Source organism: Streptomyces sp. NPDC020983 (genome assembly GCF_044333485.1).
Lineage (GTDB): Bacteria > Actinomycetota > Actinomycetes > Streptomycetales > Streptomycetaceae > Actinacidiphila.
Genome location: NZ_JBIRRA010000013.1, coordinates 1 through 56,808, shown reverse-complemented (window position 1 = coordinate 56,808; position 56,808 = coordinate 1). Strand labels below are relative to the sequence as shown.

At 73.4% G+C, this 56,808-nt stretch carries 46 protein-coding genes (1 of these 46 only partly in view); 22 read left to right on the top strand and 24 right to left on the bottom strand.

Annotated elements, in window-relative coordinates; all coding sequences use genetic code 11:
• Both ACH4SE_RS26820 and fxsT read left to right on the top strand, forming a co-directional pair.
• Positions 1-454: the 3' end of an aKG-HExxH-type peptide beta-hydroxylase gene (locus tag ACH4SE_RS26820; protein WP_398546044.1), read on the top strand. Its footprint begins 983 nt before the window's first position; only the last 454 of its 1,437 coding nucleotides appear in the window; the start codon falls outside the window, past its left edge; its stop codon occupies positions 452-454.
• Positions 455-627: 173 nt separating this feature from the next.
• Positions 628-3,624 carry an FxSxx-COOH system tetratricopeptide repeat protein gene (gene fxsT / locus ACH4SE_RS26815; protein ID WP_398546043.1) on the top strand — a complete coding sequence of 999 codons (2,997 nt, stop codon included), beginning with the start codon at positions 628-630 and terminating at the stop codon, positions 3,622-3,624.
• 99 nt (positions 3,625-3,723) lie between these two features.
• Here fxsT and ACH4SE_RS26810 read toward each other — a convergent pair whose 3' ends face one another.
• From ACH4SE_RS26810 to ACH4SE_RS26785, 6 genes are all read right to left on the bottom strand, one after another.
• Complete coding sequence (locus ACH4SE_RS26810; RefSeq protein WP_398546042.1) at positions 3,724-7,551, bottom strand: multifunctional oxoglutarate decarboxylase/oxoglutarate dehydrogenase thiamine pyrophosphate-binding subunit/dihydrolipoyllysine-residue succinyltransferase subunit; 3,828 nt, start codon at positions 7,549-7,551, stop codon at positions 3,724-3,726.
• Between the two features lie 238 nt (positions 7,552-7,789).
• A complete protein-coding gene (locus ACH4SE_RS26805; protein WP_398546195.1) occupies positions 7,790-8,863 on the bottom strand; it encodes an ATP-binding protein in 1,074 nt (357 codons plus the stop codon).
• A gap of 41 nt (positions 8,864-8,904) precedes the next feature.
• Positions 8,905-9,618, bottom strand: coding sequence for a response regulator transcription factor (locus ACH4SE_RS26800; RefSeq protein ID WP_398546041.1), 714 nt, complete (start codon positions 9,616-9,618; stop codon positions 8,905-8,907).
• Between the two features lie 80 nt (positions 9,619-9,698).
• Positions 9,699-10,373, bottom strand: coding sequence for a spermidine synthase (locus ACH4SE_RS26795; protein ID WP_398546040.1), 675 nt, complete (start codon positions 10,371-10,373; stop codon positions 9,699-9,701).
• 186 nt (positions 10,374-10,559) lie between these two features.
• The gene (helR, locus tag ACH4SE_RS26790; RefSeq protein WP_398546039.1) at positions 10,560-12,788 is read right to left on the bottom strand and encodes an RNA polymerase recycling motor ATPase HelR; all 2,229 of its coding nucleotides are present in this window, start codon (positions 12,786-12,788) and stop codon (positions 10,560-10,562) included.
• Positions 12,789-12,940: 152 nt separating this feature from the next.
• Positions 12,941-13,783: a nucleotidyltransferase domain-containing protein gene (locus tag ACH4SE_RS26785; protein ID WP_398546038.1), complete on the bottom strand. Its 843-nt coding sequence runs from the start codon at positions 13,781-13,783 to the stop codon at positions 12,941-12,943.
• A gap of 173 nt (positions 13,784-13,956) precedes the next feature.
• Here ACH4SE_RS26785 and lon point away from each other — a divergent pair, with 173 nt between their 5' ends.
• Positions 13,957-16,377: an endopeptidase La gene (lon, locus tag ACH4SE_RS26780; protein ID WP_398546037.1), complete on the top strand. Its 2,421-nt coding sequence runs from the start codon at positions 13,957-13,959 to the stop codon at positions 16,375-16,377.
• A 110-nt stretch (positions 16,378-16,487) separates the two neighbouring features.
• Here lon and ACH4SE_RS26775 read toward each other — a convergent pair whose 3' ends face one another.
• Positions 16,488-17,372, bottom strand: coding sequence for a lysozyme (locus ACH4SE_RS26775; protein WP_398546036.1), 885 nt, complete (start codon positions 17,370-17,372; stop codon positions 16,488-16,490).
• 190 nt (positions 17,373-17,562) lie between these two features.
• Here ACH4SE_RS26775 and ACH4SE_RS26770 point away from each other — a divergent pair, with 190 nt between their 5' ends.
• On the top strand, positions 17,563-18,000 hold the full coding sequence (locus ACH4SE_RS26770; protein WP_398546035.1) for a MarR family winged helix-turn-helix transcriptional regulator: 438 nt from the start codon (positions 17,563-17,565) through the stop codon (positions 17,998-18,000).
• A gap of 882 nt (positions 18,001-18,882) precedes the next feature.
• Here the strand turns inward: ACH4SE_RS26770 and ACH4SE_RS26765 are convergent.
• Entirely contained in the window at positions 18,883-19,653 is a 771-nt protein-coding gene (locus ACH4SE_RS26765) for a hypothetical protein (RefSeq protein ID WP_398546034.1), read from the bottom strand.
• Positions 19,654-20,002: 349 nt separating this feature from the next.
• Here ACH4SE_RS26765 and ACH4SE_RS26760 point away from each other — a divergent pair, with 349 nt between their 5' ends.
• The 3 genes from ACH4SE_RS26760 (at position 20,003) to ACH4SE_RS26750 (ending at position 23,943) form a co-directional block, all read left to right on the top strand.
• Positions 20,003-22,534, top strand: a complete 2,532-nt coding sequence (locus ACH4SE_RS26760) for a nitrate- and nitrite sensing domain-containing protein (protein ID WP_398546033.1) — start codon at positions 20,003-20,005, stop codon at positions 22,532-22,534.
• 14 nt (positions 22,535-22,548) lie between these two features.
• Positions 22,549-23,031, top strand: a complete 483-nt coding sequence (locus tag ACH4SE_RS26755; RefSeq protein WP_398546194.1) for a roadblock/LC7 domain-containing protein — start codon at positions 22,549-22,551, stop codon at positions 23,029-23,031.
• 192 nt (positions 23,032-23,223) lie between these two features.
• The gene (locus ACH4SE_RS26750) at positions 23,224-23,943 is read left to right on the top strand and encodes a GTP-binding protein (RefSeq protein ID WP_398546032.1); all 720 of its coding nucleotides are present in this window, start codon (positions 23,224-23,226) and stop codon (positions 23,941-23,943) included.
• Positions 23,944-23,948: 5 nt separating this feature from the next.
• On the opposite strand, the gene ACH4SE_RS26745 is transcribed toward ACH4SE_RS26750, so the two are convergent.
• From ACH4SE_RS26745 to ACH4SE_RS26735, 3 genes are all read right to left on the bottom strand, one after another.
• A complete protein-coding gene (locus ACH4SE_RS26745; protein WP_398546031.1) occupies positions 23,949-25,220 on the bottom strand; it encodes an NlpC/P60 family protein in 1,272 nt (423 codons plus the stop codon).
• A gap of 389 nt (positions 25,221-25,609) precedes the next feature.
• Entirely contained in the window at positions 25,610-27,244 is a 1,635-nt protein-coding gene (locus tag ACH4SE_RS26740; protein ID WP_398546030.1) for a chitinase, read from the bottom strand.
• A 122-nt stretch (positions 27,245-27,366) separates the two neighbouring features.
• On the bottom strand, positions 27,367-27,606 hold the full coding sequence (locus tag ACH4SE_RS26735; protein WP_398546029.1) for a hypothetical protein: 240 nt from the start codon (positions 27,604-27,606) through the stop codon (positions 27,367-27,369).
• A 138-nt stretch (positions 27,607-27,744) separates the two neighbouring features.
• Here ACH4SE_RS26735 and ACH4SE_RS26730 point away from each other — a divergent pair, with 138 nt between their 5' ends.
• Positions 27,745-28,443, top strand: a complete 699-nt coding sequence (locus ACH4SE_RS26730) for a TetR/AcrR family transcriptional regulator (protein ID WP_398546193.1) — start codon at positions 27,745-27,747, stop codon at positions 28,441-28,443.
• A gap of 172 nt (positions 28,444-28,615) precedes the next feature.
• On the opposite strand, the gene ACH4SE_RS26725 is transcribed toward ACH4SE_RS26730, so the two are convergent.
• Complete coding sequence (locus ACH4SE_RS26725) at positions 28,616-29,518, bottom strand: diiron oxygenase (RefSeq protein WP_398546028.1); 903 nt, start codon at positions 29,516-29,518, stop codon at positions 28,616-28,618.
• Between the two features lie 123 nt (positions 29,519-29,641).
• Here ACH4SE_RS26725 and ACH4SE_RS26720 point away from each other — a divergent pair, with 123 nt between their 5' ends.
• The 3 genes from ACH4SE_RS26720 (at position 29,642) to ACH4SE_RS26710 (ending at position 33,055) form a co-directional block, all read left to right on the top strand.
• Positions 29,642-30,754, top strand: coding sequence for a ferritin-like domain-containing protein (locus tag ACH4SE_RS26720; protein WP_398546027.1), 1,113 nt, complete (start codon positions 29,642-29,644; stop codon positions 30,752-30,754).
• A 17-nt stretch (positions 30,755-30,771) separates the two neighbouring features.
• A complete protein-coding gene (locus tag ACH4SE_RS26715) occupies positions 30,772-31,953 on the top strand; it encodes a CapA family protein (protein WP_398546026.1) in 1,182 nt (393 codons plus the stop codon).
• Positions 31,954-32,230: 277 nt separating this feature from the next.
• Positions 32,231-33,055: a polysaccharide deacetylase family protein gene (locus tag ACH4SE_RS26710; RefSeq protein WP_398546192.1), complete on the top strand. Its 825-nt coding sequence runs from the start codon at positions 32,231-32,233 to the stop codon at positions 33,053-33,055.
• Here ACH4SE_RS26710 and ACH4SE_RS26705 read toward each other — a convergent pair.
• Both ACH4SE_RS26705 and ACH4SE_RS26700 read right to left on the bottom strand, forming a co-directional pair.
• Positions 33,033-34,535 carry a penicillin-binding transpeptidase domain-containing protein gene (locus ACH4SE_RS26705; RefSeq protein ID WP_398546025.1) on the bottom strand — a complete coding sequence of 501 codons (1,503 nt, stop codon included), beginning with the start codon at positions 34,533-34,535 and terminating at the stop codon, positions 33,033-33,035. The two genes, ACH4SE_RS26710 and ACH4SE_RS26705, sit on opposite strands and share 23 nt — an antisense overlap.
• The gene (locus ACH4SE_RS26700; protein ID WP_398546024.1) at positions 34,532-35,926 is read right to left on the bottom strand and encodes an FtsW/RodA/SpoVE family cell cycle protein; all 1,395 of its coding nucleotides are present in this window, start codon (positions 35,924-35,926) and stop codon (positions 34,532-34,534) included. Before ACH4SE_RS26700 ends, ACH4SE_RS26705 begins: the two co-directional genes overlap by 4 nt.
• A gap of 289 nt (positions 35,927-36,215) precedes the next feature.
• Between ACH4SE_RS26700 and ACH4SE_RS26695 the strand changes: the two genes are divergently transcribed.
• The 3 genes from ACH4SE_RS26695 (at position 36,216) to ACH4SE_RS26685 (ending at position 38,066) form a co-directional block, all read left to right on the top strand.
• Positions 36,216-36,956 carry a pentapeptide repeat-containing protein gene (locus ACH4SE_RS26695; RefSeq protein ID WP_398546023.1) on the top strand — a complete coding sequence of 247 codons (741 nt, stop codon included), beginning with the start codon at positions 36,216-36,218 and terminating at the stop codon, positions 36,954-36,956.
• Positions 36,953-37,444, top strand: a complete 492-nt coding sequence (locus tag ACH4SE_RS26690; protein WP_398546022.1) for a glutathione peroxidase — start codon at positions 36,953-36,955, stop codon at positions 37,442-37,444. The genes ACH4SE_RS26695 and ACH4SE_RS26690 overlap by 4 nt, the downstream gene beginning before the upstream one ends.
• Positions 37,445-37,862: 418 nt before the next feature.
• Positions 37,863-38,066: a hypothetical protein gene (locus tag ACH4SE_RS26685; RefSeq protein WP_398546021.1), complete on the top strand. Its 204-nt coding sequence runs from the start codon at positions 37,863-37,865 to the stop codon at positions 38,064-38,066.
• A gap of 125 nt (positions 38,067-38,191) precedes the next feature.
• On the opposite strand, the gene ACH4SE_RS26680 is transcribed toward ACH4SE_RS26685, so the two are convergent.
• Positions 38,192-38,542, bottom strand: a complete 351-nt coding sequence (locus ACH4SE_RS26680; RefSeq protein WP_398546020.1) for a hypothetical protein — start codon at positions 38,540-38,542, stop codon at positions 38,192-38,194.
• 211 nt (positions 38,543-38,753) lie between these two features.
• Positions 38,754-39,761, bottom strand: coding sequence for a LuxR C-terminal-related transcriptional regulator (locus tag ACH4SE_RS26675; RefSeq protein WP_398546019.1), 1,008 nt, complete (start codon positions 39,759-39,761; stop codon positions 38,754-38,756).
• Between the two features lie 193 nt (positions 39,762-39,954).
• Here ACH4SE_RS26675 and ACH4SE_RS26670 point away from each other — a divergent pair, with 193 nt between their 5' ends.
• On the top strand, positions 39,955-41,160 hold the full coding sequence (locus ACH4SE_RS26670) for a Gfo/Idh/MocA family protein (protein WP_398546018.1): 1,206 nt from the start codon (positions 39,955-39,957) through the stop codon (positions 41,158-41,160).
• Positions 41,161-41,191: 31 nt separating this feature from the next.
• On the opposite strand, the gene ACH4SE_RS26665 is transcribed toward ACH4SE_RS26670, so the two are convergent.
• Entirely contained in the window at positions 41,192-42,430 is a 1,239-nt protein-coding gene (locus tag ACH4SE_RS26665; protein ID WP_398546017.1) for a DUF4032 domain-containing protein, read from the bottom strand.
• 138 nt (positions 42,431-42,568) lie between these two features.
• On the opposite strand from ACH4SE_RS26665, the gene ACH4SE_RS26660 reads away from it, so the two are divergent.
• Positions 42,569-43,072, top strand: a complete 504-nt coding sequence (locus tag ACH4SE_RS26660; RefSeq protein WP_398546016.1) for a DinB family protein — start codon at positions 42,569-42,571, stop codon at positions 43,070-43,072.
• 173 nt (positions 43,073-43,245) lie between these two features.
• The gene (locus tag ACH4SE_RS26655; protein WP_398546015.1) at positions 43,246-43,992 is read left to right on the top strand and encodes a dienelactone hydrolase family protein; all 747 of its coding nucleotides are present in this window, start codon (positions 43,246-43,248) and stop codon (positions 43,990-43,992) included.
• Between the two features lie 289 nt (positions 43,993-44,281).
• Here ACH4SE_RS26655 and ACH4SE_RS26650 read toward each other — a convergent pair whose 3' ends face one another.
• Positions 44,282-45,040: an AraC family transcriptional regulator gene (locus ACH4SE_RS26650; protein ID WP_398546014.1), complete on the bottom strand. Its 759-nt coding sequence runs from the start codon at positions 45,038-45,040 to the stop codon at positions 44,282-44,284.
• Positions 45,041-45,112: 72 nt separating this feature from the next.
• Between ACH4SE_RS26650 and ACH4SE_RS26645 the strand changes: the two genes are divergently transcribed.
• Positions 45,113-45,388: a hypothetical protein gene (locus ACH4SE_RS26645; RefSeq protein WP_398546013.1), complete on the top strand. Its 276-nt coding sequence runs from the start codon at positions 45,113-45,115 to the stop codon at positions 45,386-45,388.
• An 83-nt stretch (positions 45,389-45,471) separates the two neighbouring features.
• Positions 45,472-46,710 carry an MFS transporter gene (locus tag ACH4SE_RS26640; RefSeq protein ID WP_398546012.1) on the top strand — a complete coding sequence of 413 codons (1,239 nt, stop codon included), beginning with the start codon at positions 45,472-45,474 and terminating at the stop codon, positions 46,708-46,710.
• 16 nt (positions 46,711-46,726) lie between these two features.
• Here the strand turns inward: ACH4SE_RS26640 and ACH4SE_RS26635 are convergent, their stop codons facing one another.
• The gene (locus tag ACH4SE_RS26635) at positions 46,727-47,926 is read right to left on the bottom strand and encodes a cytochrome P450 (RefSeq protein WP_398546011.1); all 1,200 of its coding nucleotides are present in this window, start codon (positions 47,924-47,926) and stop codon (positions 46,727-46,729) included.
• A 799-nt stretch (positions 47,927-48,725) separates the two neighbouring features.
• On the opposite strand from ACH4SE_RS26635, the gene ACH4SE_RS26630 reads away from it, so the two are divergent.
• Entirely contained in the window at positions 48,726-49,301 is a 576-nt protein-coding gene (locus tag ACH4SE_RS26630; protein WP_398546010.1) for a GNAT family N-acetyltransferase, read from the top strand.
• On the top strand, positions 49,298-49,822 hold the full coding sequence (locus tag ACH4SE_RS26625; RefSeq protein WP_398546009.1) for a GNAT family N-acetyltransferase: 525 nt from the start codon (positions 49,298-49,300) through the stop codon (positions 49,820-49,822). The genes ACH4SE_RS26630 and ACH4SE_RS26625 overlap by 4 nt, the downstream gene beginning before the upstream one ends.
• 1 nt (position 49,823) lies before the next feature.
• Here the strand turns inward: ACH4SE_RS26625 and ACH4SE_RS26620 are convergent, their stop codons facing one another.
• The 5 genes from ACH4SE_RS26620 to ACH4SE_RS26600 all read right to left on the bottom strand — a co-directional run bounded on the left by ACH4SE_RS26620 (position 49,824) and on the right by ACH4SE_RS26600 (position 55,335).
• Positions 49,824-50,327 (bottom strand): hypothetical protein, encoded by a 504-nt coding sequence (locus tag ACH4SE_RS26620; RefSeq protein ID WP_398546008.1) that lies wholly within the window; start codon positions 50,325-50,327, stop codon positions 49,824-49,826.
• A 42-nt stretch (positions 50,328-50,369) separates the two neighbouring features.
• Positions 50,370-51,179 carry a hypothetical protein gene (locus tag ACH4SE_RS26615; protein WP_398546007.1) on the bottom strand — a complete coding sequence of 270 codons (810 nt, stop codon included), beginning with the start codon at positions 51,177-51,179 and terminating at the stop codon, positions 50,370-50,372.
• 45 nt (positions 51,180-51,224) lie between these two features.
• Positions 51,225-52,445 (bottom strand): hypothetical protein, encoded by a 1,221-nt coding sequence (locus ACH4SE_RS26610; RefSeq protein WP_398546006.1) that lies wholly within the window; start codon positions 52,443-52,445, stop codon positions 51,225-51,227.
• Between the two features lie 41 nt (positions 52,446-52,486).
• Positions 52,487-53,971 (bottom strand): hypothetical protein, encoded by a 1,485-nt coding sequence (locus tag ACH4SE_RS26605; protein ID WP_398546005.1) that lies wholly within the window; start codon positions 53,969-53,971, stop codon positions 52,487-52,489.
• A gap of 776 nt (positions 53,972-54,747) precedes the next feature.
• Complete coding sequence (locus ACH4SE_RS26600; RefSeq protein ID WP_398546004.1) at positions 54,748-55,335, bottom strand: flavodoxin family protein; 588 nt, start codon at positions 55,333-55,335, stop codon at positions 54,748-54,750.
• Positions 55,336-55,573: 238 nt separating this feature from the next.
• Between ACH4SE_RS26600 and ACH4SE_RS26595 the strand changes: the two genes are divergently transcribed.
• Complete coding sequence (locus ACH4SE_RS26595; RefSeq protein ID WP_398546003.1) at positions 55,574-56,302, top strand: TetR/AcrR family transcriptional regulator; 729 nt, start codon at positions 55,574-55,576, stop codon at positions 56,300-56,302.
• The last annotated feature ends 506 nt before the right edge of the window (positions 56,303-56,808 follow it).

The window sequence follows — 56,808 nt, the reverse complement described above, 5'->3', positions numbered from 1 at the left end:
CGGCCTGGAACTGGCCGGCACGATCGTCCACGAGCTCCAGCACACCAAGCTGCTGGCCCTGTCCGAGGTGACCGCGCTGCACACCGCGGGCGCGGAGCCCCGCTACTGGGCCCCGTGGCGCCCCGACCCCCGGCCCTTCGACGGGCTCTTCCAGGGCGCGTACGCCCACCTCGCGCTCGCCGACTTCCACCAGCGCGTCGCGCTGAGCGGCGCGCCGCCCGCCGTCCGGGACGCCGCGTGGGCCGACCACAGCCGGTGCCGCCAGCAGGTGGAGGCCGCGCTGCCCCAGTTGCTCGGCTCCAGCCGCCTCACCCCGCAGGGCCGCACCCTGGTCACGGCGATGGCCGCGCACCACGCCCGGCTCAAGGAGACCGCCCCGCCGGACGGCCATCTGGCGCGGGCCACCGCCTACGTGGAGACCGCCCGCGTCATCTGGCGCCGCCGGGCGTCCTGACGGCGCGGACCGCGCCACCCGCCGCGCTGACCGGGCGGTGGCCCGAAGTGACCGGAACGTCCGCGATTCGGCATGACGTCGCGTCAACGGGGGATCAATCAGTGTAGTTTCTGGCCCAGGCCGCCTGGCGGCCCGTCAGAACCGCGCATGCAGCACACGAGGGAGACGGTCCTATGCCCGCAGGGCGCAGCACCGCGGCGGCACTCGCTCGCGGACCGGTGACGATCAGCTTCGCCGGATACAACCGTGCCTGGGCCTCCTGGATCGCCAGCAGGCTGGAGAAGCACGGCGTGCAGGTGGTGCTCCAGCGCTTCGACATCACCCCCGAGGCCAGCATCGAGGAGGCCCTGGGCGATCTGCTGCTGGCCGAGGGCCGGGTGCTGATCATCCTGTCGGAGTGGTATTTCCGCCTGGGCCCGCGCACCCATGACGAGTGGAACACCGCGCTGCGCCGCGTCGTCCCGCCCCACAACGAGCGCTTCGCCGCGGTGTCGGTGACCCCGGCCGCGCTGCCCAGCGCCGCCGCCGCGCTCAGCGCCGCCGACCTGTGGGGCCTCGGCGCCTCCGAGGCGGAGCGCAGGCTGCTGACGCGGCTGGGCATGAGCCCCTCGCGGAGCACCCCGGGCGACACCGCCGGCGGCCCCCGCTTCCCGCTGGAGCAGCCCGCGGTCTACGGCGGGGTGCCGCGCCGCAACACCCGCTTCACCGGCCGCGAGGAACTCCTCGGCGAGCTGCACACCACCTTCCAGCAGGCCGCGCCCGGCGCCGCCGTCGTCACGCTCTACGGGCTGTCGGGTGTGGGCAAGACGCACATCGCGACGGAGTACGTGCACCGCTTCCAGACGGAGTACGACGCGGTGTGGTGGGTGCGTGCGTCCGAGCGCGGCACGCTGCGGGAGAAGCTGGCGGGGCTGGCACCGGCACTGGGTCTGGTGACGGGGCGTGAGTACGGCGAGCGGTTGCGTGCGGTGCGGGACGCCCTGCGCCGTGGTGAGCCGTACGGGCGCTGGCTGGTGGTGCTGGACGGCGCGGATCAGCCGGAGGACGTCTACGACCTGGTGCCCGCCGGTCCGGGGCATGTCCTGATCACGTCGCAGAACCGCGAGTGGGGCGAGCACAACAGTTCGCTCATCGAGGTGCCGGTCTACGACCGGGTGGAGTCGGTGGCGTTCGTGCGGCGGCGCGCGCCGCGGCTGGGTGAGGCCGAGGCGGACCGGCTCGCCGATGCGCTGGGCGACCTCGCGCTGGCTCTGGACCAGAACGCCGGGGCGCTCAACGACTCGACCACGCCGGTCGACGAGTACATCGAGCTGCTGCGCCGTGGGGCGGACGTGGAGCCGGGCCTGAAGGTCGCCGCCGACTTCCAGATGACGTACTACACGGCCTTCTCGATACTGCTCAACCGGCTGCGCGAGGACAAGCCCGAGACGGTCGACCTGCTGCGGCTGTGCGTCTTCTTCGCCCCCGGCCCCATCCCGGTGCGCCTGCTGCGCGAGATGCAGATCCGCGACGTGCCGGAGAAGCTCGCCGGGCTGCTCGGCGACTCCGTGCTGTGGAACAACGCGATCGACAAGCTCGCGCAGTGGTCCGTCATCCAGGTCGACCCGCAGGAGACCGCCGCGGAGGAGACCGTCGGCACCAACGAGGTCGTCCAGATGCACCGGCTGGTGCACCAGGCCGTACGCGCCGAGATGCCGCAGGACGAGCAGAGCGACTACTCACGCGTCGTCCGCAAGATCCTCGCGGCCGCCGACCCGGCCCGCCCCGCCGACACCCGGCTGTGGCCGCGCTACGCGGAGATCGTGCCGCACCTGGAGGCCTCCGGCGCACTCACGAGCACCAACCCGGAGATCCAGGTCATGGTGCTCAACTGCCTGCGCTACCTGTACCTGTCCGGCGAGTACCGCACCGGTCTGCAGATCGCCGAGATCGCCGCCGACCAGTGGCCGCGGCTGCTGCCCGCCGGGCACCCCAAGCTGTGGGACCTCGTCCACCACCAGACCAACCTGCTGCGCGCCACCGGCGACATCCGCGCCTCCGAGGCGATCGACCGCGCCGCCTACGACCGGCTGTGCGGGGACCGCGGCGACCGCGACCTGCTGGTGCTGCGCGCCGCCGGGAACCTGTCCGCCGACCTGCGCAGCCTGGCCCGGTACGACGAGGCCCTGCGGCTGCTGGAGTTCGCCCGCGACGGCTACCGCGAGCTGGTCGGCGTCCGCGACTCGCGCACCCTCAGCGTGCAGAAGAACATCGCGCTCACCTACCGCCTGCTCGGCCGCTACGACCAGGCCATGCGGCTGGACCAGGAGACCATGGAGGCGCGCCGCGAGCTGCTGCGCGACCGGCACAACTGGACGCTGTCGTCGGAGAACTCCTTCGCGCACGACCTGCGCCTGCTGGGCCGCTACGAGCAGGCCACCTCCGTCCAGGAGCGCAACTGCGAGGTCCACCGCACCGTCCTGGGCGCGGACAACCCGCAGACGCTGCGGGCCGAGCACAATCTCTCCCAGTGCTACTACCGCGGCGGCGACCGCCATCGGGCCGCCTCGCTCATGGCGGGGCTGCTGGAGCGCTGCGAGCGGGTGCTGGGCGACACCGACCCGCTCACGCTGCGCGTGAAGGCCAGCTACTCCGCCTTCGAACGCGAGCACGGGGACCTCGACCGGGCCCGCGAGCTGGGTGAGGCCGTGCTCCGCGAGTACCGCATCCAGCTCGGCGAGCGGCACCCGTACACCGCGGGCATCCTCGGCAACCACGGGCTGATCCTGCGGGCCGCGGGCGAGCGCCAGCAGTCCCAGCTGGAGATCGAGTCCGCGCTGGTCACGATGACCGCAGCGGTCGGCGAGGACCACCCGTGGACACTCGGCTGCGCGCTGAACGCCACCGCCGCCCGCAACTTCGCGGGCGACCCGGAGGGCGCCGCGGAGCTGAGCCGGATCACCGCGGACCGCGCCACGGCGACGCTCGGCAAGGAGCACCCGCTGACGCTGTCCTGCCGTATCGCGCTGGCCACCGACCTGCGGAACCTGCGCCGCCGCCCCGAGGCCGACAAGGTCGAGGAGGAGGCCCTCGCCATCCTGTCCGGCACCCTCGGCCCCCAGCACCCGCACACCGTCGCGGCCCGCTCCCGGACCCGCCCCTACTGGGACTTCGAGCCCTTCAGCTCCTGACGCCCGGCGCGGCGCGCCCGGACGCGAACGGCGGGTGGCCCGCACCGGAGAACCGGTGCGGGCCACCCGCCGTTCGTCGTGCGCCCCGGCACGAGGGCGTCAGATCTCGAAGACCTCGTTCAGCAGCTCCTCCTGCTGCGCCTGGTGGCGCTTGGCGGAGCCGACCGCCGGCGAGGACGACGCCGGGCGGGACACCCGGCGCAGCCGGTCGGCGTTGTCGGGGGCGGCGCCGAGCAGCAGGTCGAGGTGGTCGATCAGGTTGAGGGCGATGAAGGGCCACGCGCCCTGGTTCGCCGGCTCGTCCTGCGCCCACACGAACTTCTGCGCCTTCGTGTACGGCGCGACGGCCGCCTGGATCTCCACGCCCGGCAGCGGGTAGAGCCGCTCGACGCGGATGAAGGCCACGTCGTTCGCGCCGCGCTTCTCCCGCTCCGCGACCAGGTCGTAGTAGATCTTGCCGGAGCAGAAGACGACCTTGCGGACGGCCTCGGCCTCGACCGAGTGGTCGCCGATGACCGGCTGGAAGCTGCCCGAGGTGAAGTCCTCGGCCTTGGACGCGGCCGCCTTGAGCCGGAGCATCGACTTCGGGGTGAAGACGATGAGCGGCTTGTGGTGCGGGTTGTGCACCTGCCAGCGCAGCAGGTGGAAGTACTGCGCCGGGGTGGTCGGGACCGCGACCGTCATGTTGTTCTGGGCGCACAGCTGGAGGAAGCGCTCGATGCGGGCGGACGAGTGGTCCGGGCCCTGGCCCTCGTAGCCGTGCGGCAGCAGCAGCACCACACCGGAGGTCTGGCCCCACTTCTGCTCCGCCGAGGAGATGAACTCGTCGACGATGGTGGCCGCGCCGTTGACGAAGTCGCCGAACTGCGCCTCCCACATCACCAGCGCGTCCGGGCGGGCGAGCGAGTAGCCGTACTCGAAGCCCATCGCCGCGTATTCGCTGAGCAGCGAGTCGTAGACGTTGTAGCGGGCCTGGTCCTCGGACAGGTAGAGCAGCGGGGTGTAGTCCTCGCCGGTCTCCCGGTCGATGATGACGGCGTGCCGCTGGCCGAAGGTGCCGCGCCGCGAGTCCTGGCCGGCGAGCCGGACCGGGGTGCCCTCCAGCAGCAGCGAGCCGATCGCCAGCGTCTCGCCCATGCCCCAGTCGATCGTGCCGTCCTCGACCATGGCCGCGCGGCGCTGGAGCTGCGGCAGCAGCCGCGGGTGGACGGTGACGTGCTCGGGGATGTTGACCTGCGAGGCCGCGATGCGCTTGACGACCTCGGGGGACACCGCGGTCGGCACCGCGACCGGGAACTGCGACTGGTTGCCGGACTGCTCCTGCGCGGCCGGCGCGGAGGTGGCCTCGCGGACCTCGGTGAAGACCTTCTCCAGCTGGCCCTGGTAGTCCTGGAGCGCCTGTTCGGCCTCTTCCAGGGTGATGTCGCCGCGGCCGATGAGCGACTCGGTGTAGAGCTTGCGCACCGAGCGCTTCTTGTCGATCAGGTCGTACATCAGCGGCTGGGTGAAGGCCGGGTTGTCGGACTCGTTGTGGCCGCGCCGCCGGTAGCAGATCAGGTCGATCACGACGTCCTTGTTGAACGCCTGGCGGTACTCGAAGGCCAGCCGCGCCACGCGGACCACGGCCTCCGGGTCGTCGCCGTTGACGTGGAAGATCGGCGCCTCGATCATGCGGGCCACGTCGGTGGCGTACATCGACGAGCGGGCCGACTCCGGGGCGGCGGTGAAGCCGACCTGGTTGTTGATCACCACGTGCACGGTGCCGCCGGTGCGGTAGCCGCGCAGCTGCGACATGTTGAGCGTCTCGGCGACGACGCCCTGGCCGGCGAAGGCCGCGTCGCCGTGCAGCGCGATGGGCAGCACGGTGAAGTCGGTGCCGGCCTTGTTGATGATGTCCTGCTTGGCGCGGGCGATGCCCTCCAGGACCGGGTCGACCGCCTCCAGGTGGGAGGGGTTCGCGGCGAGCGAGACCTTGATCTGCTCGCCGTCCAGTCCGGTGAAGGTGCCCTCGGCGCCCAGGTGGTACTTGACGTCACCGGAGCCGTGCATCGACTTCGGGTCGAGGTTGCCCTCGAACTCGCGGAAGATCTGCGCGTACGACTTGCCGACGATGTTCGCCAGCACGTTGAGCCGGCCGCGGTGCGCCATGCCGATGACGGCCTCGTCGAGCCGCGACTCGGCGGCGGCGTCGATGACCGCGTCCAGCAGCGGGATGACCGACTCGCCGCCTTCCAGCGAGAAGCGCTTCTGGCCGACGTACTTCGTCTGCAGGAAGGTCTCGAAGGCCTCCGCGGCGTTCAGCCGGCGCAGGATGCGCAGCTGCTCCTCGCGCTCGGGCTTGGCGTGCGGGCCCTCGATGCGGTCCTGGATCCACTTGCGCTGCTTGGGGTCCTGGATGTGCATGAACTCGATGCCGACCGTGCGGCAGTAGGAGTCGCGCAGCACGCCCAGGATGTCGCGCAGCTTCATGAGCGACTTGCCCGCGAAGCCGCCGACGGCGAACTCCCGCTCCAGGTCCCACAGCGTGAGGCCGTGCTCCAGGATGTCGAGGTCGGGGTGCTTGCGCTGGCGGTACTCCAGCGGGTCGGTGTCGGCCATGACGTGGCCGCGGACCCGGTAGGAGTGGATCAGCTCGAAGACCCGCGCGGCCTTGGTGACGTCGTCGTCGTGCGCGGTGTCGATGTCCGTGCGCCAGCGGACCGGCTCGTACGGGATGCGCAGCGACGCGAAGATGTCGTCGTAGAAGTCGTTCTCGCCGAGCAGCAGCTGGCTGACGATCCGCAGGAACTCGCCGGAGGCGGCGCCCTGGATCACCCGGTGGTCGTACGTGCTGGTCAGCGTCATGACCTTGGAGATGCCGAGCTTGTTCAGGGTGTCCTGCGAGGTGCCCTGGAACTCCGCCGGGTAGTCCATCGAGCCGACGCCGAGGATCATCGACTGGCCGGGCATCAGGCGCGGCACCGAGTGCACGGTGCCGAGGCCCCCGGGGTTGGTCAGCGAGGCCGTGACGCCCTGGAAGTCGTCCATCGTGAGCTTGCCCGAGCGGGCGCGGCGGACGATGTCCTCGTAGGCCTGCCAGAACTCGAAGAAGTTCAGCGTCTCGGCCTTCTTGATGGCCGCGACGACGAGCTGGCGGTCACCGTTGGGCTTGACCAGGTCGATCGCCAGGCCCAGGTTGACGTGCTCGGGCTTGACGAGGGTGGGCTTGCCGTCCTTCTCCGCGAAGGAGTAGTTCATCGACGGCATCGTCCTGAGCGCCTGCACCATGGCGTAGCCGATCACGTGCGTGAAGGAGATCTTCCCGCCGCGGGCGCGCTTGAGGTGGTTGTTGATGACGATGCGGTTGTCGAACAGCAGCTTCACCGGGATGGCCCGCACCGAGGTGGCGGTGGGCAGCTCCAGCGACGCGCTCATGTTCTTCGCGACGGCGGCGGCCGGACCGCGCAGGGTGACGAACTCCGTCTCGGCCGGAGCCGCGGGGGCGGCCTTCGCGGCGGGCGCGGCCTTCGCAGCGGCAGGGGCGGCGGGAGCGGCGGGCGCCGGGGCGGCCGGAGCCTTCGCGGCGGGTGCCGCGGGCTGCACGGGGGCCGGAGCCGGGGCCGGCGGCTGCGCGGGCGCCGGGGCGGCCGGAGCCGGGGCCGGGGGCGCCGCGGGGACGGCGGCGGGAGCCGGGGCCGCGTTCGCGCGGGCCGCGGCGCCCGAGGCGCCGCCCTGGCCGGCGGGGGCCGCCGGAGCGGTGGAGCCGTCCGGCTTGTAGTCGGCGAAGAAGTCCCACCAGGCTCGGTCTACCGAGTTCGGGTCCTGGAGGTACTGCTGGTAGATCTCATCGACCAGCCACTCGTTGGGGCCGAAACCCCCTGCGGGGCCCTCGCCCTGCGCTTCGTGGTCGGTCGTGACACTAGAGCTATTGGGGGACTGTGGCGACACGGCGGCAACCGCCCTCTTCCGCTTCACAAGATGGTGGACAGCGGAAATAAAGGCTACGCCTACCTGGCCCTGCGTCGCAGGCCCGGGGGCCAGTCGTCGTGTACGTCACACCGAAAACCTGGTTTCGGAGCCGTTCGTGGCGGGAAATTGGTCCCTCTTGAGGGTTGTCCGACCAGAAGTGGCCGCTGTGCCCGGGATGAACGTCGCATGAACTGCGGGCACCGCCGGGGCGAGGCCGTCAAGGCGCCGCCGTGCCGCTGCCCGGAAGGGTGACATGGATCCGGCAACCGCGGGGCGATTCGGCCACCTGGATCCGGCCGCCGTGCAGATCCACCGCCCAGCGGGCGATGGCGAGCCCCAGCCCCGTCCCCCCGTCGCCGCCGGGCTGGGAGCCGCGGTGGAAGCGCTCGAAGACGCGTATCCGGTCCGCCTCCGGGATCCCCGGCCCCTCGTCGAGGACGTCCAGCTCCAGCGACCCCGGCGCCGCCCCGGCCCGCGCCCTCACCGTCACCCGGCCGCCCGGCGGGCTGTGCTTGACGGCGTTGTCGACGAGGTTGGCGACCACCTGGTGCAGCCGCTCCCCGTCGGCGTAGGCCACCAGGCCCGGCGGCGAGACGTCCAGGTGCAGCGGCACGTCCGCGCGGGCCCGCGCGCGCGAGCCGCCCGAGCCCATGCCCAGGCTCGCGGTCTTCAGCACCGCCGAGAGGTACGGCCACACCTCGAACCGCTTGGCGTCCAGCCGCACCGCGCCGCTGTCCAGCCGCGACAGGTCCAGCAGCTGGCTCACCAGCTTGCCGAGCCGCTCGGTCTGCTGGAGGGCCAGCCGCATGGTCTCCGGGTCCGCGGCCGACACGCCGTCCACGACGTTCTCCAGCACCGCGCGCAGCGCCGCGATGGGGGTGCGCAGCTCGTGTGAGACATTCGCCACCAGCTCCTTTCGGTGCCGGTCGGCGGCCGCGAGGTCCGCGGCCATCCGGTTGAAGGTCCCGGCCAGCTCGCCGACCTCGTCCCGGCGCACCCGGGCGACGCGGCGGCTGTAGTCGCCGGCCGCCATGGCGCGCGCGACCGCCGTCATCTCGCGCAGCGGGGCGGTCAGGTTGTCCGCGACGATCTGGGTGATCAGCAGCGAGGCGATGATCGAGAAGATCGTGATCACCCGCAGCCCGGTCGCCGAGTGGATCGCCAGGAACACCAGCCCGGTGGTGATCAGCACCGACACCAGCACCAGCGCCGCGAGCGCGGCCTTGATCGAACGCAGCGGGTCCCAGGGCCGCAGTGCCTCCCACGCCTGACGCCACCAGCGCCGCAGCACCCCGCCCCGCCCGGCGTACGCCGTCCCCTCCCGGCCCGTGCTCACGCCGACGGCGTCTCCAGCGCGTACCCCACGCCGTGCACGGTACGGATCCGGTCCGCGCCGATCTTGCGGCGCAGCGCCTTGACGTGGCTGTCGACGGTACGGGTGCCGGACGCGTCGGCCCAGTCCCACACCTCGGCGAGCAGCTGCTCGCGCGAGAGCACCGCCCTGGGCTGCTGGGCCAGGCACACCAGCAGCTCGAACTCGGTCGGCGTCAGGTGCACGTCCGCGCCGGCGACCCGGACCCGGCGCTGCGCGTGGTCGATCTCCAGGTCGCCGAGCTGGATCACGGCGCCGCGCGGGCTGTGCGCGGCCGTCGCGGCACGCTCCACCCGGCGCAGCAGCACGTGCACCCGGGCGGCCAGCTCGCGCATCGAGAAGGGCTTGGTCATGTAGTCGTCGGCGCCCACCCCGAGACCGACGAGCATGTCGGTCTCCTCGTCCCGCGCGGTGAGCATCAGCACCGGCACCGGCCGGTCCGCCTGCACGCGGCGGCACACCTCGTGGCCGTCGTAGCCGGGAAGCATCACGTCCAGCACCAGCAGGTCGGGCTGCCAGGACCGGGCGGCCTCGACCGCCGCCGGACCGTCGCCCGCGGTGCGCACCTGGAAGCCCTCGGCTTGCAGGCGGGCCGCGATGGCCTGCGTTATCGTCTGGTCGTCCTCGACCACCAGCACCCGGCGCTGAGCGCCGGTCGTCTGCGTGCCGTCCACAATCCGCCCCAAAAACTCGTCCTGGCTACCCGGCAGCGTACGGGGCGGGGCGCCGCTGTGACCATCACACCGGCGCGGGGTCAGTCCGCCCGGTGCCCCAGGTGCACGACATCCGGTACCCCGCGGGCCACCGGAATCTCCAGGGTGCGAACCCGTTCGAAACCTGCCGACCGCAGCGCGTCCTCGAAGGCGGCCGACGGCTGCGCCGACCACACTGCGAGGACGCCGCCCGGCGTCAGCCGGTTCCGGCATGCGTCGAGGCCGCTGGGACTGTAGAGACTGCCGTTGTTCTCGGTGACTGTCCAGTCCGGCCCGTTGTCGATGTCCAGGCACAACGCGTCGTACGGCTCCCCGCCGCCGCGCAGGTGGACGAGCAGGTCCTCCAGCACCAGCTCGACCCGCGGGTCGTCGAGCGCCCCGGCGGAGTACGCCGCGAGCGGCCCCTCCCGGTGCCACGCGACGACCGCCGCCTCGCGCTCCACCACCGCGATACGCCCCCAGCCCGTCTGCGCCGCCCTGGCCAGCGAGAACCCGACCCCGAGACCGCCCAGCAGCACGCTCGGCGCGGTGCGCCCGGCGAGCGCGCCGAGGGCGGCGTCCACCAGCAGCCGTTCCGAGCGGCCGTCGGAGGTGTCCATCAGGAAGCAGCCGTTCGCGATGATCTCGTGCGTCCCCGCACCCCCGCGGTACCGCAGCACCAGCTCCCCGGCGACACCCACCCGCCGGTCCAGCACGGCCGTCTCGTCCTCAAGCATCCGTCCACCCTAGGGCGTGTCCGCAAAGTCCCGCCTGGCACACGGCGCCTGGCACGCACGCTCGCTACGTTGTCGGGCTCGTCCGAGCAGGCCCACTACGAGGACGACCCTCCGCCTTGCGATCGCACGCACCAGACACCGTCTGCCCCGCCCTCCGGGCGGACGACGGGACTTTGCGGACACGCCCTAGGGCGTCACCTGCTCCAGGCCCGCCAGCGCCGGGGGCAGCCCGTCCAGGTGCAGCACCCCCAGCCGCTGCGTGGCGCGGGTCAGGGCGACGTACAGCTCCGCCGCGCCGCGCGGGCCGTCCGCGAGGATCCGCTCGGGCGCCACCACCAGCACCGCGTCGTACTCCAGCCCCTTCGTGTGCGACGGCGGCACCGCGCCGGGCACGTCCGGCGGGCCGATCACCACGCTGGTGCCCTCCCGCTCCGCCTCGGCCCGGACGAAGGCCCCGACCGCCGCGGGCAGCTCCTCCGCCGTGACCCGCCGCGCCCACGGCCGCACCCCGCACGCCCGCACCGACTCCGGCGGCCGCACGTGCGGCGCGAACTCGCCCAGCAGCGCGCCCGCGACGGCCATGATCTCGGCCGGCGTGCGGTAGTTCACCGTCAGCGAGCGGTAGAGCCACCGCCCCGGCACGTACGGCTCCAGGGCCGCCTCCCACGAGACCGCGCCCGCCGCCGAACGCCGCTGCGCCAGATCCCCCACCACCGTGAAGGACTTCAGCGGGCAGCGCCGCATCAGCACCCGCCACTCCATCGCCGACAGCTCCTGCGCCTCGTCGACCACCACGTGGCGGTAGGTCCACTCCCGGTCCGCGGCCGCGCGCTCGGCCAGATCCCGCGTGTCCACCTCCTCGAAACGCGTCGCCAGGCCCTCCGCGTGCACCAGGTCCTGCGCCAGCAGGTGGTCCTCGTCGTCCATGAGGTCGTCGCGCCGGTCCACGCCCATGATCTCCAGCACGCCCGCCGCGTACTCCGCCTCCTCCCGCCTCGCCCGCTCCGCCGCCCGCGCGGCGGCCCGCTCCAGCGCCGGGTCCCGCCCCAGCAGGTCGACCAGCTCGTCCAGCAGCGGAACGTCCGACACCGTCCAGGCGTCACCCGCGGCCCGCAGCAGCGACTCCTGCGCGCCCGCCGCCCGCAGCCGCTCCGCCGAGCCGTACAGCTCCGCGAGCAGCCGTTCCGGGGTCAGCACCGGCCACAGCGCGTCCAGCTCCGCGACGAACGCGTCGTCCTCCCTCAGCTCCTTGAGCATGTCCGCGCGCAACCGCTCCCACAGCGCGCGGTCCGAGCGGTCCAGCCACTCCCGGCCGGCCTTCCCGACCGCACGCTCCGACAGCGCCCACGTCACGACCTCCCGGAAGACCTCCCGGGCCTCGTTGTGCGGCCGCCCGCTGTCCCGCGCCTCCTGCCGCGCCCACTCCGCGACCGCCGCGTCCAGCCGCACCGTCACCCCGCCGATCTCCACCGGCAGCGGCGCCTGCGGCACCCGCTGCCGGTCCGCGACGGCCGCCGCCAGGACCTCCAGCATCCGCAGCGAGCCCTTCGCCGCCGCGACGGCGGGATCCGCCTCCTCCGCCGTCACCGCCAGCCCCGGCACCAGGTCGCCGGTCGTCATGAACACCACGTCCGACTCGCCCAGCGACGGCAGCACCCGGCCGATGTGCCGCAGGAACGCCGGGTTCGGCCCCACCACCAGCACGCCCTGCCGCTCCATCCGCTCCCGCTGCGTGTACAGCAGGTACGCCACGCGGTGCAGCGCCACCACCGTCTTGCCGGTCCCCGGCCCGCCCTCGATCACCAGCACGCCCGGGTGGTCCAGCCGGATGATCCGGTCCTGCTCGGCCTGGATCGTCGCCACGATGTCCCGCATCCCCGGCCCCCGCGGCGCGTTCACCGCCGCCAGCAGCGCGGCGTCCCCGCCGCTCACCCCCTCCGCGGCGCCCAGCGCCTCGTCCGTGAACCCCGTCACCTCCCGGCCCCGGGCGTGGAACTGCCGCCGCCGCCTCATGCCCTCCGGGTTCGCGGCCGTCGCCGTGTAGAACGCGCGGGCCGCCGGCGCGCGCCAGTCCAGCAGCACGGGCTCGTGCTCCGCCCCCTCGTCGAACAGCCCCAGCCGCCCGATGTACGAGGCCCCGCCGTCCGCGGCGTCCAGCCGCCCGAAGCACAGCCCACTGTCCGCGACGTCCAGCCGCCGCACCTCGCGGGCCAGCCCGCGCACCGCCACGTCCCGTTCCACGGCCGTCCCGCCGTGCTCCTTGAGCGCCGTGTCGTGCTCCGCCTTCACCCTCGCCCGCCGCGCGTCCAGCCGCGCGTAGAGCCCCTCGACGTACCCCCGCTCGCTGCGCAGCTCGTCGTCGTAGCCCTGACGTTCCGTCACGTTCTCCCCGTCCACCCAGCCGATTCCACCCATGGCGGACGATTCTGCGACAACCCGGGGGCCTTGCGGCAAGCCCCCCACTCGGCTATACGTTGAACAACGGCAGGGTGGTCCCCTGCCGTTCGCCGTTCCGCCGGGACGGAGCGGCCGGGCCGCAGCGCGGCCGGCGGCCCGCGCGGCCCGCCTCACGCGGCAGGTCGTGGCGCCTTCTCGCCGTGGACGGCGACGTACGTCGTGGCCAGCCACGGGGCCAGGTCCGTGAGGAGGACCGTGAGGTCCGAAGGGGCCGGGGAAGGGCGCAGGGCCAGGTCCGCGGCCCACCGCATCTGCTCACCCCGCGCGGGGTGGTACCGGGCGAACGCCGCGGCCTGCTCCGGCAGGGAACTGGTCCAGCCGCCCCACCACGGCATCACGAGCGTGAACCCCGTACGGACGAGCCGCCGGGCCACGGCCCGGCACAAAGCGCGCCGCTCCGCGTCGGACGACGCCGCGTCGAGCCGCGAGAGCCACCCCGGCAGGGCCAGTGCCAGATCCCCGTTGGTCTCCCGGGCGAGCAGCCCCTCCGGCCGGTACCGCGGCAGGAACGCCGCGAGGTCCTCCCCGAGCAGCGGAGTGCACAGGCACGCCACGAAGAAGCCGAGGTCGTGGCGCTCCAGCTCGCTCAGCAGTGTCCCGGTGTCGAAGAGCAGCAGCCCGACCCCGTCGACGACGGGGAACTCCGCGTCCAGCGCGGCGCCCAGCGCGTCCCCCGCGGCGCGGTCGGCCGCGGTCGGCGGTTCGCGCAGGACGACGACGAGGTCGAGGTCCGAGACCCCGGCCCGCGCCGTACCCCGGGGAATGCTGCCGTAGACGTACGCGCTGTGCAGCAGCGCGGCCGGATAGGCCGCGCGGACGCGCGACCGTACCGCGTCGAGCAGCGGCAGGTAGGGAGGCTGCACCTTCGCGAGGGAGCCCTCGCGCGCGATCGTCCCGTCGGGCCTGAGCCCGGTTCCGGCCCCGGCCCGCGGCCGGCGGTGTTCCTCGTCCATGCGGACCACGCTACGGCCCGCAGCACACCCTTTTCCCAGGTCGCGGTCCCGCCGCCGTTCCGTCACCCGCCCGGTGCGGCCGATCGCTCAGGGCGAACACGTCGCCGGGAACACCGCGGCACCCTCCGTGCATTGAGTCTGTCGTACTCAACTTGCTTGCCCAAGGAGCGATCATGCCGATTGAGTCCCTCCCCTCCAACTCCCTGACTCTGCCGGTCCTCCCCCTCGACGGGGAGGTCGTCCTGCCCGGCATGGTCGTGCCGCTCGACCTCACCGACTCCGAGGTCCGTGCCGCCGTGGAGGCGGCGCAGTCCGCGCACCCGGCCGGTGCCTCGGGCAAGCCGCGCGTGCTGCTGGTGCCGCGGATCGACGGCAAGTACGCCGCCGTGGGAACGCTGGGCACGGTGGAGCAGGTCGGGCGGCTGTCCGACGGCGACCCCGGTGCGGTCATCAAGGGCCGCACGCGGGTGCGGATCGGCGCGGGGACGACCGGGCCGGGCGCCGCGCTGTGGGTCGAGGGCACCGTCCTGGAGGAGCCGGTGCCCGCGGAGTCGCCGGGCACGGTGGCCGAGCTGATGAGGGAGTACAAGGCGCTGGCCACGAGCTGGCTGCGCAAGCGCGGCGCGTGGCAGGTCGTGGACCGCGTCCAGCAGATAGACGACGTGAGCCAGCTCGCCGACAACTCCGGCTACAGCCCCTTCCTGACGGCCGAGCAGCGGGTGGAACTGCTGGAGACGGTCGATCCGGTGGCGCGGCTGAAGCTCGCCGTGCAGCGGCTGCGCGACCACCTGGCCGAGCAGGACGTCGCGGAGACGATCCGCAAGGACGTCCAGGAGGGCATGGAGAAGCAGCAGCGCGAGTTCCTGCTGCGCCAGCAGCTGGAGGCCGTCCGCAAGGAGCTGGCGGAGCTCAACGGCGAGCCGGACGACGAGGCCGGGGACTACCGGGCCCGGGTCGAGGCCGCCGACCTGCCGGAGAAGGTGCGCGAGGCGGCGCTGAAGGAGGTCGAGAAGCTGGAGCGCTCCTCCGACGCCTCGCCCGAGGGCAGCTGGATCCGCACCTGGCTGGACACCGTCCTGGAACTGCCGTGGAAGGTCACGACGGAGGACACGTACGACGTCGCCGGCGCGCGGGCGGTGCTGGACGCCGACCACGCCGGGCTGGACGACGTGAAGGAGCGCATCACCGAATACCTCGCGGTGCGCAAGCGCCGGGCCGACCGCGGCCTGGGCGTCGTGGGCGGGCGGCGCGGAGGCGCGGTGCTGGCCCTGGTGGGGCCGCCGGGAACCGGAAAGACGTCGCTGGGCGAATCGGTGGCGCGCGCGATGGGCCGCACGTTCGTCCGGGTCGCGCTCGGCGGGGTCCGCGACGAGGCGGAGATCCGCGGCCACCGCCGTACGTACGTGGGCGCGCTGCCCGGACGGATCGTGCGGGCCGTCAAGGAGGCCGGGTCGATGAACCCGGTGGTGCTGCTCGACGAGATCGACAAGGTCGGCTCCGACTACCGCGGCGACCCGGCCGCGGCACTTCTGGAGGTGCTGGACCCGGCGCAGAACCACACCTTCCGCGACCACTACCTGGAAGTCGAGCTGGACCTGTCCGACGTCGTCTTCCTGGCCACCGCCAACGTCCTGGAGGCCATCCCCGAACCGCTGCTGGACCGCATGGAGCTGGTGCGGCTGGACGGCTACACCGAGGACGAGAAGGTCGTCATCGCCCGCGACCACCTGCTGCCCCGGCAGCTGGAGCGCGCGGGCCTGGACACCGGCGAGGTGACGCTGTCGGAGGAGAGCCTGCGCCGGCTCGCCGGCGAGTACACCCGCGAGGCGGGCGTACGGAACCTGGAGCGCACGGTCGCCCGCATCCTGCGGAAGATCGCCGCGCGGCACGAGCTGGGCGAGCAGGAGCTCCCGTACACGGTGGGCCCGGACGACCTGCGCGGGCTCATCGGCCGTCCGCACCACGTGCCGGAATCCGCGCAGGACCCGCAGGAGCGGCGCACGGCGGTGCCGGGCGTGGCCACGGGCCTGGCGGTCACGGGCGCGGGCGGCGACGTGCTCTACATCGAGGCGTCGCTCGCCGACCCGGAGACCGGCGGCTCCGGCCTCCAGCTCACCGGGCAGCTGGGCGAGGTCATGAAGGAGTCGGCGCAGATCGCGCTGTCCTTCCTGCGCTCGCACGGCGCCGAACTGGAGCTGCCGGTCGGCGACCTGAAGGAGCGCGGGGTCCACCTGCACGTCCCCGCGGGCGCGGTGCCCAAGGACGGGCCGAGCGCCGGTGTGACGATGACGACCGCGCTGGCGTCGCTGCTGTCCGGGCGCCGGGTGCGGCCCGACGTGGCCATGACCGGCGAGGTGTCGCTGACCGGGCGCGTGCTGCCGATCGGCGGCATCAAGCAGAAGCTGCTGGCCGCGCACCGCGCCGGGATCACCACGGTGGTGATCCCCAAGCGCAACGAACCCGACCTGGACGACGTGCCGGCCGAGATCCTGGACGCCCTCGACGTCCACCCGGTCAGCGACGTCCGCCAGGTGCTGGAACTCGCCCTGGAGGCGGCCGCCGCCGACGTCCGCGGGGTGCCCGTGGCCGCCTGACGGCCGGCAGGGCCCTCACCGGGACCGGGTCCGGCCCCTACGGGCCCGGGTACGGCCGTGTGGCCCCTTCCCCCCGCGCGGGGGGAAGGGGCCACACGGCCGTCACGGGGTCAGCCCTTGGCGTAGGCCTTCACCCGGTCCAGGGCGCCGTTGAACTTGTTCTGGTCGCCGGGGAAGGTGCCGGTGTCGGCCCACTGCCAGAACGTCTGGTAGCCCCAGCCGGCCGGCAGCGTGCCGGGCGAGGAGGAGTAGCGGGCGATCCACAGCGCGTTGGTCTTGGCGAAGGCGGCGCTGTTGCCCGTACAGGTGGTCCACCAGCTGGTGGACGTGTAGACCGTCGGGTAGCGGCCGGTCTTCGCGTGGTACTCGTTCGAGAACGACTGGATCCAGCTCACCATGCCGCTCGCGGACTTCCCGTAGCAGCTCGCGCCGTAGGGGTTGTACTCCATGTCCAGCGCGCCGGGCAGTGTCCTGCCGTCGGCCGACCAGCCGCCGCCGTGCGCCACGAAGTAGTCCGCCTGCGCCGCGCCGCTCGACACGTCGGGCAGCGCGAAGTGGTAGGAGCCGCGGATCATGCCGGCGTTGTAGGAGCCGTTGTACTGCTGCGTGAAGGAGGGATTGGTGTACGACGTGCCCTCCGTCGCCTTGACGTACGCGAACTTCGCCCCCTTGGACCAGGCGCCCGGCCAGTCGACGTTGCCCTGGTGGCTGGAGACGTCCATGCCCGGCGTCTGGGTGATCTTCGAGGAGGTGACGACCTTGGAGTCGCCGGCGGCGGCGCCGGCACCCTCGTGGATCTTGATCTGCGAGCCCAGCCAGTCCAGGTCCGGGTGGGTCATGTGGCCGGGGCCCGCCGCACGGGCCGCCCCGGGGGCGGCGAGCGCCGTCGAGAGCACCGTGACGAGGACTCCGGTGAACAGGGTGAATCTGGCCCGGACCGAGCCGTTGCCGTTGCCGTGCACGGCGGAGAGATCTCCGCGATCTCTGTGGGACATGCGTGCCTCCAGTGGGTGCGGTGCGGCGCCGAGCGCGGGGAGAAGGGTCCTGTGACCGTGGTTGGTCTACTCCTGCGAAATACTTGACGGGCTGCGGAAACAACGGGTGTGAAGACAACTTTCGGGCGTTGAAAGCGGGAATGCGGTGACCGACGCGCGCAATGCGGCAGATGCGGCAGATGCGACGGGAGTGGACGTTTCGACGGAGGCCCTCGAACGCGAGCTGACCGTTCTCTTCCGGCGGGCCCGGGCGGCCTCGGGCGAGATGGCCCGCGCGGTCCACCCCGACCTCGAACCCGCGGCGTACGGGCTGCTCGTCCGGCTCCAGGAAGCGGAACCCGAACGGGCCACCGACCTCGCCTCCTACTTCGGGGTCGGCAAGGCCACGATGAGCAGGCAACTGCGCGCACTTGAGGATCTCGGGCTCGTCGCCCGCGAGCCGGATCCCGCGGACGGGCGCGCGTATCTCATGCGCCTCACCCCCGAGGGCCGCGCCCGCTTCGCCCGCGTCCGCGACGCGCGCCGGGCGGCCTACGTCCACCGCCTCGCGGCGTGGGCCCCGTCCGACCGCGCGGACCTCGCGCGCCTGCTGCATGCGCTGAACGAGTCCACGGCCGACATTCTCTGAGCGGGCCCCCCATCTGGGGGGGCGGGGGGCCGGGTCTTTTGCGCTGCGGGAGCGCGTGTCGCGGTGGGCCGCGCGGCCTTCTGCCGGTGGGGCCGTTCGCGGGGGCCCCGCGGGGCTGAGGGGGTGCGGCTTGCGGTGGGCGGTTCGCCGTTCGCCCGGTGGGGGCTGGTCGCGCAGTTCCTCGCGGGGCTGGGGGGTGCGGCTTGCGGTGGGCGGTTTGCCGTTCCGCCGGTGGGGGCTGGTCGCGCCGTTCCCCGCGGGGCTGGGGGGTGCGGCTTGCGGTGGCGGTTCGCCTTTCCGCCGGTGGGGGCTGGCCGCGCAGTTCCTCGCGCCCCTGAGGGGGTGCGGCTTGCGGCGGGCGGTTCGCTGTTCGCTTGGTGGGGGCTGGTCGCGCAGTTCCTCGCGCCCCTGGGTTGCCCGGCGGGGCATCGCGCTGTCTGTGCGGGGTGGGGTCGGGTGCCACTCCGGGGGTACCTCCTCGGAATGCGCGTCTGACCTCCCCCGTGTCCGGTGAGGGAGTAGGTGCGCATTCCTGCGGGGGCACCCCCGGATCGTCCCCCTCCGGCCGGAGTGGCGGCTGCCTGCCGGTGGGGGTGAATCTGTCCAGGGACTGCGGTTCGCCCCCGACGGTGAAGCACCCCCACGAGAAGGCCGTCAGCCGACATCTATCCCGCACGGGTGGTGGGGGTGGGAACACCCCGCGCCGCCAGGCGCGGGAAACCCCCACGGCGGGCAAGCCGCCCACGTACCGGCAACCGGGCACCGCCCGAAGCGGCGCCGCCAGGCGCAGCACCCCCGCGGCGGGCAGCCGCGAGCCCACCGCAAGCGGGCACCGCCCGAAGCGGTGGCGGCAGGTGTGGGGGAGGGCCGCGGTGGGAGGGGCTAGAGCTCGACGAGGAGGGCCGTCGCGTCGTCGAAGGGTTTGCCGCGGGGGACGGCGGAGCCGTCGGCGTCGGCGGATTCGGCGGCCCGGACACGGGCCAGGAGCGCGTCGGGGCCGCGGTCGCGGAGGAGGGCGAAGGTGGCGGCCCAGTCGTCGAGGTCGAAGACCTCGACCGCGCGGGCGGCGCCGTCGCTGAGCGCGGCCACGGCGCGGAGGGCGGAGAGGGGCGTGCGTCCGGTGACCGCCTTGCGGGCGACGGCCGGGTCGGCGGCGGCGGTGTAGAAGCCGCCGGGCAGGTTCCGGAGCGGAGCGACACGGTGGCCGGCGGCGCGGAGCCGGTCGATGCGGTCGTCGAGGACGGGGGTGATCTTGCCGTCGGTGTCCTCCAGGAGGAGGACGGAGTCGGAGAGGACGAGGTGTTCCAGCTCGGTGGCGTTCCAGCGGGCGGCGACGACGGTGGCCTGGGGGGTCAGGGGGTGAGAAAGGTCACACGTGCCCCGGTGGGTATCGGCCGTCACGCGGATGGCGTCGGACAGACACTCCGCAAGTGTCAGATCCGGCCGCGAAACGGACAGTTCCAGGAGGCGGCCGCCGAGGCGTGCGGTGAACCACGGGACGGAGTGGACGCAGTTCCCGTTGTCCGGCGGGGGAGTGACGCCGTCCAGCAGCACCAGTGCGCCGCCGTGGCCACCGGAGGGCATCGCGGCCGCCACGAAATCCTCGTTGGGTGCGCCGGGTGTTCCCGGCGCGGTCGCCGTCTCGATTCGCATGCCGTCCAGTGTGCGTGACGGGCGGGTGCCTGCCGGGAGGTGCGGGGGCGTGCCGGGGGGAGCGGACGGGGCGTCAGGTCCGGCCCGTGGGGGAGGGCATAGTGGCAGAGCCGGGGGCCGGCGCGCCAGTGCGTCGCGGTGACGGGAGGGACTGGTGGGCAACTCGGGGCGTGTGCCGGGTTGTCCGCTGTGACGCCCGTGCGATTCACTCGTTCGGGTGTCCGGAGGAGGGAGGCGTGGCTCCCCTCCTGGCGGGACTGCAAGGGTCGGATCAGCCCCTGCACATTCCCTGGGGAATCCCCGCCGGCGATACGTGATTGCGAGCCCCGAAGTGCGTAGACGACGTCAAGTGCGTGAACGGCGGGTCAGGCAGCGGATGCTCGCCGCCCTGCTGGTGTGCGCGGGCGCGGTGCTGGCCGCGGCGGCTCCCGGCGTCGCGCTCGGGGCCGGGGACCTGACGTCGGCGCAGGACCAGGCGGAGCAGGCGCGGTTGGCGCAGCGTACGACGGTGCTGGCGCAGGATCTGGGGGACGAGCGGGACGACGTGGCCGCGCTCGTCGCGGCGGGCCGGGGCGGTGCGGTGCCCGCGCAGGACGGCACCCGGACCGACCGCCAGGTGCAGGACGTGCTCGCGGCGGGTGCGGGCGGGGAGTTGCGGGCCGCGCTCGGCACGCTGCCCGGTGTGCGCCGTACGGCGCTGGGCGCGCGGGCGGGCGGGACGGGCGTGCAGGCGGTCGTGAAGGCCTACCAGCCGCTGCTGGACGCCCTCGCGCGGGAGACGGCGGGCCCGGCGGGTGCGGCCCTCTCCCGGGTCGCGGACGCGGCCTCCCTCCAGCGCGGACTGCTCGTGGGCGCCCTCACCGCGGACGGCGGGCAGCCCGAGTTGGTGGCCGCCGCCCAGGCCGCCCGGCTCCAGGAGCGTGCGGGGATCGCCGACTTCCGGGCCACCGCGGACGGCGCGCTGCGCGAGCGCTACGACAGCACGGTCACGGGGCCGGACGCGGCGCGGGCCGAGGCGGACACCACCGCGCTGCTGGGATCCGCCGAGCTCGGCGGATCCGGGCCGGGCGCGGAGAGGGTCAGGGCCGACCTCACCGCGCGGCTCGCCCTGATCCGCGGCGTCGAGGCTTCCGCGGCCACCGACCGGGCCGCCGCGGCCGCCGCCCGCCGCAACCACACGGTGACGGTGCTGGAGCTGCGAATCGCCCTGGCCGCGGGCTGCCTGCTGCTGCTCGCCGGCGTGCTGGTCGCGCTCTTCCGCAGCCTGACCCGCCCGCTCGCGGCGCTGCACGTGTGGGCCCGCTCGGACGCCGCGAGCGGGCGCGGCGTGCAGGTCGTCGGGCAGGACGAGTTCGCCGCCGTGGCCCGCCGCGCCAACGCCCTGACGCACGAGGCGCAGGCGCTGCGCGCCCGTACCGCGGACCTGGGCAACGAGCTGACGGCGCAGCGCGGCGCCACGCAGAGCACGCGCGGCGCGCTGGCCGGGGCGGTCGCGGAGAAGGACGCGCTGCGCCGGGCCCATGACGAGATGGTCGCCCATGTGGCGGACCTGGAGCGCGAGTTGCAGACCGCGGCCGCGCGGGACGCCGCGCACATGTCCCATGTCAGCCTCAGTCTGCGCACCCTGGGCCTGGTGGAGCGCCAGCTGGCGCTCATCGAGACCATGGAGGAGCAGGAGCAGGATCCGGACCGGCTCGGCACGCTCTTCCAGCTCGACCACCTCGCGACGCGGATGCGCCGCAACAGCGAGACGCTGCTCGTGCTCGGCGGCACCGAGCACAGCCACGGCGCCACCGCGAGCCCCGTGCCGCTCGTCGACGTGGTGCGCGGCGCGATCTCGGAGATCGAGCGCTACGAGCGGGTCCGCATCCAGGTGCTGCCGGGCGCGCGTGTCGCGGGCCGGGCGGCCGACGACGTGGCCCACCTGATCGCCGAACTCCTCGACAACGCCACCGGGTTCTCCGCGCCGGAGACCGAGGTCCTGCTGTCCGGGCGGCTGCTGGAGGCGGGGGAGGTCGCGGTCGTGGTGGAGGACGCCGGTATCGGCGTGCCCGCGGAGCGTCTCGCCGAACTGAACGCGCTGCTCGCCGATCCCGATCCGGCACCGCCGGGCGCGGTGGCCGGGATGGGTCTGTACGTGGTGTCGCGCCTGGCCCGGCGGCACGGTGTCCAGGTGCGGCTGCACGCGCTGCCGTCCGGCGGCACCCGGGCCGTGGTGCTGCTGCCGGGCCTGCTCATCCCGCCGGTCGGTCCGGACGACGCGCCCTTCGTGCCGCTGGAGACGGCCGTCACGGGCCTGCGCGGCGCGGACGCCCGCCGTCACCCGTCCCCGGAGCCGCTGCCGTACGCCGCGCAGGGCCCCCACGTCCCGGAGCGGGCCCCGCAGTCCGGAGGGCCGTTCAGCGCCGTGCCGGCCCCGCGCGTTCCCGTTCCCGGCCAGGCCCCGCACCCGGACCGTCCGTCCACCGCCCCGTACACGACTCCGGAGACGCCCGCCGGCCATCCGGTGACGCCGACACCCGCGCACGGGACGCCCTCGGTGCCCTCTCCCGCGGCGCGGGTCGCCCCGCTGCCGGCCGCGCCCGGGCACGCGCGGGCCGCGGGTCCTGCCGCGCCGATAACCGGGCCGCAGGGGCTTCCGCAGCGCGTGCCGCGCGGTGCGGGCGGCGCGGTGCGGCCGGTCGCCGTGCCGCCCGCGGCTCCGGTCGACGCGGACGAACTGCGGCGCAGGCTCGCCGGGTTGCAGCGCGGGCTGCGCGCCGGCCGCGCCGACGCCGTACGCGAGGCCGACGCCGTACGCGGGCGCGACCGGGCGCCCGGGCCGCAGGGGCCGCAGTGGCCCACAGACACCGCAGGATCCGTTGAGGAGGCGACCCGTTGAGCGTGGTCGGCACGATGACCGGGGCCCTCAGCCACGAGGCCCGCAACTTCCGCTGGCTGCTGCGGAATCTGGTCCAGGAGGTGCACGGCATCCGCTCCGTCGCGGTCGTGTCCTCGGACGGCCTGCTGCTGTGCGGCTCCGAGCCGGACGGCGACCGGCCGGGCCCGGACGACAGCCCGCCCGCGCATCCGGGCCTGGCCGGCAGCGGCCGGATGGACCTGGCCGCGGTGGTGTCCGGGCTCGCCTCGCTCACCGTCGGCGCCGCCCAGCTCATGGACGGCGGGCGGGTCCGGCAGACCACCGTCGCGATGTCCGGCGGGGTGCTGATCGTGATGTCGATCAGCGACGGCTCGCTGCTCGGAGCGCACGCCACCGCGGACTGCGATCTGAGCGTCGTCGCCTACGAGATGGCGATGTTCGTCGGCCGTGCCGGGCACGTCCTGACACCGGCGCTGCGCAGCGAGCTGCGCCAGTCGGGCGGCGGAGGCGCCCGCTGATGGCGGCCGCCTGGGGACCGCCCCCGCTCGCGTACGTCCCGCCGGGCGCTGTCCATGCCCCGCCCGGGTACTCCCTCCCGGCTCCCGGGTACGCCCCGCTGCCGCGCCGCGCACCGCACCTCGCGCGCGCCGACCGCAGGTCACACAGGGTGCGCCCGTACGCTCTGACCGGCCGCCGGGCCTCCGCCGGCAATGCCGGGGGCCCGATGCTGGGCGATCTCGCCGAGCAGGGAAGAATTCGCGTGTACGGTACCGGTCACGGGTCCGTACGCCCCGACCGCGCGCTGCTCGAAAGGGTGCTCAGTGGACTACGCAGGCTCTGACAGCCAGAACGGCCTGCACGCCTGGCCGGTTGAGCGTGACCGCGCGCCGGTCTCCACCAAGATCGTGGTGGCCGGCGGCTTCGGCGTGGGCAAGACCACCTTCGTGGGCGCGGTGTCGGAGATCACGCCGCTGACCACCGAGGCGGTCATGACGCAGGCCAGCGAGGGGCTGGACGACCTCGGCGCCACCCCCGACAAGGTCACCACGACCGTCGCCATGGACTTCGGCCGCATCACGCTGGAGGAGGACCTCGTCCTCTACGTCTTCGGCACCCCCGGCCAGCAGCGCTTCTGGTTCATGTGGGACGACCTGGTGCGCGGCGCGATAGGCGCGATCGTGCTCGCCGACACCCGCAGGCTCGCCGACTGCTTCCCGGCGCTCGACTACTTCGACGGCACCGGGCTGCCGTACACCGTCGCCGTCAACCAGTTCGAGGGCACGTACGCCTACACCTCGGAGGACGTGCGCGAGGCGCTCGCGGTGCCGTCGCACATCCCGGTGCAGATCATCGACGCGCGCGAGCGCCGCTCCGTCGTGGACGCGCTGCTCGCCCTCGTCACGCACGCGCTCGCCGACCAGCCGCTGTAGGCCCGTCACTTCTTGTGCGCGGCGGGAGCCTTCGCCTCGGGGGTGCGGGTGCCCTTGCCTGCCTTCGCGGTCGCGGGCGCCCTCGTCGCGGGCACCTTGCGCGGCTCGTAGTGCGCGAGCGGCTGCGCGCCCATGTCGGGGCGGACGGCGCCGAGGACGGGGTTGGCGCCGATCTGCGAGATCTTCACGTACGAGCCGGTGTGCGGGGCCTGCACGACCAGGCCGTTGCCGATGTAGAGGGCCACATGGGTGGCCTTGGGGAAGTAGATCACCAGGTCACCCGGCCGCAGCAGCGAGAGCGGCACGCGCGGCAGCTTCGCCCACTGCTCCTCGGCGGTGCGCGGGATCGGCACGCCGGCGTGCGCCCACGCCTGCGACGTCAGGCCCGAGCAGTCGAAGGAGCCCGGGCCCACGGCGCCCCACACGTAGGGCTTGCCGAGCTGCGCGAAGGCGTAGGCGATGGCGGCGTCGCCCTTCGCGGAGGGGGCGCGTACGGCGGCGTCCCCGCCCAGCGGGGTGGAGTGCATGAACTCCTGCTGGGCCTTGTCCGCGCCCTGCTCCTCCAGCGCCTCCAGCTCGCTGATCTGGACGCCGCTGAGTCCGGCGAGGAGCGCCTCGACCTGCCGCAGGTTCGTCTCGATCTCGGTCTTCTTGGCCGCCTGCGTGTTCTGGGCCGTCTGGGCGGCGTCGAGGGCCTTCTGGGCCTGCGCGTTGAGCCCGGCGAGCCGGTCCTCCTCGGCGGTCAGGCTGTCGACGGCGGCCTGCTGGGTCTCGACCGTGTGCTGGGCGAGGTGCAGGGTGCCGAAGAAGTCCTGCGGGGACTCGCCGCCCAGCATGGCCATGTACGGCGACAGGCCGCCGGTGCGGTAGAGCTGCCGGGCCAGCAGGCCGACCTGGTCCTTCCCGGCGGCGACCTTGGCGCGCGCCTCCGCGAGCTGCCCGTCCAGCGACCTGGCCTTGGCGCGCTGCTGGTCGGCGGTGACCTTGGCCTGGTTGTACGACTCGGTGGCCGCCTCGGACTGCTGGTAGAGCGTCTGCAGCTGCGTCAGGAGCTGCGGCAGCGACTCGGGTCCGGCGGTGGTGCCGGGCGTGGGCAGCGAGCCCAGGGCGGCCGGCGGTACGGCCGGGGGAGTGGTGGCGGGCTGCGCGGGCGGCGGCTCGTACGGGCGGGCGGCGGCGGACTGCGCCGCGGGCAGCGAGAGTGCCCCCACGGCGAGCAGCGCGCTGCACACGGCCGCAGAGCGCTGCCAGGACCTGACGTTGCGAGCCACCGGCATTGACCTGTCCTCCCACATGACGGACCCTCGTGAGCGTGTCATAGGTTGTCATATCTTCGGCCGCCGGAAGGCGTTATTCCGCCCGGGGTGTCATCCCGTGCCGCAGAACTGCCTCATCGCTTGCCCCCGCTTCCCGGGCGGCCCCCGCGCGCTGCGCCGTCCCTTCCCGGCCGTCCACCTCCGCCCACGCTGCTCACGTTTCTCCACGACCCTGCCCGCGCCCGCGGTTCCGCACCCGCAGCGACACACCGGTCACCCCGGTGAACGCCCGGACCCACACCCCGGGCGGCGTACCGCGCGGGGTGTGGGTCCGGGAGAGGCGTCGGGGGCGTACGGCCCGGTCACCGCCCTCGGGTGCGGGCCGTACGCGTGCGGGGGCTGCCGGGGTGTCAGCCGAAGTAGCCGTCGAAGTTCTTCGAGAACTCCGCGTTGTTGAAACGGTCCCAGTTGATCGACCAGGTCATGAGGCCGCGCAGGGCGGGCCACTGGCCGTGCGTGGTGTAGCCGCCGCAGCCGGTCTTCCGGGTCAGGCAGTCCAGCGCCTGGTCCACCGCGGCGGGCGCGGTCCAGCCGTTGCCCGCGGTGGTGGAGGCCGGCAGGCCGATGGCCACCTGGGAGGGCGCGAGCGCGGGGAAGACGTTGGCGGTGTTGCCGGCCACCGGGAAGCCGGTGAGCAGCATGTCCGTCATCGCGATGTGGAAGTCCGCGCCGCCCATCGTGTGGTACTGGTTGTCCAGGCCCATGATCGGACCGGAGTTGTAGTCCTGGACGTGCAGCAGCGTCAGGTCGTTGCGCAGCGCGTAGATCACCGGCAGGTAGGCGCCCGCCCGCGGGTCCTGGCCGCCGTAGGGGCCCGAGCCGTAGAACTGGTAGCCGAGCTGGACGAAGAAGGTCTCCGGCGCCATCGTCAGCACGAAGCCGCTACCGTAGCGGGCCTTGAGGGTCTTCAGCGCCGAGATCAGGTTGACGACGACCGGGGTCGTCGGGTTCTTGAAGTCGGTGTCGCCGGTGTTGAGCGACAGCGAGTGGCCCTCGAAGTCGATGTCGACGCCGTCCAGGCCCCACTGGCCGACGATCGCGCTGACGGACGACACGAAGGCGTCCCGCGCGGCGGCCGTGGTGAGCTGGACCTCGCCGTTGGCGCCGCCGATCGAGAGCAGCACCTTCTTGCCCGCGGCCTGCTTGGCCTTGATCGCGGCCTTGAAGTCGGCGTCCGACTCGACCGTGGGGCACTCGCTGACCGGGCAGCGGGTGAAGTGGATCTGCCCGGAGGTCGGGGAGTCGGTCTCGCCGAAGGCCAGGTCGATGACGTCCCAGCTGTCGGGTACGTCCGCGAGGCGCGTGTAGCCGGAGCCGTTGGCGAAGGTCTCGTGCAGGTAGCCGACCAGCGCGTGCGCCGGCAGCCCCCCGCCGCCCGGCGTCGTCGTCGGCGGGGTCGTCGGCGGAGTGGTGGTCGGCGTGGTCGGGGCGGTGGTGGGCGGCGTTGTCGGGGGCGTCGTGGGCGTCGTGGGCGGCGTGGTGCCCCCGCCGGGGCCCTGGAGCGAGACGTCGTCCGCGAAGTAGGCGGGCTGGCCGTACCAGCCGTGCACGAAGACCCCGGCGCTGGTCTGTGTCGCGGTGGTGGTGAAGGACACGCTGAGCTGCGTGTAGCCGCCGGTGCCGGGCGTCCAGGTGCTCGTGCCGCCGTCCACGCCGAGGTAGACGTAGGAGCCGTTGACCTGCGCGGTCAGCGTGTAGGTGGTGCTGGGCGCGACGCTCACGGTCTGCCTGCACTGGCCGGTGGCGGACGCGGAGGGCGTCGCCTTCAGCGCGTACGAGCCGCTGTGCGCCTGCCCGGTGACGGCGGAGGCGCCGGCGTCGCACGTCCAGCCGGTCAGGTTGCCCGATTCGAAGCCGCCGTTGGCCAGGAACTCCCCGGCGCTCGCGGACGGGGCGAGGGCGACGAGGCCGCCGACGGCCAGGGCGCCCGCGAGTGCGGCTGAGGCGGCGGCGAGTGGTCTCTTCCTGCTGAGCGTGCCGAGCATGGGGGGATGCTCCTTCGCGGGTGCGGTGCGGGGGAGTTCGCGGATGCGCGTGGGCTCTCACCGCGCAGCAAACAGGTTTAGACCAATCGTGTCAATGGTCCGGACCAAATCCCCCGCCGCTGTCAGCGCCGCCGTGACCAGGGCCATTTGGGGCCCGGGGCGGGCCTGCCCTCGGGGTCGTAGCGGAACACCCACGGCGTCCGGTGCTCCCCCTTCACCCCGGGGGCGCGGTGGTACACGTGCCTCAGCCCCCCCACGGGCACGACGTACTCCTTGGGCGGCTGACCCGTCATCCCCACGACGACCTCGATGACCCGCCCGTCGAGCGGCCCCCCGACGAACTGCGTCTCCTCGTGCCTCACGCCGTCACCCTCCCACGAGCAGGCGCCGCGGCCCCTCCGGGGCACGGAAAACCGCGCGGGCGGCGGGGGAGCGGGCTCCGGCACCCGAACGTCTTTCCGGGCCGGAGGCCATAAGGTGGGGCGGTGGCTTACCGGAGAATGGACGTCGAGGCCCGCCGTGCGCAGTTGCTGGCCGCGGCCGTCGACCTGTTCGGCCACCGGCGGCCGGAGGACGTCTCGATCGACGACGTCGCCGCCGCCGCGGGGGTGTCCCGCCCGCTGGTCTACCGCTACTTCCCCGGCGGGAAGCAGCAGATCTACGAGGCCGCGGTGCTGGGCGCGGCCGAAGAGCTGATCGGCCGTTTCGAGGTCGCCGCGGAGGGCCCGCCCACCATGCGGCTGTCCGCCGCGCTCGACCGCTACCTCGCGTACGTCGAGGACCACGCCCCCGCGTACGGCGCCCTGCTGGGCGGCGGCAGCGTCGCCGAGACGAGCCGCACGGACACGATCGTGGACGGCGTACGGCGCCGCGCGGCGGAGCAGGTGCTGCACCACCTCGGGGTGACGCAGCCGGGCCCGCGGCTGGCGATGATGGTGCGCTCGTGGATCGCCTCGGTCGAGGCCGTGTCCCTGATGTGGATCGACGAGGGCCGCAAGCCGTCGCGCAGCGAGCTGTGCGACTGGCTCGTCGACCACTTCACCGGCCTGCTGCTGGTCACCGCGACGACCGATCCGGAAGCGGCCCGCGCGGCCGCCGCCGCGCTGCCCCAGGAGACGGCCGAGTCCCCCGCGGGCGCGCTGCTGACCCGTCTGACGGCCCTCGCCCCCGCCGCGGCGCACCTGTTCGACACGGCGTGACGCGACCCGGCGGCGGGCACGTCGGAACGCGAGCGCCCCGGCTCCCGGCCCGTGGGGCACTCGACCGCCGGGCCGCGGGCACCGCCGCGGCCTGAGGGGCGTGGGGCCGACCCCGCCGCTACGGGGGGCGGCGGGTGCGGCCGCGGGTGCGGCGGAAACGGCGGGAGGCGCCTCAGGCCTGGACGGGCACGAGCCCCGAGGCCTTCCAGACGCGGCGGCTGGGGCCGCGGATGAGGCCGATCTCGTCGAAGAAGTCCATCAGCCGCTTCGCGGACTGCCGCATCACGTCCTGGCGGTGCGGGCTGGTGCGCGCGGCGGCGACGGCCTCCTTCACGTCGAGGCCGACCTCGGCGTAGACCTGCGGGCTGATGAGGGAGCGGGCGATGACCCTGGCGGCCTGCGCGGAGGTGAGGCGGGTGGCCTCGATCTCCCAGCGCGGGGCGGTGACCATCTGCCGGCGCAGCTCCTCGCGGGCGTAGCGGATGTGCCGGGCCTCCTCCACGACGTGGATGCGGGTGATGCCGCGGGTGAGGGTCTGGACGCGCTCGTCCGGGAAGGTCAGCCGCTGCATCCAGTCGAGGATCTCCTCGGCCAGCAGGGTGCCGGTGAAGGAGCCGGGCGTGGTCGAGACGGTCTTCAGGACGCGTCCGAGCTGCTGGTCGAAGCGGCTCGGACGGTAGGCCGGGGTGCCGAGCTTGGTCACGGCGCGGGCGAACATCTTGGAGTGCCGGCACTCGTCGGCTATCTCGGTGAGCGCGTAGCGGACGTGGGCGCTGGTCGGGTCGAGGTCGTAGGTGTGGCGCAGCAGCAGCTGCATGAGGATCGTCTCGAACCACACGCCGATCGAGCACAGCGACGCCGCTTCGTGGCGGCTCAGTTCCCTCCGCTGCTCGTCGGTCATCCGGTGCCACAGGGGGGTGTCGTAGAGCGACAGCAGCTCGGGCGGCCAGAACCAGCGGCCCTCCTCGAAGGGGGCGTCCCAGTCGAGTTCGGTGTCGGGGTCGAAGGAGTGCTTCGCGGACGCCGCGAGGAGGCGTTCCGCGGTCTTCTCGCGGTCGGTCAGTGTGGCGTCCATGCCGAACGGGCCTCCGGTGCACGAGGGTTACCTGCGGTACGGGTCTTATGAGACTCTGTGTCAACAAGCCCGTCAAGACCTCTGCGCGAACCGCTGTCCGGCACAGGCGATTGGAGCCGCCCCATGTCGACGCAAGGCCGCTACACCACCGAGCCCGCCGAATGGTCCTGGCAGGTGCCAGCGCACGGCGCGGCCCGCTTCACCTGGGAGTACGACGACGGCCGTGACCGGCTGCTGGCCCTCTACCAGAAGGGCAAGGACAAGCAGTGGGACGGCATGCGCCGGATCGACTGGGATCTGGAGGTCGACCCGCACGACCCCCTGGGCACCCCCGACGAGGCCATGTCGATCTACGGCTCGCGCTACTGGGACGCGATGAACGACGCCGACCGGGCCCTGCTGCGGCAGCACTACGCCTCCTGGCAGTTCAGCCAGTTCCTGCACGGCGAGCAGGGCGCGATGGTGTGCGCCGCGCGCATCGTGGAGTCGGTGCCGGACCTCGACGCGAAGTTCTACTCCGCGACGCAGACCATGGACGAGGCACGGCACGCCGAGATCTACGGGCGCTTCCTGCACGAGAAGATCGGCATGCTCTACCCGATCGACGACAACCTGCAGTCGCTGCTCGGCGACACGCTGCGCGACTCCCGCTGGGACATGCCCTACCTGGGCATGCAGGTGCTCATCGAAGGCCTGGCGCTGGCCGCCTTCGGCATGATCCGCGACACCACCGACAAGCCGCTGCCCCGGCAGATCCTCGCGTACGTCATGCAGGACGAGGCCCGGCACGTCGCCTTCGGGCGGATGGCGCTGCGCGACTACTACAAGCAGCTCGGCGACGCCGAACTGCGCGAGCGCGAGGAGTTCGTGATCGAGGGCTGCTACCTGATGCGCGACCGGCTGCGCGGCCTGGAGGTGCTGGAGAACTTCGGCATCCCCGCCGCCGAGGCCGCCGAGCTGACGGAGTCCTCGGAATTCCTGCGGCTGTTCCGCAAGCTGCTCTTCTCGCGCATCGTGCCGTGCGTGAAGGACATCGGGCTGTGGGGCCCGCGGCTCCAGAGGGCGTACGTGGACCTCGGCGTCTTCGAGCTGGGCGACTCCAGCCTGGACCTGCTCATGACGCAGGACGAGGAGATCGCCGAGCGGCTGGACGCCGAGCGCTTCGCCGCCGAGGAGCGGGCCCGGGTGACGGAAGTAGCCGAAACCATCACCCAGGGGGCGGAAACCTCGGAGTAGGACCGTACGCTTGTCCGATGACCAACGAGGGGCCGATATCGCGGCGTGCCGCCCGCCGGGCCAGGGCGCGCCGGCGCCGCAGGAACACGGCGGTCGGCCTGGCGGTGGTGGTCGTCGCCGCGGTGGCGACCGGCTGGGCGGTGCTCGGCCGGGGCGGCAGCCCCGCCGGGGCCGCCGCCGCCCCGCGGGCGTCCGGCACGACCGCGCCGGACGGCGCGGCCCCCTCCGCGACCGCGCCCGGAGCGACGCCCGCCGCACACGAGCCGGCCGGCACCGTCACCCTCGCGTTCGCCGGGGACGTCCACTTCACCGACCGCACCGCGAACCGGCTCGGCGTGGACCCCGCGCTCGGGCCCATGGCGCGGGCCCTGGGGGCCGCGGACTTCTCGATGGTCAACCTGGAGACCGCGATCACCACCCGCGGCACCCCGCAGCCGAAGAAGTACCACTTCCGCACCACGCCCGCCGCGCTCGGCGCCCTCCAGCGCTCGGGTGTGGACGCCGTCACGATGGCCAACAACCACGCGGTCGACTACGGCCCGCAGGGGCTGGCCGACAGCCTCGCCGCGCAGCGCGGCTCGCCGATACCCGTCGTCGGCATCGGCCCCGACGAGGCCGCCGCCTACCGGCCGTACGTCACCACGGTCAACGGCGTGCGCCTCGCCGTGGTCGCCGCCAGCCAGGTGCAGGACTACACCAACCAGGCCTTCCGGGCGGGCCCCGGCCGCCCCGGCATAGCCTCCGCGCTGGACCGCCCCGCGCTGCTGGCCGCCGTACGCGACGCGCGCAGGCAGGCCGACGTCGTGGTGGTCTACCTGCACTGGGGCACCGAGGGGCAGAGCTGCCCGGGCCCGGAGCAGAAGTCGATCGCCGCCGACCTGTCGCAGGCCGGCGCGACCGCGGTCGTCGGCACGCACGCGCACGTCATGCTCGGCTCGGGCATGCTCGGCCCGACCTACGTCGCCTACGGCTTCGGCAACTTCCTCTGGTACGGCTCCTCGCCCTACCCGCACTCCGACCAGACCGGCGTGACGACCCTCACCGTGACCGGGGGCAAGGTCGCGAAGGCGGTCTTCAGCCCCGCCCTGGTCGACGGCCAGGGCGTACCCGAGCCGCAGACCGGCGCCGCGGGGCGCACGATCACCGACCGCTACGAGGGCCTGCGCGGCTGCACGGGCCTGACGGCACCCCCGGCCTGAGCCCTGCGAGCGGCCCCGGTGTGGCGGCGAGGTGACGGGGAGATGCCCCGATACGACGATACGTCCGGATCCTGTAACGACCCCCTGGTTGCGTGATCGTCGCGGAACCGTACCGTGGGCGGCCGCATCTTTCCGTTCGCGGAGCGGGGGAGAGACGCTGGTCCGCGGAAAAGGGACGTCGAGCGACGAAGTGGGCGGGCGGTCACACAACATGACGGGTTGGCGGACAACGGCCGGGCGGCTGACGCCGGAACGGATCAAGAGCGCGCCGCGGTCGATGGTGATAGGCGTGGCCGTCGCGGTCGTCGTGCTCGCCGCCGTGGTGTCGGCGCTGGTCGCGCCGGGCGGGGGCAGCAGCGGCACCGCGGCGGCCGCGACGACGGGGAACACGGGGAGCGCCGGCGCCAAGGGCGCCGACGGCAAGGGCGGCCCGGCCGGGCACTCCACGGCCCCGCACAAGCCCCCGGCGAAGCCGACCACCCCGCAGGTACCCCCGGTGCCGGTGAGCATCGTGCACGCGGCCGAGACGCCCGGCAAGGCCGTCAACATCACCATCGACGACGGCCCCGACCCCGTGTGGACCCCCAAGGTCCTGGACGTGCTCAAGCGGCACCACGTGCACGCGACCTTCTGCATGATCGGCCCTCAGGCCAGGGCCCACCCCGATCTGGTGCGCCGGGTCGTGGCCGAGGGCCACCGGCTGTGCGACCACACCGTCTCCCACGACGAGTCGATGGACCACAAGCCCGTCGCGTACCAGCAGAAGGAGATCCTGGACGCGCTCGCGATGATCGAGGAGGCGTCCGGCGGCGCCCCCGTGCAGTACTACCGGGCCCCCGGCGGCGCCTTCACCCCCGCCAGCCGCCAGATCGCCGCGCAGCACGGCCTGCGGCCGCTCGGCTGGAACGTCGACACCAAGGACTTCTCCCGGCCCGGCGCCGGCGCGATCGTGGCGACGGTCAGGTCGGAGATCGGCAACGGTCCGACGATCCTCTTCCACGACGGCGGCGGCGACCGCTCGCAGACCGTGGCCGCCCTCGACACGTCGCTGACCTGGCTCGCCCAGCAGCACTACGCCTTCAGCTTCCCGCAGGTCCACTGAACGCCCGGCCGGCGTAGGGGGGCGGCGCGGCCAGCACCGCCTGCATGACCGCGCGGGCGATCGGCGCCGCACTGCCGCCGCCGGAGATGTCCGCCCGCGCCGCCTCCGCGTCCTCCACGACCACGGCGACGGCCACGGCCGCCCGGCTCGCACCCTGCGGCCGGGCGTAGCTGATGAACCAGGCGTAGGGCGTGCCCTTGTTGCCCACCCCGTGCTGCGCGGTGCCCGTCTTGCCGCCGACCACCGCGCCCGGGATCGACGCGTTGGTGCCCGTGCCGTCCGTCACGACGGCCTCCATGAGCTGCTGCAGCCGGCTCGCCGTCCAGCGCGAGACGGCCCGGTGCAGCCGCTCCGGCTCGGTGCGGGAGACCACCGCGCCGGAGTGGTTGGTGACCCGGTCGACCAGGTACGGGCGCATCAGCTCGCCGCCGTCGCCGACGGCCGCCGCGACCATCGCCATCTGGAGCGGTGTCGCCGTCGTGTCGAACTGCCCGATGGAGGACAGCGCCACCTGGTCGGGGCTCATCGCCGTGTCGAAGTTGCTCTTGGCGACACCCGGCGGGATGCGCAGACCCGTGTCGTTGAAGCCGAAGGCCTGCGCCTGCCGCACCATCGCGCCGAGCCCGACGTCGGCGCCGAGCTTGGCGAAGACGGTGTTGCACGACACCCGGAAGGCGTCCAGCACGCTCGCGTCCGCGCAGCCGCGCCCCTCGTTGGTGAGCGACCAGGTGGTGCCCGGCAGCCGGTAGGGGTCGGGGGAGTCGGTCGGGGCCGTGAGGTCGGTGACGGCGCCGGCCTCCAGCGCCGCGGCGGCCGTGACCACCTTGAAGGCCGAACCCGGCGGGTAGGTCTGCCGGATCGCCCGGTTCAGCATGGGCTGCGCCGGGTCGTCGCCCAGCCGCTTCCACTGCGCGGCCACCTCTTCGCCGGTCCCGGACAGCAGCCCGGGGTCGTAGGACGGAGAGGAGACCAGCGCGAGGATCCGGCCCGTCGCCGGGTCCAGGGCGGCGACCGCGCCGCGCCGGCCCGCCAGGCCCGCGTAGGCGGCCTTCTGGGCGGCGGCGTCGATCGTGGTGTGGACGTCGCCGGGGCGCTGCCGGTCGCGGGTGATCTCGTGCCACAGCGGCACCGAGTCCAGTTGCGGGCTGGTGCCGGACAGCAGGCCATCTTCGGTGCCCTCCAGCAGGGAGGTGCCGTACGTCTGCGACGCGAAGCCGGTGACGGGCGCGTAGAGCGGTCCGTCGCGGTACGTGCGCGCGTACGCCAGCCGGCCGCCGGTGCCGCGGGCGCCGGTGACGGACCCGGAGCCGACCAGGATGGCGCCGCGCGGGTGCGCGTAACGGGCGATGGCGATACGGCCGTTGGCCGGGTCGGCGGCGTAGGAGCCGGACTCCACGACCATCACCCGCACCGCGTTGACCAGCAGCGCCAGTGCGAGGAGGAGGATCAGCGCGGCGCAGCGGCGGATGCAGCGGGTCACAGGGGTGCGTCCTCTCGCGGTGGCGGGCGGCGCGCGCTGTCGCTGAGCCGGATCAGCAGCGCCACGATGATCCAGTTGGTCACGACCGACGAGCCGCCCTGCGCCAGGAAGGGCATCGCCATGCCGGTGAGCGGGATCAGGTCGGTCACCCCGCCGGTGATGACGAAGACCTGGAGCGCCACGATCGTCGCGAGCCCGACGGCGAGCAGCCGCCCGAAGGGGTCGCGCAGCGCGAGACCGGCCCGCAGGCCGCGCGCCACCAGCAGCGCGTACAGGCCCAGCAGCGCGCACAGCCCGGCCAGGCCCAGCTCCTCGCCGGCGGTCGCGAGGACGAAGTCGGACTTGGCGGCGAAGCCGATCAGCGCGGAGTGCCCCTGGCCGAGACCGGTGCCGAGCACGGCGCCGTCGCCGAAGGCGTAGAGGGACTGCGCGAGCTGCCCGGGGCCGAGCCCGGCGCGGACACTCGCGAAGGGGTGCAGCCAGTCCTCGACGCGCCCGTGCACGTGCGGTTCGAGGGAGCCGGCGGCGAAGGCCCCCGCCGCACTCAGCACCAGCCCCACGGCGACCCAGCCGGTGCGCCCGGTCGCCACGTAGAGCATTACCACGAACAGCCCGAAGAAGAGCAGCGAGGTGCCGAGGTCGCGTTCCAGCACCAGCAGCCCCACACTCGCCAGCCAGATCGCCAGCACCGGCCCGAGCACCCGCCCGGTCGGCAGCTGGAGCCGCCGCAGCCCGAGGACGGTACGGCCGGTGTACGCGAGCGCGGCGCGGTTGGCCGCGAGGTAGGCGGCGAAGAAGACCGCGAGCAGCACCTTCGCGAACTCGCCCGGCTGCAGGGAGAACCCGGCCGCCCGGATCCAGATCTTGGCGCCGTTGACGGCCGGGAAGAAGATCGGCGCCGCCATCAGCGCGAGCGCCGCCGTCACCCCGAGGTAGGAGTAGCGGGCGAGCACCCGGTGGTCGTCCAGCGCCAGCACCACCAGCACGAACAGGGTGATGCCCAGCGTCGACCACACCAGCTGCGCGGGCGCCGCCCGCGGGCCGAGCGACGGCTCCAGGTCCAGCCGGTAGATGAGCACCAGCCCCAGCCCGTTGAGCAGCACCGCGATCGGCAGCAGCAGCGGGTCGGCGTACGGGGCCCGGGCGCGGACGGCCAGATGCGCCAGGACGGCGAGCAGCGCGAGCCCGGCGCCGTACCCGGCGGCCCCCGGCGGGACGGCGCCCGAGGTGGCGAGGCCCACCTCGGCGTAGCCGTACACCGACACCAGCACCGCGGCCACGGTCAGCGACAGCTCGACCCCGCGGCGGCGCCGCGGCGGCTCCGCCGCCGAAGGCCGGTCCGCCCCGGGCGCGGCCTTCGGCGCCGGAGCGTCGGCCGACGTAGCGCTCATGCACGGCAACCTAGCAAGGCGGGGCCGACATATCCGTCATGTCACCCGCCAGGCCGCGCCGGACGTCCCGCCCGGGCCCCGGGTGCGCATGCCGCGCCGGCAAGCCCCGCCCCACCGGGCCCGGCCCGCACCGGACCGCCCCGTCCGGCCGGTGACGGCGCGCACCACCGTGGTGGGCCGCGCGGTTCCGCGCGCCCCGGACGCTTCGCCCGGCCGCGGTGTGCGCGGGTCCGACGGTGCCCGGCGGCGCGGGCGCAGCCCGCCGCGGGGGCCCGCGTAGGGTGGCGGGGTGACCGCACAGCCCCGCGCCGCCGTCGCGGAGACGCTCGCCGACCTGCCGTACGCTTCCGCGCTCGTCCCGCACGCCGGGCCGCTGGAGGCCGAGGGCGACTACGACACCGTGCACCTCGACGGCCTGCACACCCCCGAGGGCACCCGGGCCGCCGGCGCCCGCTTCCTGGAGTCCGCGCTCACCGACTGCGTGCTGCCCGGCGCCGACCTGCGCGCGGCGCGCTTCAACGACGTCTGGCTGTCCGGCTGCCGCCTCACCGGCTGCACCCTCGCCGGCGGCCAGTGGCTGGACACCGCCGTCCTCGGCAGCTCGCTGGCCGGTGTCGAGCTGTACGACGCGGTGCTGCGCCGCGTCACGTTCCTGCGGTGCAAGCTCGACTCCGTCAACCTGCGGGCGACCGCGCTGCACGACGTCGTCTTCGAGGACTGCGTGCTGCGCGACGTCGACTTCGGCGAGGCCCGGCTGGAGGGCGTGTCCTTCCCCGGCACCCGGATCGAGCAGGCCCGCTTCGGCCGGGCCGTGCTCAAGGACGCCGACCTGCGCGGCGCCCTCACCATCGACCTGGCCGACGGCTACGAGTCGCTGCGCGGCGCGGTCGTCACGCCCGCGCAGCTGCTCGACCTCGCGCCCGCACTCGCCCAGACCCTCGGCCTGACCGTGGCCGAGCCCTCCACGCCCGCGGGGCGCGCGTCCGGCGCCCGCACCCGGGCCGCCACCAGAAGGAGCCCCAGCCGATGAGCGCCCTCCACGACATCCCGCTGCAGACCCTCGACGGCACCGCGACCACGCTCGCCGAGCACACCGGCAAGGTCGTGCTGCTCGTCAACGTCGCGTCCAGGTGCGGCCTCACCCCGCAGTACGAGGCCCTGGAGCGGCTGCAGAAGACCTACGCCGACCGCGGCTTCACGGTCGTCGGCATGCCCTGCAACCAGTTCGGCGGGCAGGAGCCCGGCAGTGCCGAGGAGATCGCGGCCTTCTGCTCGACGACGTACGGCGTCAGCTTCCCGCTGCTCGCCAAGGCGGACGTCAACGGTGCGAACCGGCACCCGCTCTACGCCGAGCTGACGCAGCTGGCCGACGCCGAGGGCGAAGCGGGAGATATCACCTGGAATTTCGAGAAGTTCCTGATCAACGGCTCGGGCGAGCCCGTGGCCCGCTTCCGGCCGCGCGTCGTTCCCGAGGCTGACGAGGTGATTGGGGCGATCGAGGCAAACCTGCCGCGCTGAACCCCCGGCCGTGGTGGCGACCACCCGGCTGACCAGCGGCGGAGGTGCCTAGATGCGCGAACGCGCCATGGCACGATCCGGCCGGTTCCAGGCCGTTGTCCGGAACCGGCCCTGCTGGTTGTCTGTAATCACCGCCCCGGCAACGAGAAGGGACAGTGGAGTGCATGACTACGGGTTCCGAACCGGCCACCTGTGTGTCGACACGGACCCTGCACTCTGTGTTCCTTGCCAGGAGCGTTTGGATCGGCAGCTCGCCTTGCTTCCCCGGGTATACGGCGAGCTTGAGGTCGCACTCGTAGCAGCGCAGGACCCCGGCGACAGACTGTCCGGCACTGACCGGCCCGGCATCCCCCTGAACGGGCCGGCAGTCGAGGCGCGCGCTGCCATTCGAGACACCCTGACCTCCTGGGCCGATCTGATGGTCGAGGGCCGCACCGTCCGCCTCCCCCTGCGGACGGTGCCGGCCCTCGCGGCCTTCCTCCGGCGCCACCTCGGCTGGCTCGCGGTGCATCCCGCGGCCGACGACGCGGCCACCGACATCGACACCGTGCTCCAGCGCGCCCTGGCCGTCGCCAGGCCGCACGAAGCCCTCATGGCCGCGACGGCCCCCGTCGGGTCCTGACCCGAGCCCCGACCCAGGCCCACCGGCCGTAGGGAATCATCCCCCCACAAAATGCACAAAGCACCGCGCGGTCCGCGAATCATCACGGGCCGCGCGGTGCTGTGTCCGCGCTGTCGTCGGTGTGCTCAGACCTGGACGGTGCCGGGGAACCACCCGGCGGGCGAGACCGTGGTGGTGGAGCCGGGGAACCACCCGGTGGGCGAGACCGTGGTGGTGGCACCCGGGAACCATCCCGCGGGCGTGACCGTGGTGGTGGAGCCGGGGAACCATCCCGCGGGGGTGGCCGTGGTGGTCGAACCGGGGAACCAGCCGTCCGGGGTGACGGCGCCGGGGAACCAGCCGGCGGGGGCCGCGCCCGGGAACCAGCCGTCAGGCGAGACGGAGCCGGTCTTGGCGACGGGTGCGGGCGCCGGTGCGGGTGCGGAAGAGGAGTCGGCAGCAACAGCCGTGCCGGCAGCCGACGACAGAGCAAGCACCAGTGCTGCTACAGCGGAGACATGGGTCGAACGCCGGATCCGCGACATCATAATCCTTAGGTGGGCAGAGAGTGTGACGTGCTCACTACGGAGTAGGGACACATGACTTTCCCAATGATGGCAAATGCAACCTGCACCGAACCAGACGACGCATCTGCGTATATCTGCCATGGCGTGAATGCGCCGGTCTGATCGCGTCACCCGGAGTGCGTCAGATCAGACCGTGAGCCGCGGCGAGGACTCCCGCCTGGAATCGGCTGTCCGCTTCAAGATAGCGCATGATCTCGGATACCAGGCGGCTCACCGTCCTCAGGGACACCCCGAGTTTCCGGGCGATCCGCTCGTCCGTCAGGCCGTTGGCCAGCAGTCTCATGGTCGTACGGTGCTGCTCGGTCAGCTCGCTGTCGGATTCCAGGGCGGGAGAGGTGTTCGCACTGTAAGGGACCGAGCGCAGCCAGCAGTCCTCGTACATCGCCACGTACGAACGCACCAGAGCGGGCCCCCTGATGACGATCGCGGGGCCCAGGGGTTCATCCGGATTGGCCAGGACCAGGGCGCTGTGTGTGTCGGCCATAAGGAGGTCGAAAGGCACCTGCGGGGCGAGTCTGACTTCCACTCCGGCGGCCGTGAGATCCGACAGGTATTTACGTTGCCTGGGTGCTGAATTAATGCTCTGGCCATAAATTGCGCGTACTTTGACGCCGCGTGCGACGAGTTCGCTGTCGGCGGTGAGGGAACTCGCCAGGACCTCGCTCGACGGCAGCGGGCCGGGGTGCATCCAGCTGGCCGTCTCGGTGATCGTCGCGTCGAAGTCGCGCAGGAACTGCCGCCGCCGGTGGTCCCGGGTCAGCAGTTCGACCTCGATCTCGGCGTTCTCCCGCAGCACCGCGGGGCGGTAGCGCTCCATCAGCGACTCGGCGGCGGAGACCATGGAGGTCAGCTCGTCGCGCTGGCGCCGCAGGGACGCGCGCTGGCGGGCCAGCAGCTCGATGAGGGCGGTGTCCGGCTCGACCGCGTCGACCGTGCCCGAGCCGTCGCTCGGGCGTATGAGGCCCAGCTCCTGCAGCTCCTGCCAGCCCGCCTCGGCCTCGGCCTCGGTCAGCCCGAGCGCCGCCACCGCCTTGTCCGGGGCGACGGAGCCCTGGCTGCGCAGTGTCTGATAAAGGGCGAGCCCGATGTCGGCCGCATTCGGCCCACCGCCCCTCACCGAATTGGCCACGGATTCCCTCTTTCGTCGCCGGGTGCGCCGAAACGTGCAGGTGCCTGCAAGGTGGCAACCGCACCCTATACCGACTCTAGCAATGGATGGCCTCCTTGCCATGGGTGAGATCACGGTTCGGACACCCCGGCGTCGCAGTCGCGCCACGTTTCCTGGTAGGAACGAGTGCCTTCCGGGCGAAAGGATGAGCACGATGCGTCACACGGGGCGGCAGGGGCCGCCGGCGGAGAGCGCGGGGGGACCGCACGGCGGCCCCGCCGGCGCGGGCGGTCCCGGCCACGCGCAGGTCCCGGTCGTGGTCATCGGGGCCGGGAAGGTCGCGCACGCGGCGCACCTGCGCGAGATGCGCGACCTGCCCCGGCTGATCAGGCCGGCCGCCGTCATCGACCCCGACCCGGAGCACCGCGCCGCACTGATGGCGGGATTCGGCCGGGTCGCGGTGTGCACGAGCGCCGAGGAGGCGGTGTGGGCCGGGGCGCGGGCCGCGCTGGTGCTCTCGCCGTGGTGGACGCACCGCGACGCGGTGCTCGGCTGCCTGGAGGCGGGGCTGCCGGTGCTGTGCGAGAAGCCGGTGAGCCTGGACCTCGCGGAGATCGACGAGCTGATCGCCGCCGAGCGCCGCACCGGGGTCCCCGTCACCGCCGGCTACATGAAGCGGCACGATCCGGTCGTGCAGCTCTTCGTCGAGCACTGCCGCGACAACGCCGCGACCGCCCGCCGGATCAGCGTCGACATCCACGACCCCAACGCCCCGCACCTGGTCGACCACCTCGTCCCGTACGCGCCGCCGCCCTACGGTCCGCAGCCGCCCCCCGCGCAGGAGGCGCTCGGCCGGGCGCTCGGCCCCGGCGCGAGCGGCATGCAGCGCGAGGTCTACGCCCGGGGCCTGGGCGGCTCGCTCATCCACCAGGTCAACATCGTGCACGCCGCGCTGGAGGGAACCGGGCGCACGCTGCACGGCTCGCTGGAGCACAGCGTGCAGTGGGCCGGCGGCAGCGCGGTGAGCTGCCGCTGGCGGCCGGACGACGAGCTGCTCGTGGAGGCCGGCCACCTGCGGCTGCCCGGGCACCACCGCTACCGCGAGACGATCGAGTTCACCGGCACCGACACCGTCGCCACCCTCACCCTGCCCTCGCCCTACGCCCGCGACGAGGGCGCGACGCTGCACATCGACACGTGGGAGCCCGACACCGGCGCCTCGACCCGCACCACCCACCGCTCCGGGCCGGCCGTCACCGGCTTCCGCGAGCAGCTGCGCGCCTGGACCCGCAGCATCGCCTGGACGTCCGGCCCCGGCGGCCCGCCCGCGCCGCGCCGCGGGATCTGGCCGCTGCCGGGCCTGCGCGAGGTGCGCGCGGACACCCTCGTGGTCCGGGAGGCCGCGCTGCGGCTCGCCTGACCCGGCCGTCCCCCCGCCGAAGGGGGGAGGGTCACTCCGCCTCGGGCGGGATCGCGGTCGGGTCGGGCACGTGCGGCAGGACGTCGGCGATGTAGGAGGCGACGGCCGCCTCCAAACCGACGTCCTTCCCGGCCTGCTCCGACATGTACCAGCGGTGCTCCAGCAGCTCGTGGTAGATCTGCGCCGGGTCAAGGCTGCGGCGCAGCTCCACCGGGATCAGCCGCACGGCGGGCCGGAAGACCTGCCGCACCCAGCGGTGCGCCAGCACCTCCGGCCGGGCGCCCAGCGGGTCGCCGGGGGCGTAGTCGTCCTGGGTGGTCATCCAGGACTCCAGGTCGTTGAGCAGGCTGCGGGCCTGGTTCTCCTCGGTGTCCATGCCGGTCAGCCGCAGCAGCTGCCGCTGGTGGTGGCCGGCGTCCACGACCTTGGGCACGAAGGTGACGGTGTCGCCCTCCGGGGAGCGCTGGATCTGCATCTCGGCGACGTCGAAGCCGAGGTCGTTGAGGCGGCGGATGCGGCGGTCGATGTAGTGCCGCTTGTCGGCCGGGTAGACGGACTGCCGGGTCAGCTCGTGCCACAGGTCGCCGTAGCGCGAGCAGATGGCCTCGGCGAAGGTCACCGGGTCGACCGCGGGGTGCAGCGAGCCGCCGGCCTCCAGGTCCATCAGCTCGCCGGCGATGTTCACACGCGCCAGGTCGATGTCGTAGTCGCGCTGCCCGGCGGTCAGCTCCGGCTGGATCTGCCCGGTCTCGGCGTCCACCAGGTAGGCGGCGAAGGCGCCCGCGTCGCGCCGGAAGAGGGTGTTGGACAGCGAGCAGTCACCCCACGCGAAGCCCACCAGGTGCAGCCGCACGAGCAGCACCGCGAGCGCGTCCAGCAGGCGGTTGACGGTGCTCGGGCGCATCGTCGTCTCGAACATCGAGCGGTAGGGCAGCGAGCCGTTCAGATGCCGGGTGACGAGCGCGGGCTCCAGCGGCGTGCCGTCGGCGGCCTCCCGCCCGGTGACGACCGCGATCGGGTCGACCCCGGGTATGCCGAGCCGGTCCAGGTCGCGCAGCAGCCCGTACTCGCGGACCGCGGCCCACTCGCTGACCTCCTTGATCGCGACGACCTCGTCCCCGGCCCGCGCGAAGCGCACCACGTGCCGGGAGATGCCGCGCGGCAGCGCGACGAGGGACTTGTCCGACCACTGCTCCAGCGGCAGGTGCCACTCCAGGTCCAGCAGGGCGGAAGGGTGGTCGGCGTCGAAGGCCCTGATGTGCAGCGGCATGGCGGCGGCTCGGCTTCCTCGGGGAGGGGGACGGGGCGGCGCGGCGCCGCAGCTTCGATGGTGCCATGCGCGACACGCGGCCCGGTCGGCGGGAATACGGTCGACAGCGGCCCCGCGGATCGAAGACCATGCCTGCTCATGACCAGAACGGACCTGCCGCCCACCGGTGACGAGCGGACCACCCTCGCCACCTTCCTCGACTACGCCCGCGCCACCGCCATCGAGAAGTGCACGGGCGCGACCGACGAGCACGGCCGCGCGGCCCCGCTGCCCGGCTCCCCGCTCATGACCCTGTCCGGTGTGATCAACCACCTGCGCTGGGTGGAGCACTGGTGGTTCGACGTGATCTTCCTCGGCGAGGAGGACCGCGGCCCGTGGACGGACGAGGATCCCGACCGGGAGTTCACCGTCGACCTCGGCCTCCCGCTCGCGGACGTCCTCGCCGCCTACGCCGCCGACTCCGACCGCCACCGCGCGACCGTCGCCGCCCACTCCCTCGACGACCTCGCCCAGCGCCCCATCCGCGACGGCAGCCATGTCAACCTGCGCTGGGTCCTGATGCACCTCGTCGAGGAGACCGCCCGCCACAACGGCCACCTCGACATCCTCCGCGAACTCGCCGACGGCACCACGGGCCAGTGACCCGCGGGCCCGGCGCCGTGCTACGGTCGGCGGCGCCGTGCACCGGTGACGACCAGGGGAGGTGAGACCGATCAGCGCAACGACAGGTCGGGCCCGCCCTCCCCTCGCGCATGGCTGAGGGAGCGCCCGCGCACGCGCACCGCGCGTGAGGCATCCCGAAAGGCGTGAACGCCATGCGTTTCACTCTCCGTCCCGAGTCGTCGGCCGCCGACGGCGTCCGGATCCGCTCCTTCTCCCTCGGCGACATCCCCGGCGTGCTGTGGACCCCGGACGGGGCGGCGCCGGGCACCCGGCCGCTCGTCCTGCTCGGCCACGGCGGCGGCCGGCACAAGGAGGCGCCCGACGTGGCCGCCCGCGCACGGTGCTTCGTGCGCGAGTGCGGCTTCGCCGCCGCTGCCGTCGACGTGCCCGGTCACGGGGACCGGCCCACCGACCCGGAGCTGGACGCGCTCGCCACCGCGAACGGCGAGCGGATCGCCGCGGGCGCGGATCCGTACCCGCTGATCGCCGGCTTCCAGGCGCTCGTGGCCCGGCGCACCGTGCCGGAGTGGCGCGCGGTGCTCGACGCGCTCCAGGGGCTGCCGGACATCGGGCCCGGCCCGGCCGGCTACTGGGGGGTGTCGCTGGGCTGCGGGCTCGGCCTGCCCTTCGTCGCCGCCGAACCGCGCGTGCGGGCGGCGGTGCTGGGGCTGAGCGGGGCGCGGGCGCTGGCGCGTGAGGCGGAGCGGACCACCGTCCCCGTGCGGTTCCTCCTCGCCTGGGACGACGAGCGGATCCCGCGTGCGGAGGGGCTGGCCCTCTTCGACGCCCTCGGCTCGGCGGACAAGTCCCTGCACGCCCACCCGGGTCCGCACTCCGCGCCCCTCCCGCCGGACGAACCCGCGGAAGCGGCCCGCTTCCTCGCCCGCCACCTGGCCTGAGGAACGGCGGGCGGCGGATCTGCCCGGACGCCACCGCCGGGCCGGTCCGCCGCCCGGCGGCGGCGCGGCCGCCGGCCGAGTCGGACGCCGGCAGCGCGTCCTTCCGGCCGTGCCAAGCGCCGGGCGGCGTCGAGCCGCGCGCCGCCGGGACCGGGACCGTACGCCGTCCCGGACACGGCGGGCTGCACCTGCACGACGAGAACCTCGGCCTGCCCGGGCGACCCGCACCACCGCGTCGTCGTCCCCGGCCCGGAGCAGGACCCGGCGACCGCCGCCGCCCGGGCGCGGCTCAGCGGGGCGGGCGGCTCCCCGGCGTCCGGCCGAAAGCCCGCCGGAAGACGTCGATGAAGGCGCTCGGCGACGACCACCCGCACCGCACGGCGACCGCCGTGACCGGCACGCCCTCGCTGAGCATCACCAGGGCGTGGTAGAGCCGCAGCTGGGTGCGCCACTGCGGGAAGGTCATGCCCAGCTCCTCCCGGAACAGCCTGCTCAGGGTGCGTTCGCCGGCCCCCGCCGCGGCGCCGAAGGCGGCGAGCGAGCGGCTGTCCGCCGGGTCGCGCCGCAGCAGCGCGCAGACGGCGGCCAGCCGCGGGTCGGACGGCATGGGCAGGTGCACGGGCTGCTGCGGCGAGGCGCGCAGCTGGTCCAGCAGCACGGCCCGCATGCGCCGCCGCTCGGCCCCGGTGACCGGGTCGTCCTCGCGGGTGTAGGCGAGGATGAGCTCGCGCAGCAGCGGCCCGACCGTCAGGGCCGCGGGCACGTCGAGGCCGAGCGGGTTGACGGAGGTGGGCAGGCCGATCGTGTGCAGGTCGAGGCGGCCGTGCGCGTGGTGCGAGTGCGCCGTCCCCGCCGGCACCCACAGCGCGCGGTTGCCGGGCGCGATCCACGTCCCGGCGTCCGTGGTGACGGTGAGGACGCCGCGGCCCGCGTAGTGGATCTGGTGCTCGCGGTGCACGTGCGCGTCGATGCCCTGCCCCGCCGCGAGCGGCCGGACCGAGGTGGGCGGGGCGACGGTCGTCTCGGGCTCCGGGAGCGGCTTCGGCACGGCCCGCACCTTACGCGCCCGCCGGGTGCCGGAGCGCTGTCCTCCGCGGCGGCGGGGCGGGACGATGAGGGCATGGGCACTGGGGGGCGCGAGCGGGGCTCGCGGGAGGTCATGACGTTCCCGCAGAGGCTGCGGATGGTCCTGCGCGATCCGCGGATCGTGGCGAAGACCGTGGCACTGACGGGAGTCCTGGCCCTGTCGGGCCGTCTGCTGCTGCCCGACGGCCGGCAGTTGGCGTTCGTCGCCTTCCTGGGCGGCCCGTTGCTGGCGCTGCTGACCGCGCGCGACGTCGCCCGCGTACGCGAGCGGCACGCGAAGGCGCGGCGGTGGGACCGGGGCTCCGCGTAGGGACGGCCGGCGTGGCGGTTTTCCGACACCGTCCGGCATTCTGACGGAAGCGGGAGCCCCGCCCCGCGGGCCACGATCGCGGCATGACCACTTCACCGCCGCTCGGCCCGCCCGCCGGAACTCCCGCCCCCGGCCCCGCAGTCCGCACGCCGCCCGGACCGCCGCCGGACGGGAGGGGGCGGGCGGTCCTGACGCTGTCCGTGGGGCACGCGTGCGTGGACGTCTACCAGGGGGCCGTCTCCGCTCTCGTCCCCTTCTTCGTCGCCGACCGCGGCTACTCCTACGCCGCCGCGTCCGGCGTGGTGCTCGCCGCCTCGCTGCTGTCCTCGCTCGTGCAGCCCGCGTTCGGGGCGCTCACCGACCGGCGCAGCATGCCGTGGCTGCTGCCGCTGAGCACCGCGCTGTGCGGGATCGGGATCGCGCTGTGCGGCGTCGGGAACTCCTACGCGCTGACGCTGCTGTGCGTCGCGGTCGCCGGGGTCGGGATCGCCGCGTACCACCCGGAGTCGGCGCGGGTCGCCCGGATCGCGAGCGGTGGCAGCCACACCCGGATGGGCTGGTTCTCGCTCGGCGGCAACGTCGGCTTCGCACTCGCCCCGCTGCTGGTCACACCCGTGGTCGGGGCCGGGGGACTGGGCGCCACCCCCGTGCTGGTGCTGCCCGCCGTACTGGGCGCGGTGCTCGCACTGCTCGCCGTACGCCGCGGGTCCGCCGCCGCGGAGGCGTCCGGGACACGGAAGGCGGGGGCGGACGGCCGCCCGGACGACCGCCGCTCCTTCGTCCGCCTGACCCTCGCGATCGTGTGCCGGTCGGTCGTCTTCGTCGTCCTTGGCAGCTTCGTCTCCCTCTACGCCCGCCAGCGCACGGGCGGTGGCACGGCCGCGGGCGCCGCGGCCCTCTTCCTCCTCTACCTCGGCGGCGCGGTGGGCACGGTGCTGGGCAGCTCGCTCGCCGCCCGCTGGACGCGGGTGCGGGTGGTGCGCCGGTCGTACGTCGCGAGCGTCGCTGCGGTCGCGGGCGTCGTCCTCGTCCCCGGACCCGCCCTCTACCTCTTCGTCGCCCTCGCCTCCGCGGGCCTGTACATCCCCTTCTCCCTCCAGGTGACGCTGGGCCAGGACTACCTGCCCTCGCGCGTCGGCACCGCGAGCGGCGTCACCCTGGGCCTGGCCGTCAGCGTCGGCGGCGTCCTGAGCCCTGCGGTGGGCGCCCTGGCCGACGCCACGTCCCTGCGCACCGCCCTCCTGCCCCTGATCGCCCTCCCCGCTCTCGGCTGGCTCCTCACCCGCCCCCTCCCGGAACCGGCTCTCCCGGCCGGGCACTAGGGAAGGCCCCCGTACCTCACCAGGCGACGGGGAGCGCCTCGACCCCGTAGACCGTCGAGCCGGTGCGGAAGCGCAGTTCGCTCTCGGGGACGGCGAGGCGGAGGGTGGGGAAGCGGCGCAGCAGCGCGGGCAGCGCGGCCTTCAGCTCCATCCGGGCCAGCTGCTGGCCGAGGCACTGGTGGACGCCGAAGCCGAAGGAGAGCTGGGTGACCGGGCGGCGGCGCAGGTCGAGGTCGTCGGGGTCCCGGGGGACGAGCGCGGGGTCGCGGTTCGCCGTCAGCGCGGAGAGCAGGACGTACTCGCCCTCGGCGACCGGCTGGCCGTTGATCTCGACATCGGCCGTGGCGGTGCGCAGCACGGGCGCGGGGATGGCGAGGTGGCGCAGCAGTTCCTCGACCGCCGTCGCCGTGACGCCGGGGTCGTCGCGGAGGGCGGCGAGCTGGCCGGGGTGCCGGAGCAGGGCCAGCACGCTCAGCGCGAGCTGGGTCGCGGTGGTCTCGTGGCCCCCGGCCAGGAGCGTGATGCCGAAGCCGATGAGCTCCTCGTCGGTCAGCTCGTCGCCGTGCTGCCGCACCACCGTGCCCAGCACCCCGTCGCCGGGGGCGGCCCGGTGCCGGGCGACGACGTCCGCCATGGCGGCGTGCAGCTCCGCCGAGGCGGCGATCACCTGGCCGGCGTCGGCGGTTCCGCTCATGATCACCTGGGAGCAGCGCTGGAACATCGACCGCGTCGCGTACGGGACCTCGAGCAGTTCGCAGATGGCCAGCGACGGGATGGGCAGGGCGAAGGCCTCCACCAGGTCGACGCCCGGCCCCTGCTGCTCCATGGCGTCGAGGTGGTCCTCGATGATCGCCTCCATCGTGGGGAGCAGCCGCTCGACCTGGCGGACGGTGAAGCTGCGGGTGAGCATCCCGCGCAGCCGGGCGTGCTCCGCGCCGCTGTAGGCGAGCAGGAAACCCGGCTGGTTGTAGAGGGTGCGCGGCTGGTCCGGGTCGATGCCGTTGCCCGTGACGAGACGGGGGTGCGCGAAGGCGGCCCGTACGTCGTCGTAGCGGGTGACGACGGCCGCCTCGACCTCACCGAGCACCGGGTGGAGGACCCGGACGCGCGGCAGGCCGTCCTTCTCGCGCATCCGGCGCAGGTCCGGCGACGGGTCGAACGGGCAGGCGCGGTCGCGTTCGGAGGCGACGAAGGCGACCGTGCGGGTTTCGTTCATGGTGCTTGCTCCTCAGCTGGTTCGTCGGTCCCGGGAACCGGTGGGCGGAACGGGCGGTATTCGGCAGGGAGGGAAATCACCCCGCAGGGAGGGAACCGCCCCGCAGGGAGGGAAGCGCCCCGCAGTGAGGGAAGCGCCCCGCGGGGAGGGAAATCGCCCCGCGGAATTGACGATTCCGCCGCTGGTGAAAAGCCGCGCCACGACACCGGCCACCGGCGAATGCACGACGCGAACGCGGCGACCGCCGGGGAATATACGGGCGATGCCCCGGCGCGGTCCGGGCGGCCGGAGCAACACCACACGTTCGGGGGACAGTTGCGGCGGTGGCGGACGGCGGCACCGCACGCGGGCAGGGCCGGGCGCCGCGACGGGCCCGGCATCGGAAAGCACTGTCCCTGCGCCTCCCCTGAACGTGGGCCCGGAGTGTTCCGCGCTTTCGGCGGCGGTCTCGTTCACCGCACAACGGGATCGTTCAACGGCATTCCCGAGGAGTCAAGGGTGCGGCGGCGGGCGGTGCGCGGCCGTATCGGGATCCGCTCGCGGGTGCGAATTCCCGCGCATTCCCTCTCACCCCGCGCCCCCGTCATCCCCGCTCACTCCCGCACCCCTGTCACCCCCGCCCATTTCCGCGCGGCTCTCTGCCGGCTGACCGCTGCGGCGGCCGCCGCTCGCGGACGTGGCCTCGCCCGGTGCGGGGCCCCACGGGCCTTCAGCTCCGGTGGCCGCCGCCCTAGGATGCGAGCACCGCCGCGGCCCGGCCCCGCCGCCGGTGCCGCCGTGCCGTCGTCAGGAGCGCGCCATGACCGCCGCCGGTTCCGTCGCCTGGCCGCCCGCGCCGATACGTACCGCCCGGCTCGTGATGCGCGCCTCCGAGGCGCGCGACCGGCCGGCCTTCGTGGAGCTGTTGGCCTCGCCGGAGGTCGGCACCTACGTCGGCGGCGCCCAGTCCCGCGCGGAGCTGGAGCGCACCATGCCCGAGGTGCCCGGCCGCCGCCCCGGCTTCTTCGTGGCGGAGCTGGACGGCGAGGCGATCGGCATGACGACCCTGGACGTACGCGACCCCGCCCGCCCCGGCCACATCCGCCCCGAGTGCGGGGAGCACGAGCTCGGCTACATGTTCCTGCCCCGCGCCTGGGGCCACGGCTACGCCACCGAGGCCTGCGCGGCCGCCCTCGCCTGGTTCACCGCGGCCCACCCCGGCGAACCCGTCGTCCTCACCGCCCAGACCGCCAACACCCGCTCCCTGCGCGTCGCCGCGAAGCTCGGCTTCACGGAGGCCGGCCGCTTCCCCGAGTTCGGCGCGGAGCAGTGGCTCGGCGTGTGGACCCCGCCCCCGCCGCCCGCCCGAGGGCCCGTGCGAGGATCCCGGGCGTGACCCACCTGCGTTTCCGCCCGGCCGGGCCCTCCGACCTCGCCACCCTCGTGCGCCTTCGGGACGACGCCGCCCGCTGGATGCTCGCCCGCGGCGTCACCGGCCAGTGGCACCCCGGCGAGCTGGACGAGGACCATTTCCGCCGCGTCATGACCCACGGCGAGGTCTGGCTCGCCGAGTCCGCCGGCCGCCCGGCGGGCGCGTGGGAGCTGTGGTGGGAGGACGAGGCCGCGTGGGGCCCGCAGCCCCCGGTCGCCGGGTACGTCCACCGCCTGATGGTCGATCACGGCACGGCCCGCCCCGGCACGGGACGGACGTTGCTGCGGGCCGCGGAGCACCGCGTGGCCGAGACGGGCCGCCCCCTGGTCCGTCTCGACTGCCTGGCGTCCAACGCCCGCCTCACCGCCTTCTACACGGCCGAGGGCTACCGGGTCGTGGGCCGGAAGGAGGGCAAACCCCAGCCGGGGGCCGGGCCCAAGGTGTTCACGCTCCTGGAGAAGAAGGGGCCCGGCGGCCGGCCCTGAGCTACCCCGTGCCGGGGGAGGGCGGTGGCGGCGTCGGTCCCGGCGAGGGCGGTTTCGGCCCCGGGGGCGGCGCGGACGGCGCCGCGGCGGGCGGCGTTCGCGGGGTGGCGCCGAGCATGTGGACGTAGCGGCCCGCCTGTTCCGGCGGGAGATCGGCCAGGATGGCCTTGACGTCCTTCTCGGCCCGCTCCCGGGACGCGTTGGCGGCCAGGTTGCCCGCGAGGCCCTGCTCGTTGCCGATCTTCAGGCCGAGGTAGGCCGAGACGATGGCGACGACCGGGCTCGCGATGGCGCCGATGACGCCGGGCAGTTGGTCGGGGTTGTGCCGCAGCAGTGCCAGGGACACGGAGCACAGGGCGCCCAGGACCGCGAACGCGGCCAGGACCACCCAGACCGAGTGGCCGCGCTGCACTCCGTTGCACGGCGGGGAGTCGGGGGACGGTGTCGGGGCCGGTGTGGGTGTGGGTGTCGGGACCGGTGTCTGTGCGGGTGTCGGGTCGGCCATGGTGGCGCCTCCTGCCGCTCCTGTGCGTTCCGCCGGCGGGCGCTAGGCGCCGGTGGTCTGCGGCCAGCTGATGTGCTCGTACGCGCGGGCGAGTTGGGTGTCGTCGGTGTGTGCGCAGGCTGTCTGCCACAGCGTGTTGAGCGTCACCTCGGGCTGGTTGCCGTCCTGGGCGAGCCGCAGCAGGACGCGGTTGCGCAGGGCGGTGCCGTCCGGCCGCGCGGCGAGCTGCTGTTCGGCGGCCTGGACGCCCTCCCCCCAGTTCTGCCGGTCCAGGGCGTCCTGGTCGGGCCCCTGGAGGCTGCCGCTGAAGGCGGGCTCGGGCGGGCGGCCCATGTCGAGGGCGGAGTAGAGGACGGTGTAGCACCAGCCGCGCATGTAGCAGCCGCGCTCCTCGGTCTCCAGGGCCTTGATGCCGGCGAGCAGCGCCAGGAACCACTGCTTCACCCACTCGGTGGGGTCCACTTCGCCGCCTATCGTGTCGGCGAAGGTCTTGGCGAGACCGACCGCCTCCTCGATGTTGTCGATCGGCTCGTCGCCGTGGATGAGCCGCAGGAGGCGGTCCGGGGTCTGGTCCGGCGGAGTGGGCAGACCGCCGCCTCCGGACGGCGGGGCGCCGGTCACGGGGTCCAGCGCGACGCCGTTGACGTCGTTGAGGGTCCTGGTGCCGTCCGGGTAGACGTTCAGGACCGCGCCGTCGCCGAAGGTGATCATCGCCGAGCCGTCGGCGTAGTCGACCCTGGACGTTCCGTCCGGCCAGGTGGTCGTGGTGGAGCCGTCGTCGTTGGCGGTCTGGGTGGAGCCGTTGTCGGCGGTGGGCGCGGGCAGTGCGGCGAGCTGGTCTGCCGAGGGCATGGTCGCCTCCCGAGAGCGGGGTGGTCGGCGCGGAACGGGGCCGGTTCAGGGCTGAGGCGCGGCGGCGGCGGGCTGCGGCTCGCAGGGCGGCAGCGCCGGCTGGCTCTCCAGCAGCCAGCCGATCGTCTGGATCAGCGGATGGGTCAGCTTTCCGTCGGTGATGCCCCCGGAGACCTTGAACGGCCCGAAGCCGACGGCCCTGCTGGCCGACTCGATGTCCAACGGGTCCCAGGAGCCGGTGATGACGAGGTTGCGGACGACGACCATGCCCGTCGTGACGAAGGGCATGTTCCCGGGGGCCGCCTCCATGGTGAGCGCGCCCTCCGCGAGTCCGGGCACGTACCAGTTGCCGCCGTTGACGAAGGCGTCGAACCACCAGGGACGGCGGACGGTCACGACGCAGTAGTCGAAGGAGATGGTGACGGCGTTCGTCGCCAGCGGACGTGTGTCGACCTGGTCCGCGGTCATGTCGCTGACCAGCAGCCGGTCCCGCACGTCGAGGTTGTCGAGGAGGGACGGGGACAGGACGAGGGTCGAGGAGGCGTCGGCGGCCGGCTGCTGCTCCGGCTCGGCGGCGAGCGGCAGCGGGCGCGGGTCCGCGCGGAGCTGCCCCAGCCAGTCGTGCAGCGCCGTGTCGGAGGCGTCGGGCGCCGCGGGTACCTCCGCCGGTACGGGGATGACCGGGTCCGTCGCGGTGATCTTCCACAGGTCGGAGTCCGGGGCGCCCGGGGGCGCGGCGGCGGCGTCGTCCGACACCTCGAAACTCTCGTTGGACCAGATGTCGTCCCGGCTCCGGTCGTACCAGCCCTCGGGCGTGGCGATGGCCGGTTTGTAGGCGAGCATCATGCCGGACAGGGATTCGAGGGTGGCGGCGTTCCACACCCGCAGGGCCTCGGCCTTCGCGGCGTTGAACGCGTCGGTGAGCACCGTCCTGCTCATCGGGTCCGCGCCGTCGGGGACGTAGGGGACCGACGGCGACAGCAGACGGTAGAAGTAGGTCTGGTCCGTCGAGTTCTGCGTCAGCAGTACGTTGAACCCGTCGTCGCACACCAGCGGGATCCGGTTGGCCAGATCGGAGAACTTCTCGACGGCGAGCGCCGGTACGCACCCGGCCGCCGGGTTCCGCGGGTCGACGAAGTCCTGGTCCGAGATCACCGAACCGCGCTTGTCGAAGCGGAAGATGGTCTGGGCGCCCTCGGCCATGCCGAACTTCTCCTGGAAGTAGGTGTTCAGCCGGTCGAAGATCACGTCGGTGGAGAGCGTCATCGCGACTCCTTCCGGCAGCGCCCCGGACGGGGCGGCCGCCGTCAGCCCTTGAGGTAGTCCTTGGAGTTCACCGAAGGGCTCGCCGGGTTGATCGCCGACACGTACCCGAGCAGCTGTACGCCGTGCAGCTGGAGCTGCTCGGCGGAGGCGTCCGCGGTGAAGTCCTGCTGGGCGTCGCGCGCGGAGTAGTGGCCGTTGACGCAGAAGGGTCCCCAGCCCACCGAGCCGCCGCCGGTGGTGAGTTCGTCGTGGGAGCGCCAGTCGCTCATGAAGTTCTCGCCGCGCAGCGTGACGTCCTTGACCAGGATCAGGCTCGTCACCAGCGACGGGAAGAAGCCGGGTTCGAAGCCGCCCTGCGGGAGTTCCTGGCCCATGGTTCCGTCGGAGATGCAGTTCTGCGGGTAGTCCCCCATGAGGAACCAGTTCTTGAGGTTGAGCAGGGTGGTGTCGAGCCACGGGCGCTTGATGTCGACGGCGCAGTAGCTGAAGGAGACCTCAAGGTCGTCGGTCGCGAGCTGGAGCGAGCTGCGGTTCTCGGAGTGGTCGAAGCCACCGCTCGCGGACCACAGGCCGATGTTGAAGCCGCCTCCGCCCCCGTAGGACGTCGAGGAGGTGGAGTAGTGCGACTCGCTGTGGTAGTCGGAGCTGGTGTAGGTGAACCAGCCGTCGTCGTTGTCCGCGTTGTACCAACTGCTCGGCAGCATCAGCGTGTACGGGATCTCGCCGACGCCCTGGAACTCGTTGAGGCTGTTCTTGAAGCGCTTCTTGGCCCGGCTGATGAGGGCGATCGCCGGGTCGCTGCCCTGCGCCGCCAGCGTGTTGATCGCGTTCTCGATCTCCCCCTTGAACCCGAAGCTGACCCAGCGGTCCATGGCCTCGTTGGCGTCGTCCTCGTAAGCGACACCCTGGATGGGCCAGCTCTGGAACTTCATCGGATCCGTCATGGCGTTGCTGTACGCGCGGTGCCACGCGTTGACCTTGTCCTTGTACTGGTCCTCGTACTGGAGATAGGCCTGGTAGTGCGGGGTGGGATTCCCCTTCTCGTCCATCAGTGCCGCGGTGGCGGCGGCGTACCCGGCTTTGAGCTCGTCGCTGAGTTCGACCTTCTTCGGAATTCCGTTGGCCCCGGTGATGATGGCGTACCAGCTGTCACTGACCTTGCTCGATCCCGGCATGACCGAATAGCTGTTGTTCATGCGCAGCTTGTCGTCGGTGAGCAGGAAGGTGTTGAGGTAGCTCTGCATCGAGTCGCCGATGTTGGCGGCGAAGATGCGGTCCTGGGTGAGTTGCGAACTCGCCGTCTTCGGGGCGCTTCCCGGATCCGTTGGCGGCGTCTCCGGGACGTCCGCCTCCAGGTTGGCCCCCAGCGGTGACCAGGGGTTGTCGAAGTCCGGTGCGTGGATGGGAAGACCGACGTCGCGGAAGGCGACGAAGTACCCGTCCTGCATGTGGTTGGTCTTCGGGTCTATGCCCACGACCTTGGCTTCGAGGTCTTTGAGGACCTTGTACACGTCCGGTGCCGGCATGGCGACTCCTCGGTGCGGAGCGGCGAAAGGAAGGCCGCTCGGGGGGTGGGTTGTTTTCCGCAGAACCCGGCGCTGCCGAATCGCCCGGCGCAGAAGTTGCCGGGAACGGGGGGAGTGCCGCTATCATCCCTGGCGCCAAGGCTCCTGACGCTGCTTTTGCGGCTGCTCATCACGTGAGCTTTCTTCAAAGCTAATCCCGCGCCACATGGTGTGCAACCGGGCCTCTCCGGGAGGCGTGACCGCGCAATTTCCAGTGGTGGCGCCGTTTTGTCACCCCTTCAATTAGGGAATGGTTCGGTACGGTGGGAAAGAGGTGAACGCCGACGAGTGGAGGTGGTGGGCCTTCGGACACGTGAGAACACCACACCGCCCGCGGCGGGGGTACGGCCGGACCTGCCGGAGACACGTGGGGCGCCCCCAGTTCGGGGCTGGGCGCGTCCTCGCCGGGAACCCCCTGTCCGCGAGGACCTTCCGGCATCCGGCGTGCGGTGAGCGCGTCGGGCCCGACTCTCCGGTCACCGCCCGCCGGTCGGCACCCGGGCTCACCCGGCGGTGGCCCCGGTGCGCCCGCGCGGCTCCGCCGCCGAGCACACCCGCCCCGTCCGGCCACCCCTGAGTGGCCGTCGGGGTGGTCGACGCGGTGCCGGTGGAAGACGTCGGGGTCCATGCCGAGGTGGTGCAGGCTGTTGGCGGCGACCTTGCGGATGCCGTCGGGCCGGCTGTTGCGGGTGAACGGCGAGCGGGGCGGGACCGCCCGAGCGGCACGGGCGGTTGCCTCAGTGCGTTGCGGCGGTCAGTCCGGCGCGGTGGATCCGGGTGTGCTCGGCGACGCGCCGGCCGAGGTGCCGGGCGGTGTTCAGGTCCGCCTCGTGGACCTCGGGTGTGTCGTTGAAACTCTGGGCGCCGGCCCCCAGGTAGAAGCCGAGGCGGTTGTCGTCCTGGGGGCCTGAGGTGGTGGTGTTCCAGCCCGGCAGGAGGTTCAGGCTCACCCAGAGCATTCCGTGCTGGGCCGCCAGGAGTGAGAGGTACTGCAGGGTGTGCAGCTTGTCGCCGCTCATGGAGCCGGAGTTGGTGAACCCTGCCGCGAGCTTGTCGCTCCAGGCGCGCGTCATCCACCGCTTGCTGGTGGCCTCGGCGAAGGCGTGGAACGCCCCGGACGCGGTGCCCATGTAGGTGGGGGTGCCGAAGATGATGGCGTCCGAGGCGTCCATCAGTTCCCAGTCGGCGTCGCTGAGGGAGGCGACGTCCACGCGGTGGACCCGCGTCCCGGCGACGGAGCGTGCGCCGTCCACGACGGCCGTGGCGAGCTGCGTGGTGTGGCCGTAGCCGGAATGCGACGCGATGACGATCGAGATGTCGGACACGGGGTGTTCCTCTCCTGCCGCGACGGCGGCGTGTGCGGTGGCGGCGGCGGACACAACGGGCTGCCTGCCGCGGCGGTCGGCGGACTGCTCCACAAGCGAGGGCCGACAGCCACGATCGGGGCGCGGCACGCGCCGGCCCCGCGGGTCCGCGAGGCCCGTGACCAGTCTGTATCGCCGTTCCGGTGAAAACAGTAACACCGATAGAGCGCCGATATGCGCAATCGGATAGCGTTGTTCCATGGATGAGGGACGACGCGCCGCGCGGCGCCAGGTACTCCAGGTGGCGGCCGGGCTTCTGGAGGAGGGTGGCCGCGACGCGGTCTCCACGCGCGCGGTCGCCGCGGCCGCGGGCATCACGGCCCCCGCGCTCTACCGGATGTTCGACGACAAGGACGGGCTCCTGGCGGAGCTGGCCGCCTACGGGTTCGAGATCTACCTGACCGAGAAGCGGGAGGCACTGGCGCTGACCCCCGACGACCCGCTGGCCGATCTCTACCGCGGCTGGGACCTGCACGTCGACTTCGGGCTGCGGCACCCCGCGTTCTACGTGCTCATGTACGGCACTGCGCAGCCCGGGCGGCGGCCCCCCGCCGCGGACGAGGCGCACGCCCTGCTGGTGGGACTGCTGCGCCGCGCGGCCGATGCCGGGCGTCTCCGGGTTCCTGTCGAACAGGCGACCCGCGTCATCCACGCGGCGACGACGGGTGCCACGCTGGCCCTGATCGGCGAAGATCCCACACGGCGGGACCTGACCAGTTCGGCGCGGCTGCGGGACACCGTCATCGCCTCCGTCACCACCGGCGAACCCGTCTCGTCCGGGTCGGACCTGGCCTCGCGCGCACTCGCCCTCGACGCGGCGCTGGAGGCCGCTGTCGCTGCCGGACCCCCCGCCGCGGACGCCGGAATCCCCCTGGGAGCCACGGAGACGGCTCTGCTGCGCGAATGGCTGCAGCGTCTGGCAGGCTGAGGCGCCGCGTACGCACCGTGGGGCCGGGTGGTGCCCGACACATCATCTGAGCGGGCCGGGGCGCCCGGAACTGACGGAGGGTCATGGGGATCGAGCTCGAACTCCACTCGGGCCGGCCGGCGAAAAAGGGATCGTCCCGAGCCACCCTGGTCCGGGGGTCCTACCACCACGGTGAAGCGCTGGCCCGGGCGCTGGACGGGCTTGACCGCCACGGCTCGGGCAGCCTCGGACGCGTCGACCCGTACGGCGACACGCTGTTCAACGACCAGGAGGCCCGGGCCGCCGGAACGAGGCCGCCGCCCTGGCGGAGGGGTGTGAGGACGAGCGGCAGAGGGCGGCTCTCCTCGACCTCGCCGGGCTTCTCCAGGCCTGTGCGGCGATGCCGGGCAGCTATGTGTGGTTCATGGGCGACTAGGGCGTGTCCGCAAAGTCCCGCCTGGCAGACGGCGCCTGGCACGCACGCTCGCTACGTTGTCGGGCTCGTCCGAGTAGGCCCACTACGAGGA

What these genes read in the sequence shown, in the direction of transcription:
- fxsT (WP_398546043.1), top strand. Translation starts at nt 628, where the DNA reads ATGCCCGCAGGGCGCAGCACCGCGGCGGCACTCGCTCGCGGACCGGTG.
- ACH4SE_RS26795 (WP_398546040.1), bottom strand. Translation starts at nt 10,373, where the DNA reads ATGCTTGAGGACGAGACGGCCGTGCTGGACCGGCGGGTGGGTGTCGCC.
- helR (WP_398546039.1), bottom strand. Translation starts at nt 12,788, where the DNA reads ATGGGTGGAATCGGCTGGGTGGACGGGGAGAACGTGACGGAACGTCAG.
- ACH4SE_RS26785 (WP_398546038.1), bottom strand. Translation starts at nt 13,783, where the DNA reads ATGGACGAGGAACACCGCCGGCCGCGGGCCGGGGCCGGAACCGGGCTC.
- lon (WP_398546037.1), top strand. Translation starts at nt 13,957, where the DNA reads ATGCCGATTGAGTCCCTCCCCTCCAACTCCCTGACTCTGCCGGTCCTC.
- ACH4SE_RS26775 (WP_398546036.1), bottom strand. Translation starts at nt 17,372, where the DNA reads ATGTCCCACAGAGATCGCGGAGATCTCTCCGCCGTGCACGGCAACGGC.
- ACH4SE_RS26765 (WP_398546034.1), bottom strand. Translation starts at nt 19,653, where the DNA reads ATGCGAATCGAGACGGCGACCGCGCCGGGAACACCCGGCGCACCCAAC.
- ACH4SE_RS26755 (WP_398546194.1), top strand. Translation starts at nt 22,549, where the DNA reads ATGACCGGGGCCCTCAGCCACGAGGCCCGCAACTTCCGCTGGCTGCTG.
- ACH4SE_RS26750 (WP_398546032.1), top strand. Translation starts at nt 23,224, where the DNA reads ATGCCGGGGGCCCGATGCTGGGCGATCTCGCCGAGCAGGGAAGAATTC.
- ACH4SE_RS26745 (WP_398546031.1), bottom strand. Translation starts at nt 25,220, where the DNA reads ATGCCGGTGGCTCGCAACGTCAGGTCCTGGCAGCGCTCTGCGGCCGTG.
- ACH4SE_RS26740 (WP_398546030.1), bottom strand. Translation starts at nt 27,244, where the DNA reads ATGCTCGGCACGCTCAGCAGGAAGAGACCACTCGCCGCCGCCTCAGCC.
- ACH4SE_RS26730 (WP_398546193.1), top strand. Translation starts at nt 27,745, where the DNA reads ATGGACGTCGAGGCCCGCCGTGCGCAGTTGCTGGCCGCGGCCGTCGAC.
- ACH4SE_RS26725 (WP_398546028.1), bottom strand. Translation starts at nt 29,518, where the DNA reads ATGGACGCCACACTGACCGACCGCGAGAAGACCGCGGAACGCCTCCTC.
- ACH4SE_RS26720 (WP_398546027.1), top strand. Translation starts at nt 29,642, where the DNA reads ATGTCGACGCAAGGCCGCTACACCACCGAGCCCGCCGAATGGTCCTGG.
- ACH4SE_RS26715 (WP_398546026.1), top strand. Translation starts at nt 30,772, where the DNA reads ATGACCAACGAGGGGCCGATATCGCGGCGTGCCGCCCGCCGGGCCAGG.
- ACH4SE_RS26710 (WP_398546192.1), top strand. Translation starts at nt 32,231, where the DNA reads ATGGTGATAGGCGTGGCCGTCGCGGTCGTCGTGCTCGCCGCCGTGGTG.
- ACH4SE_RS26700 (WP_398546024.1), bottom strand. Translation starts at nt 35,926, where the DNA reads ATGAGCGCTACGTCGGCCGACGCTCCGGCGCCGAAGGCCGCGCCCGGG.
- ACH4SE_RS26690 (WP_398546022.1), top strand. Translation starts at nt 36,953, where the DNA reads ATGAGCGCCCTCCACGACATCCCGCTGCAGACCCTCGACGGCACCGCG.
- ACH4SE_RS26685 (WP_398546021.1), top strand. Translation starts at nt 37,863, where the DNA reads ATGGTCGAGGGCCGCACCGTCCGCCTCCCCCTGCGGACGGTGCCGGCC.
- ACH4SE_RS26670 (WP_398546018.1), top strand. Translation starts at nt 39,955, where the DNA reads ATGCGTCACACGGGGCGGCAGGGGCCGCCGGCGGAGAGCGCGGGGGGA.
- ACH4SE_RS26665 (WP_398546017.1), bottom strand. Translation starts at nt 42,430, where the DNA reads ATGCCGCTGCACATCAGGGCCTTCGACGCCGACCACCCTTCCGCCCTG.
- ACH4SE_RS26660 (WP_398546016.1), top strand. Translation starts at nt 42,569, where the DNA reads ATGACCAGAACGGACCTGCCGCCCACCGGTGACGAGCGGACCACCCTC.
- ACH4SE_RS26655 (WP_398546015.1), top strand. Translation starts at nt 43,246, where the DNA reads ATGCGTTTCACTCTCCGTCCCGAGTCGTCGGCCGCCGACGGCGTCCGG.
- ACH4SE_RS26645 (WP_398546013.1), top strand. Translation starts at nt 45,113, where the DNA reads ATGGGCACTGGGGGGCGCGAGCGGGGCTCGCGGGAGGTCATGACGTTC.
- ACH4SE_RS26640 (WP_398546012.1), top strand. Translation starts at nt 45,472, where the DNA reads ATGACCACTTCACCGCCGCTCGGCCCGCCCGCCGGAACTCCCGCCCCC.
- ACH4SE_RS26635 (WP_398546011.1), bottom strand. Translation starts at nt 47,926, where the DNA reads ATGAACGAAACCCGCACGGTCGCCTTCGTCGCCTCCGAACGCGACCGC.
- ACH4SE_RS26630 (WP_398546010.1), top strand. Translation starts at nt 48,726, where the DNA reads ATGACCGCCGCCGGTTCCGTCGCCTGGCCGCCCGCGCCGATACGTACC.
- ACH4SE_RS26620 (WP_398546008.1), bottom strand. Translation starts at nt 50,327, where the DNA reads ATGGCCGACCCGACACCCGCACAGACACCGGTCCCGACACCCACACCC.
- ACH4SE_RS26615 (WP_398546007.1), bottom strand. Translation starts at nt 51,179, where the DNA reads ATGCCCTCGGCAGACCAGCTCGCCGCACTGCCCGCGCCCACCGCCGAC.
- ACH4SE_RS26610 (WP_398546006.1), bottom strand. Translation starts at nt 52,445, where the DNA reads ATGACGCTCTCCACCGACGTGATCTTCGACCGGCTGAACACCTACTTC.
- ACH4SE_RS26605 (WP_398546005.1), bottom strand. Translation starts at nt 53,971, where the DNA reads ATGCCGGCACCGGACGTGTACAAGGTCCTCAAAGACCTCGAAGCCAAG.
- ACH4SE_RS26595 (WP_398546003.1), top strand. Translation starts at nt 55,574, where the DNA reads ATGGATGAGGGACGACGCGCCGCGCGGCGCCAGGTACTCCAGGTGGCG.